General features: G+C 33.5%; 50 protein-coding genes (1 of these 50 only partly in view). 26 read left to right on the top strand and 24 right to left on the bottom strand.

Annotated elements, in window-relative coordinates:
- The 4 genes from P6733_RS17140 to P6733_RS17125 form a co-directional block, all read left to right on the top strand.
- The coding region (locus P6733_RS17140; protein WP_306354184.1) for an OmpA family protein at positions 1-335 on the top strand (335 nt) is incomplete at its 5' end.
- A gap of 122 nt (positions 336-457) precedes the next feature.
- Complete coding sequence (locus tag P6733_RS17135; protein ID WP_306354183.1) at positions 458-1,042, top strand: TetR/AcrR family transcriptional regulator; 585 nt, start codon at positions 458-460, stop codon at positions 1,040-1,042.
- A 45-nt stretch (positions 1,043-1,087) separates the two neighbouring features.
- The gene (locus tag P6733_RS17130; protein ID WP_306354182.1) at positions 1,088-2,305 is read left to right on the top strand and encodes an MFS transporter; all 1,218 of its coding nucleotides are present in this window, start codon (positions 1,088-1,090) and stop codon (positions 2,303-2,305) included.
- Positions 2,306-2,465: 160 nt separating this feature from the next.
- A complete protein-coding gene (locus P6733_RS17125) occupies positions 2,466-3,023 on the top strand; it encodes an AAA family ATPase (protein WP_306354181.1) in 558 nt (185 codons plus the stop codon).
- Between the two features lie 9 nt (positions 3,024-3,032).
- On the opposite strand, the gene P6733_RS17120 is transcribed toward P6733_RS17125, so the two are convergent.
- The 7 genes from P6733_RS17120 to P6733_RS17090 form a co-directional block, all read right to left on the bottom strand.
- Entirely contained in the window at positions 3,033-4,427 is a 1,395-nt protein-coding gene (locus P6733_RS17120) for a S41 family peptidase (protein WP_306354180.1), read from the bottom strand.
- A 134-nt stretch (positions 4,428-4,561) separates the two neighbouring features.
- The gene (locus tag P6733_RS17115) at positions 4,562-5,563 is read right to left on the bottom strand and encodes an aldo/keto reductase (RefSeq protein WP_306354179.1); all 1,002 of its coding nucleotides are present in this window, start codon (positions 5,561-5,563) and stop codon (positions 4,562-4,564) included.
- Between the two features lie 83 nt (positions 5,564-5,646).
- The gene (locus tag P6733_RS17110) at positions 5,647-6,555 is read right to left on the bottom strand and encodes a helix-turn-helix domain-containing protein (protein ID WP_306354178.1); all 909 of its coding nucleotides are present in this window, start codon (positions 6,553-6,555) and stop codon (positions 5,647-5,649) included.
- Positions 6,556-6,617: 62 nt separating this feature from the next.
- The gene (locus P6733_RS17105; protein ID WP_306354177.1) at positions 6,618-7,055 is read right to left on the bottom strand and encodes an SRPBCC family protein; all 438 of its coding nucleotides are present in this window, start codon (positions 7,053-7,055) and stop codon (positions 6,618-6,620) included.
- Positions 7,056-7,211: 156 nt separating this feature from the next.
- On the bottom strand, positions 7,212-9,593 hold the full coding sequence (locus P6733_RS17100; protein WP_306354176.1) for an outer membrane beta-barrel family protein: 2,382 nt from the start codon (positions 9,591-9,593) through the stop codon (positions 7,212-7,214).
- A 162-nt stretch (positions 9,594-9,755) separates the two neighbouring features.
- On the bottom strand, positions 9,756-10,910 hold the full coding sequence (locus tag P6733_RS17095) for a helix-turn-helix domain-containing protein (RefSeq protein WP_306354175.1): 1,155 nt from the start codon (positions 10,908-10,910) through the stop codon (positions 9,756-9,758).
- 219 nt (positions 10,911-11,129) lie between these two features.
- Positions 11,130-11,672 carry an SRPBCC family protein gene (locus P6733_RS17090; RefSeq protein ID WP_306354174.1) on the bottom strand — a complete coding sequence of 181 codons (543 nt, stop codon included), beginning with the start codon at positions 11,670-11,672 and terminating at the stop codon, positions 11,130-11,132.
- 295 nt (positions 11,673-11,967) lie between these two features.
- On the opposite strand from P6733_RS17090, the gene P6733_RS17085 reads away from it, so the two are divergent.
- A complete protein-coding gene (locus P6733_RS17085) occupies positions 11,968-12,606 on the top strand; it encodes an NAD(P)-dependent oxidoreductase (RefSeq protein WP_306354173.1) in 639 nt (212 codons plus the stop codon).
- Between the two features lie 82 nt (positions 12,607-12,688).
- On the opposite strand, the gene P6733_RS17080 is transcribed toward P6733_RS17085, so the two are convergent.
- On the bottom strand, positions 12,689-13,390 hold the full coding sequence (locus P6733_RS17080; RefSeq protein WP_306354172.1) for an SDR family oxidoreductase: 702 nt from the start codon (positions 13,388-13,390) through the stop codon (positions 12,689-12,691).
- A gap of 163 nt (positions 13,391-13,553) precedes the next feature.
- On the opposite strand from P6733_RS17080, the gene P6733_RS17075 reads away from it, so the two are divergent.
- Positions 13,554-13,910 (top strand): VOC family protein, encoded by a 357-nt coding sequence (locus tag P6733_RS17075; RefSeq protein WP_306354171.1) that lies wholly within the window; start codon positions 13,554-13,556, stop codon positions 13,908-13,910.
- A gap of 10 nt (positions 13,911-13,920) precedes the next feature.
- Here P6733_RS17075 and P6733_RS17070 read toward each other — a convergent pair whose 3' ends face one another.
- The 4 genes from P6733_RS17070 to P6733_RS17055 all read right to left on the bottom strand — a co-directional run bounded on the left by P6733_RS17070 (position 13,921) and on the right by P6733_RS17055 (position 16,491).
- A complete protein-coding gene (locus P6733_RS17070; RefSeq protein ID WP_306354170.1) occupies positions 13,921-14,379 on the bottom strand; it encodes a YciI family protein in 459 nt (152 codons plus the stop codon).
- 245 nt (positions 14,380-14,624) lie between these two features.
- Positions 14,625-15,629: a bestrophin family protein gene (locus P6733_RS17065; RefSeq protein ID WP_306354169.1), complete on the bottom strand. Its 1,005-nt coding sequence runs from the start codon at positions 15,627-15,629 to the stop codon at positions 14,625-14,627.
- A 54-nt stretch (positions 15,630-15,683) separates the two neighbouring features.
- Entirely contained in the window at positions 15,684-16,124 is a 441-nt protein-coding gene (locus tag P6733_RS17060) for a hypothetical protein (protein WP_306354168.1), read from the bottom strand.
- 13 nt (positions 16,125-16,137) lie between these two features.
- Positions 16,138-16,491 (bottom strand): DoxX family protein, encoded by a 354-nt coding sequence (locus P6733_RS17055; protein ID WP_306354167.1) that lies wholly within the window; start codon positions 16,489-16,491, stop codon positions 16,138-16,140.
- A 240-nt stretch (positions 16,492-16,731) separates the two neighbouring features.
- Here P6733_RS17055 and P6733_RS17050 point away from each other — a divergent pair, with 240 nt between their 5' ends.
- Positions 16,732-17,199, top strand: a complete 468-nt coding sequence (locus P6733_RS17050) for an Mpo1 family 2-hydroxy fatty acid dioxygenase (RefSeq protein ID WP_306354166.1) — start codon at positions 16,732-16,734, stop codon at positions 17,197-17,199.
- A gap of 2 nt (positions 17,200-17,201) precedes the next feature.
- Here the strand turns inward: P6733_RS17050 and P6733_RS17045 are convergent, their stop codons facing one another.
- Together P6733_RS17045 and P6733_RS17040 are read right to left on the bottom strand one after the other, a co-directional pair.
- Positions 17,202-18,137, bottom strand: a complete 936-nt coding sequence (locus P6733_RS17045; protein ID WP_306354165.1) for a hypothetical protein — start codon at positions 18,135-18,137, stop codon at positions 17,202-17,204.
- 137 nt (positions 18,138-18,274) lie between these two features.
- Positions 18,275-19,693 carry an aminotransferase-like domain-containing protein gene (locus tag P6733_RS17040; RefSeq protein ID WP_306354164.1) on the bottom strand — a complete coding sequence of 473 codons (1,419 nt, stop codon included), beginning with the start codon at positions 19,691-19,693 and terminating at the stop codon, positions 18,275-18,277.
- Positions 19,694-19,793: 100 nt separating this feature from the next.
- On the opposite strand from P6733_RS17040, the gene P6733_RS17035 reads away from it, so the two are divergent.
- On the top strand, positions 19,794-20,873 hold the full coding sequence (locus P6733_RS17035; RefSeq protein ID WP_306354163.1) for a GNAT family N-acetyltransferase: 1,080 nt from the start codon (positions 19,794-19,796) through the stop codon (positions 20,871-20,873).
- A 144-nt stretch (positions 20,874-21,017) separates the two neighbouring features.
- Here P6733_RS17035 and P6733_RS17030 read toward each other — a convergent pair whose 3' ends face one another.
- Positions 21,018-21,509, bottom strand: a complete 492-nt coding sequence (locus tag P6733_RS17030) for a GNAT family N-acetyltransferase (RefSeq protein WP_306354162.1) — start codon at positions 21,507-21,509, stop codon at positions 21,018-21,020.
- Positions 21,510-21,693: 184 nt separating this feature from the next.
- Here P6733_RS17030 and P6733_RS17025 point away from each other — a divergent pair, with 184 nt between their 5' ends.
- Together P6733_RS17025 and P6733_RS17020 are read left to right on the top strand one after the other, a co-directional pair.
- Positions 21,694-21,960 (top strand): hypothetical protein, encoded by a 267-nt coding sequence (locus P6733_RS17025; RefSeq protein ID WP_306354161.1) that lies wholly within the window; start codon positions 21,694-21,696, stop codon positions 21,958-21,960.
- Positions 21,957-22,145, top strand: coding sequence for a hypothetical protein (locus P6733_RS17020; RefSeq protein ID WP_306354160.1), 189 nt, complete (start codon positions 21,957-21,959; stop codon positions 22,143-22,145). Before P6733_RS17025 ends, P6733_RS17020 begins: the two co-directional genes overlap by 4 nt.
- A gap of 21 nt (positions 22,146-22,166) precedes the next feature.
- On the opposite strand, the gene P6733_RS17015 is transcribed toward P6733_RS17020, so the two are convergent.
- On the bottom strand, positions 22,167-22,619 hold the full coding sequence (locus P6733_RS17015; RefSeq protein ID WP_306354159.1) for a cupin domain-containing protein: 453 nt from the start codon (positions 22,617-22,619) through the stop codon (positions 22,167-22,169).
- A gap of 135 nt (positions 22,620-22,754) precedes the next feature.
- Here P6733_RS17015 and P6733_RS17010 point away from each other — a divergent pair, with 135 nt between their 5' ends.
- From P6733_RS17010 to cls, 3 genes are read left to right on the top strand one after another with little or no spacing between them, the layout of a single operon-like run.
- Complete coding sequence (locus P6733_RS17010; protein ID WP_306354158.1) at positions 22,755-23,297, top strand: TPM domain-containing protein; 543 nt, start codon at positions 22,755-22,757, stop codon at positions 23,295-23,297.
- A 3-nt stretch (positions 23,298-23,300) separates the two neighbouring features.
- Entirely contained in the window at positions 23,301-23,747 is a 447-nt protein-coding gene (locus tag P6733_RS17005) for a GNAT family N-acetyltransferase (protein ID WP_306354157.1), read from the top strand.
- 17 nt (positions 23,748-23,764) lie between these two features.
- Positions 23,765-25,222, top strand: a complete 1,458-nt coding sequence (gene cls, locus P6733_RS17000) for a cardiolipin synthase (protein ID WP_306354156.1) — start codon at positions 23,765-23,767, stop codon at positions 25,220-25,222.
- A 15-nt stretch (positions 25,223-25,237) separates the two neighbouring features.
- Here cls and P6733_RS16995 read toward each other — a convergent pair whose 3' ends face one another.
- Positions 25,238-26,431 carry a helix-turn-helix domain-containing protein gene (locus P6733_RS16995; RefSeq protein WP_306354155.1) on the bottom strand — a complete coding sequence of 398 codons (1,194 nt, stop codon included), beginning with the start codon at positions 26,429-26,431 and terminating at the stop codon, positions 25,238-25,240.
- A gap of 58 nt (positions 26,432-26,489) precedes the next feature.
- A complete protein-coding gene (locus P6733_RS16990) occupies positions 26,490-28,181 on the bottom strand; it encodes a T9SS type A sorting domain-containing protein (RefSeq protein ID WP_306354154.1) in 1,692 nt (563 codons plus the stop codon).
- 339 nt (positions 28,182-28,520) lie between these two features.
- Between P6733_RS16990 and P6733_RS16985 the strand changes: the two genes are divergently transcribed.
- From P6733_RS16985 to P6733_RS16965, 5 genes are all read left to right on the top strand, one after another.
- On the top strand, positions 28,521-29,198 hold the full coding sequence (locus P6733_RS16985) for a response regulator transcription factor (protein ID WP_306354153.1): 678 nt from the start codon (positions 28,521-28,523) through the stop codon (positions 29,196-29,198).
- 4 nt (positions 29,199-29,202) lie between these two features.
- Positions 29,203-30,570 (top strand): HAMP domain-containing sensor histidine kinase, encoded by a 1,368-nt coding sequence (locus P6733_RS16980; RefSeq protein ID WP_306354152.1) that lies wholly within the window; start codon positions 29,203-29,205, stop codon positions 30,568-30,570.
- 93 nt (positions 30,571-30,663) lie between these two features.
- Complete coding sequence (locus P6733_RS16975) at positions 30,664-31,389, top strand: hypothetical protein (protein WP_306354151.1); 726 nt, start codon at positions 30,664-30,666, stop codon at positions 31,387-31,389.
- Positions 31,390-31,461: 72 nt separating this feature from the next.
- Complete coding sequence (locus P6733_RS16970) at positions 31,462-32,388, top strand: bestrophin family protein (protein WP_306354150.1); 927 nt, start codon at positions 31,462-31,464, stop codon at positions 32,386-32,388.
- Between the two features lie 239 nt (positions 32,389-32,627).
- Positions 32,628-33,653: an LLM class flavin-dependent oxidoreductase gene (locus P6733_RS16965; protein ID WP_306354149.1), complete on the top strand. Its 1,026-nt coding sequence runs from the start codon at positions 32,628-32,630 to the stop codon at positions 33,651-33,653.
- Between the two features lie 80 nt (positions 33,654-33,733).
- Here P6733_RS16965 and P6733_RS16960 read toward each other — a convergent pair whose 3' ends face one another.
- The 3 genes from P6733_RS16960 to P6733_RS16950 all read right to left on the bottom strand — a co-directional run bounded on the left by P6733_RS16960 (position 33,734) and on the right by P6733_RS16950 (position 37,869).
- Positions 33,734-35,563 carry an ABC transporter ATP-binding protein gene (locus P6733_RS16960; RefSeq protein ID WP_306354148.1) on the bottom strand — a complete coding sequence of 610 codons (1,830 nt, stop codon included), beginning with the start codon at positions 35,561-35,563 and terminating at the stop codon, positions 33,734-33,736.
- Complete coding sequence (locus P6733_RS16955; RefSeq protein ID WP_306354147.1) at positions 35,484-37,172, bottom strand: ABC transporter ATP-binding protein; 1,689 nt, start codon at positions 37,170-37,172, stop codon at positions 35,484-35,486. The genes P6733_RS16960 and P6733_RS16955 overlap by 80 nt, the downstream gene beginning before the upstream one ends.
- A gap of 289 nt (positions 37,173-37,461) precedes the next feature.
- Positions 37,462-37,869, bottom strand: coding sequence for a hypothetical protein (locus tag P6733_RS16950; RefSeq protein ID WP_306354146.1), 408 nt, complete (start codon positions 37,867-37,869; stop codon positions 37,462-37,464).
- 208 nt (positions 37,870-38,077) lie between these two features.
- Here P6733_RS16950 and P6733_RS16945 point away from each other — a divergent pair, with 208 nt between their 5' ends.
- The 8 genes from P6733_RS16945 (at position 38,078) to P6733_RS16910 (ending at position 45,509) form a co-directional block, all read left to right on the top strand.
- On the top strand, positions 38,078-40,036 hold the full coding sequence (locus tag P6733_RS16945) for a tetratricopeptide repeat-containing sensor histidine kinase (protein ID WP_306354145.1): 1,959 nt from the start codon (positions 38,078-38,080) through the stop codon (positions 40,034-40,036).
- Between the two features lie 11 nt (positions 40,037-40,047).
- The gene (locus P6733_RS16940) at positions 40,048-40,677 is read left to right on the top strand and encodes a response regulator (protein ID WP_306354144.1); all 630 of its coding nucleotides are present in this window, start codon (positions 40,048-40,050) and stop codon (positions 40,675-40,677) included.
- A gap of 147 nt (positions 40,678-40,824) precedes the next feature.
- The gene (locus P6733_RS16935) at positions 40,825-41,214 is read left to right on the top strand and encodes a DoxX family protein (protein ID WP_306354143.1); all 390 of its coding nucleotides are present in this window, start codon (positions 40,825-40,827) and stop codon (positions 41,212-41,214) included.
- Between the two features lie 20 nt (positions 41,215-41,234).
- Positions 41,235-42,422 carry a hypothetical protein gene (locus tag P6733_RS16930; protein WP_306354142.1) on the top strand — a complete coding sequence of 396 codons (1,188 nt, stop codon included), beginning with the start codon at positions 41,235-41,237 and terminating at the stop codon, positions 42,420-42,422.
- 70 nt (positions 42,423-42,492) lie between these two features.
- Positions 42,493-43,398, top strand: a complete 906-nt coding sequence (locus P6733_RS16925) for an AraC family transcriptional regulator (RefSeq protein ID WP_306354141.1) — start codon at positions 42,493-42,495, stop codon at positions 43,396-43,398.
- Positions 43,399-43,476: 78 nt separating this feature from the next.
- Positions 43,477-44,427, top strand: coding sequence for a cation diffusion facilitator family transporter (locus P6733_RS16920; RefSeq protein WP_306354140.1), 951 nt, complete (start codon positions 43,477-43,479; stop codon positions 44,425-44,427).
- Positions 44,428-44,575: 148 nt separating this feature from the next.
- On the top strand, positions 44,576-44,776 hold the full coding sequence (locus P6733_RS16915) for a hypothetical protein (protein ID WP_306354139.1): 201 nt from the start codon (positions 44,576-44,578) through the stop codon (positions 44,774-44,776).
- 34 nt (positions 44,777-44,810) lie between these two features.
- On the top strand, positions 44,811-45,509 hold the full coding sequence (locus P6733_RS16910; RefSeq protein ID WP_306354138.1) for a hypothetical protein: 699 nt from the start codon (positions 44,811-44,813) through the stop codon (positions 45,507-45,509).
- A gap of 28 nt (positions 45,510-45,537) precedes the next feature.
- On the opposite strand, the gene P6733_RS16905 is transcribed toward P6733_RS16910, so the two are convergent.
- The 3 genes from P6733_RS16905 to P6733_RS16895 all read right to left on the bottom strand — a co-directional run.
- Entirely contained in the window at positions 45,538-46,476 is a 939-nt protein-coding gene (locus P6733_RS16905) for a ketopantoate reductase family protein (protein ID WP_306354137.1), read from the bottom strand.
- 178 nt (positions 46,477-46,654) lie between these two features.
- Entirely contained in the window at positions 46,655-48,085 is a 1,431-nt protein-coding gene (locus P6733_RS16900; protein ID WP_306354136.1) for a TolC family protein, read from the bottom strand.
- Positions 48,069-49,046 carry the end of an efflux RND transporter permease subunit gene (locus tag P6733_RS16895; RefSeq protein WP_306354135.1) on the bottom strand. Its footprint extends 2,199 nt past the window's final position, so the window shows 978 of its 3,177 coding nt (coding positions 2,200-3,177); its start codon lies beyond the right edge, outside the window — the gene reads right to left on this strand; its stop codon occupies positions 48,069-48,071. The genes P6733_RS16900 and P6733_RS16895 overlap by 17 nt, the downstream gene beginning before the upstream one ends.

Genomic DNA, 49,046 nt, shown 5'->3' with positions numbered 1-49,046 from the left:
AAGACATTAACTTTGAGTTCAATAAGAGCAATATCACACAAGAAGGTGCCTTTGAACTGGATAAGTTAGTACAAGTGATGCAGAATAATGACCAGATGGTTATTATGGTTAAATCCCATACGGACAACAGAGGAAAAGATGACTACAACATGAAGTTGTCGGATAGAAGAGCAAAAGCTACAGTTCAGTATGTGATTTTCAAAGGTATTGCAGCATCTAGAATCACAGGTAAAGGATATGGAGAAAGCGAACCAAAGGTTGACTGTAAAGAAAACTGTACAGAAGAAGAATATGCTTTAAACAGAAGAAGTGAATTCTTGATTGTAAAGAAATAAGAATTGTAATAATACAGTAAAAGAGGAGTCTATTAGCTCCTCTTTTTTTATGGAATAGATTAACAAAATTTTATTTTGTACCAATTGGTAAAATATATAACTTTGTATTCAAATCAGATAAAATGTCAGGCAGACCTAAAATATTCAAGAAAGAAGAAATCCTTAAAAAAGCAGAAGCTATATTCTGGTCAAAAGGATATGAAGTAACTTCAACTGAGGATTTGTTGAAAACAATGGGTATTGGGAAAGGAAGTTTTTATTTGGAGTTTAAAAGAGGAAAGAAAGAACTTTTTGAGGAGGTATTACGAAGTGTAAGCGAGAGAGAATTAATGGAATTAAAGTATAAACTTCAACAAAGTACTACTCCAATTAAAACATTAAAAAATCATTTCAGAAATATAAGCTTAGCATCAGCACAAACCAATGCAAATGGATGTTTGTTTGGGAATACAATAATGGAGTTTTCGAATGTAGATGAATCTTTAAAGTATATTGCTGTTGAGCATTTAGAAGCCTTGGAAAATATCTTCAAAGACGTAGTAACTGATGCCAAAAGCAAAGGAGAATTAAAAACTGAGATTGCTCCAGCGTTATTGGCAAAACACTTAATTACTATTTGGAATGGATTAGGTATTACCCGAAGAATGACTACAAACCAAGAAGATTTAATGGCCTTGATTGAGATGCAGCTGAAAATAATCGAATAATTTTTTTAATTTATTTTGTACTAAAAAGTACACAATTCAAAAATCATGAAAATAAAGCAAAAGAAAGAAACCAAATTATCACAGTTAGTGATTTTGTTATTTGCGATAGCGGGAGGAATGTCTGTTGCGAATGTATACTTTGCACAGCCATTATTAAAGATTATGGCAGCAGAATTAGGGATTAATCAAGGTTCATCAGGGATTGTAATTACAATAACTCAAATTGGTTATGGATTAGGATTGTTTTTTATTGTTCCATTAGGAGATGTATTCAACCGTCGAAAGATGATTGTAGGACAGTTGTTACTAACTGTTGTATTGTTGTTAATCATTGGTTGGATGCCTAATAAAAATATTTTCCTTATTTGTATGGCATTCATGGGATTATTTGCAGTAGTGACTCAAGTATTGGTTGCATATGCAGCCAGTTTAGTAACAGCCGAAGATAGAGGTAGAGTAGTGGGACAGATTACAAGCGGGATTGTTTTGGGAATATTACTGGCCCGTACTATTGCGGGTGTAATGGCTGATATTGCTGGATGGAGATCGGTATATTATTTGTCTGCATTTTTAATTTTAGTATTGGCTATTGCATTGTTTAAAGTACTACCGGTAAAAGATGAGCATAAAGTAATCCTGCCTTATCCGAAATTATTACAATCAATGGTTCGGCTATTTGTAACGGAAAGAATATTACGCATCCGAGCGATAATAGCCTTATTACTTTTTGCATCGTTTGGAACGCTATGGACAGCATTAGTATTACCATTAAGTGATCCGCCTTATTCATTTTCTTCTTCCCTAATCGGTTTGTTTGGATTGATTGGTGTAGCAGGTGCTTTGGGGGCAACGAGTGCAGGAAAAAGAGCAGATCGTGGATTAGGGCAACAAACTACAGGGATAGCATTGACCTTATTGTTTTTATCATGGGGAGCCATTGCTTTTACAACCCATTCGCTTAGTGCCTTAATTTTAGGGATTATTGTATTGGACTTAGCAGTTCAAGCAGTACATGTAACGAATCAAAGCATGATTTTTAAACTAAATCCAGAAGCAAGAAGCCGCATTGTAGCAGTATACATGATGTTTTATTCAATAGGAAGTGGTGTAGGGTCGATTGCCTCAACAAAAATATATGTTCATTTGGGTTGGATAGGAGTATGTGCTTTGGGAGCAAGCTTTAGTTTGTTGGCATTGGTTATATGGGCAGTAACTTTAAAACGACAGAATGCTCTTGTAGTGCAGATGGTTGAATGTAAATAAATTTGGTCGCTTAATAAAAAATATAGATTTTTGTATAGAATACAACTTCACAAAAAAGAAAATACAGCTCAGTCTTAGCCGTATTATTTACCTTATTTTTTTATTAATTCAATCTGAAACTACATTATTTGATGATGGAGTAGGGTTTAATCTATTTGATATGGAACGAATTGATCGACCAAATTTTATCGTTATTACGGGCGGACCTGGAATGGGGAAAACGACACTATTGAATGCTTTGCAAAAACAAGACTATATCGGGATAGAAGAAGTAGGTCGTGCAATTATTCAGGAGCAATTGCAAAGTAATGGAACAGGGCTTCCTTGGAGAAATCAACAGGGATTTGCCGATTTAATGTTACATCAGGCCATGAAAGATTTTAAGTTCATAAAAGAAGTTCATAAGCCAGTCTTTTTTGATCGTGGCATACCCGATGTGATTGGTTATCTTACATTATGCCATTTGGAAGTTCCAGAATTAATGCATAAGACAGCAGAATATTTACGATACAACACAAAGGTATTTATTACGCCGCCATGGGAATCGATTTATACAAATGATACAGAACGAAAACAAACCTTTAGCGAGGCCATTGCTACCTATGAGATAATGCTAAAAACATACACTTTCTATGGTTATGAATGTATTGAGCTACCCAAAACTACCATAGAAAATAGGATTAGTTTTATTCAGGAAAAACTAGCGAGTGTATTTTAGAAAGAATAATTATTTACTGCTTTTCATTTGTTCATACCTTCTTTTCAATCCATCTAGGTAAGGTGCTTTTTGTTCAGTAGCCAGATTTATAGCTTTTTCAAGAGTTTTTAGAGCAGTAGTTTTCTTTTTATTAATTTCTAAAATGTCTGCATAATGTAAGAAAGCAAAAGGAGATTGAGGAAACAATACGGTTGTATTTTTCAACAAGATTTCTGTTTCTACGAACTGATTATTTTGTTGATACTGACTTCCAAAAAATAGAAAGTCACCTTCATTGTACAGCTCAGATTGAATACACTCTTTCATAACCTGTAATAAGGCCTGTTCCGTTGGAGTACTTTTAGGGTTTTGTACAATCTGATTGATTGCCTTTTGAAGCTTATCATACAATTCTTGAGATTGTTTGGCGCTCTTCTCACGATATTGTTGTGCCGCTATAGTTGCTAATTCTAATGCTTTTGTATAGGTATTGTCTGCTTCAATTTTAACATCAGGAATGACTCCGACACCTTCCCAATCTGTCTTTGTAATTGAATTGATACCACGGGCAAACGGAATGTAGATTTCTAAGCTATCATTTGCTTTTATAGGATAGCCAATGTGTGCTGCTCCAGCAGAAGATTGACCAATGACCATTCCTCGTTTTAGTGCTTGCATGGAATAACTGAATGACTCTGCTCCTGAGAATGTTGATTTTCCAATTAAAATAAAAAGTGGAATAGTTGGAATTCTTTTACCACTCACCTGATCAACACTCCAAAATTCGGTTGTTTTATTATTTTTTGGCTCATATAAGCTAAATAGGAGTGTTTTTTTGTCTAAAAAATAACTTGAGAAATAATTCACTGCATCAGCATTACCACCACCATTATTTCGTAGATCAATAATTAATGCATCTGTAGTAGAGATAAGTTTCATATAAGCATCTATAGTTTCTTTTGCTTCTGCCAAATTGGGGAAAGAGAGAATATTTAGATAACCAATGTTCCCTTCCATCTTTTTTGCTTCGAGAAAACCATTGTTTTGGTTCCGAGAAGTAACAAACTTTGTATGATACTTAGAATAAGCATCTTCTGTGTTTTCTTTTGGGTTTTTGTTATTAATAGTGGACCAAACGCCTAGATGTTTATCATTATTTATCACACGAAGTTCTTTTGTCAATGCATTTGCAAAAGAATCCAATACCGTAAACTGATTGAAAGTTCCTTTCTCCAACTGAGATTTTAAATGATTTCCAATTTGTACAGCTACTTCAGGAAACACATAATTTTGTTGGAGTAGCGTATCAATTTTTAGGATGGTTGATTTTTTAAATGCAGGACTAAGGATTTTATCCTGACCAATAGCAAGGGATGTATAAAATTGTAATCCGATACTTAATATTAAAAGTAATTTTTTGTTCATATCAGGAATAATAAAGCGTCAAAATTAGACTCTAAAATACTCTTTTATTGAATACAAAAAGGTTGATGGTCTTATAAAATAAAAAAGGGTTATTCTACTAGAATAACCCTTTTGAAATGGGATAGTATTACGAATTAATTATTCACTAATTTCATAGCACCTTCAGTATAACGCTCTCCCGTATTAGGATAACGGGCAATTAAATCTTCAATGTTTTTAATATCATTGGCATATAAAATAACATTGACTGCTCCAGCATTATCTTGTAAGTATTTTGTTTTTTTAGTTCCTGGGATTGGGATGATGTCATTCCCTTGTGCTAGTACCCATGCTAGAGCCAATTGTGCAGGAGTACAATTGATTCCTTGGGCAATTTCGGCAAAACCTTGAACTAATTTTGCATTGTTGTCTGCATATTCTTGTTGGTAACGCGGTAATGTTTTTCGGAAATCACTATCACTCAGGTTATTGATATCCAAAGTGTTTGTGACTAATCCTCGAGCCAATGGAGAGTAAGGAACTAATGATATGCCTAATTCTCTTGTAGTCTTTAATATTTCCCCTTCTACATCGCGGGTTAATAATGAATACTCACTTTGTAAGGCAGCAATAGGATGTACCGCATGAGCTTTACGAAGAGAAGCAGGAGAGGCTTCACTTAATCCTAAATAACGTACTTTTCCTTCTTTGACTAATTCTGCCATGGCACCTACCGTTTCCTCAATAGGAATATTAGGGTCTACACGGTGGGCATAGTATAAGTCGATTGTATCGATTTTCAATCGTTTTAAACTTTGTTCTACCGCTTTTTTCATCCAAGCAGGTGAACCATCAAAATAAGTTCCTGTAGCACTGCTAGGACCTGCTACGTCATCTTTAAAGCGAAAGCCAAATTTTGTAGCGATAAAAACTTGATCGCGATTCGGTACCAATACTTTAGAAATCAATTCTTCATTTAAACCATTGGCATACATATCTGCTGTATCCCAAAAGTTGATTCCCAAATCCAAAGCTTTGTGTAATGTAGCAATGCTTTCTGTATCATCAGTAGGACCATAGGCAAAACTCATTCCCATGCAACCCAGTCCGATAGCTGATAATTTTTCTTCTGTTGTTCCAAGATTTCTGTATTTCATAATAGTAAGGTTTTTTGATACAGCAAAGTTATATCAAGTCCTTAGCAAGCGATTTACAGTATTCAAACAGTTGCTTATAAAATTCAAACAATACTTTCACGAGCTACATTAGGGGAGCTACCCGTATTTTTTTTAAAGAAATTAGTGAAATAAGCAGGATACTCAAATCCGAGACCATAAGCGATTTCCGAGATATTCCAATCAGTATGTTGTAACAACGCTTGGGCTTCTTGTGTAATGCGTGCTGCAATATGTTCGGTAGTCGTTTTTCCGGTGATGTCTTTTATAGAGCGATTCAAATGATTTACGTGTACAGAAAGACTTTGCGCATAATCTTTGGCAGTTTTTAATTTTAAAGCGTTTTCGGGTGCATCAATTGGAAATTGTCTTTCCAATAACTCCATGAAAAGACCAGCAATACGAGTAGAAGCATTGGCGTGCTTTTCAAAATTAACAACAGGGCTCATCTTCATCGCTTCATGAATAATGAGGTGCAAATAATTGCGTAATACACTGTATTTGTGTGTGTAATCCGAAGCGATTTCTTTTTCCATCTTCTTGAAAATAGAAGCGATTTCGTTTTGTTGTTCCGCATCGATGAAAAAGATAGGATTACCGCCAATTCCAAATAAAGGAGAGTCTTGTAAGACTCCTTTGCGTTCTTCAGAATTAATAAAAGCTTCTGTAAACAGGCAAAACCAACCTTCTTGAATTACGGATTCGGCCTCCCATGAATAAGGAATTATAGGGTTTGAAAACAGTAAAGCAGGACGATCAATAGAAATCCATTTATCAGCATAATGTAACTTTCCTGTTCCAATAATAAGAGAAACTTTGTAAAAATCACGACGACTATAAGGGGTGATAATGGTACAGGAATCTCTGGAATAGACATTAAAATGACCAGCTCCTGCATTATTCAATGGAAGATCCATTGGGTTAGCATAAGGAACACGATTGTAAAACTCTTGGATAGTTTCAGTTGTTTTCATACGGTAAAGTTATAAAAATCAAACTAAAAATGGATTTCTTATTCTGGAAATAATTAATCGGACTATTTTTCGGCTATCTCCTTTAGTAAGGCAAAGGCTTTAGGGAAAGTTGTATTATAATAATCTTTAAAATCTTCATCGCTGTCTACTCTTACTTCGAGTGTTGTAATTCCTCCATCTTCCGTTAAATAGTATTCTTCCAGAGATCCTGTCCATTTTTTTGTTTCCTCATCAATGGGCTGTTCTTTTCCATTTTCATACATCCCAATATGTGCTACAGAAATTAATTCATAAGGGATGTTTTTATTCACATGACTGTACATTCCTCTATTTTCATTATTTAAGAAAACCATAGTAGTACCTTCTTTCCAATTTCCAATGAAATGGGAACCTTGACTAAATGGTAGGGTCCATTTTCTATAGGTATCATCTTCAGTTAATGTATTCCATACTTTTTCTTTAGAAGCATCAATTTTAATTTGAAATTTTAATTTTTCCATGATCGATATTTTTAAGTTAATTAAAGTTTGGGACTTTTATAAGTGTGATCTAAATAAGATTGTAACATGTTGTGTATCAAAGATATTTATTTTTTAATTAAAATAAAACAACACCATTAAATTGATTATTGCAGGATATAGATTATTAGTAATTGATTAGTTGGTTCTGTTTCTTTCGTCGTCATTACCAAAAGCTCTTTTGTTTTCTTTTACTTTATCGTTACCGAAAGAATAAGTTAGTGAAAGACGTACAAAGCGGCTACTGTTATTCTCATTATAAATCTGTTGAATACCATTTACTACAGAGGTGTAATCTTTTAGATAAGCTGTGTTAAAGATGTCATTGAAAAGTAATGATACTTGCATGTTTCCTTTCATTAGATTTTGTTTTACAGCAAGATTTAATCCTGTTATAGTACCGTATTCATATAAACCCCTTTTGTAAGGAGAACCATAGGAATAATCTACTTGTAATTTTGTGTTTTCACTCAATGAAAATGTGTTATTTGATGAGAAATACAATTGTATTTTGTTTGTTGGAGTAGCATTAATTGTAGTGTCAAATTTATTTTTTGAACCTAAAATATACACTAGATTCTGTGTTTGCCACCAACCAGTAATTTCTGTTGTATAATGCTCCCCAATACCATAGTAATATTCTTCAAAATAGTTCTCTCTACTTACAATCTGTGTATTCGTTTCTGGATTTGAATTAAATATGACACCAAAACCATTAGAAGTAACATTCATAAATACATTAGTTCTTAATTTACCCTTGTAATTGTACGTGAAATCAAAAGTATTGGTGAAAGAAGGTTGTAAAAAAGGATTTCCTTCTGAATAACTATTACTGTTTAAGTAAGAACGGAATGAATTTAAATCTCTAAAATTAGGCCTGTTAATTCTTTTTCCATAATTGAATGAGAAGCTATGGTTTTCATTTTTGGTATAGGAAGCATAGACTGTAGGGAAGAGTTTGAAATAATTATTGGTATTCGCTTGATTTAATGTTTGAGAATAGCCCTCAGTTTGTGTGTTTTCAACGCGTAAACCCAATTGTAGGCTTAATTTATCATTGATTTTTTTAGTTCCATTGATGTAAAGTGCTTGATTTCTTTCTTTGTATTCAAAAGTATTTGAACGATTTGGATCCAATGTAGGCGTTCCCGTTATGGTATTGTAATATTGGATTGCTCCGGTACTTTTGCTGAAACTAACTTTTGCACCATAAGAGATATTAGCAAAAGCGAATGGATGTTCCATATCTGCTTTAAGGCTGAAGTTGTTGATGTTTTGATTGGATTTATTTTGCGCAGCCAAATTGGTATTTAGAAATTGCATTTCAGGAGAAAAGGATTCTGCAACAAAGTGATTATCAATTTTAGAATTGAATTTAAAATAATCCACATCAAAAGAAAGTGTTCTTCCTACAGTATCCAATTTAGTAATCATATGTGCATTATAGGTTTGATTAGATGTTTTTATTCCATTATTTCCAGTGTTTACTAATAGTGAATCCAACTGACGAACAGGATTTTTAATGCTGATTCTTGAAACATCATGGGAATCAGGGTTACTTGAATTTCCTAAATACTGTACTCCAATTGTTGTACGATCTGATAGATCATAATCCAAAGCAGCACGGCCTGAAATAGGATCATTTTTTTGTTTTCCTTTATATCGGAATTCCCATGGTCCGGTAGGATAATAAGTGTCTAAATCTTGTTTGTTTTGAGAATGACCTACTTTTCCACTTCCACTAAAAGAGAACTTTACTTTATCTTTATTGTATAAAAAGTTGTTTCGCAATGTCGTTGAACCATAGGTGTTTTGATCATAAGCTAGTGTAGATGAGTTTTTCCAGGAGTCGGTTGCTCCTTTTTTCAGATTGATATTGATGATTCCACCATCGCCAGCAGCCTCATATTTTGCGGGTGGATTAGTTATGATTTCTATATTTTTAATATCATTAGCATTAATAGAGTTTAAGAATGCAACTAATTCTTCTCCCGTTAACTCAATCATACGTCCGTCTACCATTACACGAGAAGAACCTTTCCCTAACATACTAATGGAATTATTTCGAACGACTAAACCAGGTGCTACACGCAAAGCATCTAAGGCGCCACCACCACTAGTAGAAACATTATTTTCCAAATTAAAAATAAGACGATCAGTTTTATACTCAATCATTTTTTTACGTGAAACAACCGTAATCTCTTCTAGACTTACTGCATCCTCCGCTAAGATTAATTTTCCAAAATCGATGTCTTTATCCAGTGTAACCTCTTTGATAATGTCGGTATAGCCCAAAAAGCTGATTTGAATTTTATAAGTACCCGCATTCGCTTGAAGGCTAAAAGTACCATCTTCTTTTGTAACGGTTCCTGTAACTACATCTCCTTGCGAATTCGTTAAGGATACATTGGCAAATCCTAATGGGCCTATGGCATCTTGCACAGAACCTTTTAGTTTTAATTGTGCCATACACCATAATGGGAACAATAATAATACTATTAACAAGCTTAATTTTTTCATGATATCGGATTTTAGTTTTTTGTGTTGGTAACTAATTCTGAAGCAAAGTTGCTGCATAGCTATCAGATAGGCGACCGACAAAAAAAGTCGAACCAATTTCTTGTTAGGAAATCAGTTCGACTTTATTAGGAGGCGTTCGACTTTTTTTTAAATCATTGAAAATCAGCTATTACGATATGCTGTGGGAGTAAGATGTGTATATTTTTTAAAATAGGTATTAAATGAAGATTTTGAATTAAAACCGACTTCATATAAAATTTCTAATACGGTTAAGTCTTTTCTCTCTGGATCTTTTAAGATTCGCATTGCTTTTTGAATACGATATTCATTTACAAAATCAAAAAAGTGTTGATCCATATTGTGATTAATTAAAATAGATAAATCTCGAGCAGGCATTTTCATCTGATTGGAAAGATCCTGTATTGTTAATGAAGGTTCCAAGTAAGGTTCCTGCTGCTCCATATAGGTTTTTAATTCATGTATTAATGCTTGATTCTCGGGACTTATTTCTTCTTTTGTTGTTATATCCTCTGGACCTTTTTCGGTAATCATCTTTTCTACGAGTTCCAGTTTAGAATCGACTCCTTTAAAAAGTACAGGATAGTACAATGCCTTCAGGATTAACCAGAATATAAAAGCCAAGCCCAATAAAAGCATTATAATTCGGGCATAATTAAATACAATAGGATCGGCATGTAATTCTAAAATACCTTTGATTTCGGTAATACTAGATAAAGCAAAATCAATAACAATTAATTGTATTACAAACCGATAGATGGATAATGAATTGCTATTGGTGTAATTCTCCAATAATAGCTTTCGATATTTCCGAACAGCAATAATACAAGCAATGGTATAAAATAGAGATTGAAAACTACTGAGATAGTGCAGGAATTTAGATTCCGGCATGCTGTTGTAATTATTAAAGAAGTATTCTTTTGTTGTCTCATCTGCCAAGAAGAAACCTGGTGTGAGTACTAATAAAGATATTAGGTAAGGAATCGCGTGTAATAAATGTATAGGGCGTAGTCGGAAATCCGTGTATACTAGGGATAGAATGTATAAAAACCACAATGGACTTTTGAAAAAAGAAATCCGTATTCGAAGCATTTCCAGATTGGGTGGGAGCGATACAAACCGGAAATACACATACACACTTAAATCAATTACAGTAATGATTAAGAAAAGCGCCAATAAGGTATTACTCGTTTTCTTACTCGATTTCAGGGTTAATAGAAAAACTGAAAAGAAAAGAAACACGATAATTACAAGGAAGCAAATTACTGATATTGTATCTAATAAAACATTTTCATTCATCTGTTTCCGGATTAATTGTGTAGGCTAAAATAGCATAATGTTTTGGTTTTTTATAGTAGATAAAACCGTTTTGACGTGGTAAATTTAAAACTTTAAGAATGTGTGTATTGAATGTAAAATACAATTGGTTGTATTTACCCCAGTTATTATCCGTTTTGGAATTATATGAAACGAATAGGAAGGAAAATACAACCAATTAAATTCACGGGTAAATGACATCTATTTTTTTTCTAAAACACCTTTAAGGTTTATTAAACCAATATTTAAATCATTACCAACCATTCCTTCAAAGTTCATGAAGACACACATTAAATTCATGGGATATCCTGTATGTCCATTGAAGCCCCATTTTACTTTTGTTTGTGTAGGTGAGATCGCTTCAGTAATAAAATAAGCATTTTCGGTGGATTCAAAAGGTACTTTGAAACGCAGTTCAACGTCCATACGATCGCCTTCCGTAATTTTTTTGATTTCCTGTTCACCAGCACCCACTTCATTATTTTTACTATTCCAAGTTGCTACAAATCCAGGAGTTCCATCGATACCGCGATACGTTTTTACAGCATTAGGATCCTGCATAGACCACTTGCTAAAATAATCCTGATTTTTAAGCAATTTGATGTAATCAAATACTTCCTGTTTGGGTTTATTAATTACGATTTCTCGTTCAACAGAATAATCTTTTTTTAGAAAAAGACCTGCAATTAGTAGTATACCCACTAAAATGGCAAGTGCAATAATAATTTTTTTAAAGATTTTCATTAGATGATTATTAATTGGTTAGCCTGTCAAAGATATTTAGTTTTAGTAAAAAGAGGAAACAAATGGTAATAAATAATGGAATGCTTATTCTTTTCGTTAAAATAAAGTGATATTTTGTTTCAATTGTAATTTTGTTTGGTTGTTGTATTGAAGGAGATTTTTTTATATTTGCGCTATTCTAATGTCTTTATAAAATAGAATCCAATTAAATCGAATTACACGATGTAATTCGTAAGTAACGTATAACTACTTAATACGCTACAGGATATTCCTTTTTAATTTTATAAAGAAAATCATGAAAAATTCAATAAAAATAGCGCTATTGGGAGCAACAGGTAAGGCTGGTCAATCTATACTACAACAATTATTACAAGAGGGTTATGCAGTAAATGCATTAATCAGAAATCCTGAAAAATATACCATAATCCACCCTCAGCTCTCTATTGTGATGGGAGATGTAAAAGAGTACGAATCTGTACAACAGTTAGTACAAGGCTGTACCGTTGTGATTAGTGCTATAGGACAACCGAAAGAGGAACCATTGATGTCCAGTTTGGCAGCAATTAATATTCTGAAAGGGATGGACGAGTACCATGTTCAGCGCTATATGTTTTTAGCTGGAATTACAATAGATGTACCTGGCGATGCTAAAAGTAATGCCAATATTGAAGCCTCAAAATGGATGAAAGATATGTTTCCAGAAGTAGTTGCCGATAAACAAAGAGCTTACGATATTGTAAGGGAGAGCAACGTTAGCTGGACCATGATTCGATTGCCGTGGATAGAACAGACGAGCGAAAGAAGAGGGCTTTTAGTGAGCCTAGAAGATTGTTTAGGAGCGCGAATCAGTACTGCCGATTTAGCCGATTTCATTGTTACAGCAATTGAGACGGACAATTATAGTCAGAAAGCTCCATTTGTAGCGAGTAATTAAAAAAGAAAAGCCCGTATAAACGGGCTTTTTTATAGATTGATGGTTTGGATTTGAAAACCGTTTCTCCTCAAAATTTTTAGTTTTATGGATTAGTTGCCCAAACTGAGGTTTCTGTGATAAAACCAACATCGTTCATTGATAACATGGATTGAATAACATGAGCAATCTCGGTTGCTTTTAATTTGCGTTCCACATTGGTAGGAGCAGGGAAGTTTAGTTTCTCACCAAAAGTGGTAATTACTTCACTAGGATTAACCTGCATTACACGAACATTATATTGTCTGAGTTCAGCACGCCAACATTCTGTCATACCGGCCAAGGCAAATTTGCTAGCCACATATGATGTTCCTTCTGCAAACCCTTTGCGAGCAGCTGTAGAAGCAATATTAATGATGTTACCATGATTTTGCTTGATGAAATACTTAGCGGCTTCTTTTCCTGCAAAAAAGGCTCCTAATACATTAATATCAAATACTTTTTTCATATCCTCAGCTGTGGTATCCACCAAAGAAGAAAATTGACCAATACCTGCATTGTTGATTAAAGCATTAATACCTCCCATTTTTTCAAAAGCAAATTTGAAAAGGGCGATAACATCTGCTTCATTAGCTACATCTGCTTTGAAACCATGTACATTTATTTCTTGTGCAGCTTTAAGGATTGTATCCTCATGGCGACCACAGATCACGACCTGAGCACCAGATTCTTTTAATAATTTAGCAGTTTCATATCCTATTCCGGCACTACCACCGGTAATAATTATTTTTGCATCTTTTAGATTCATGAGTGTAATAATAAATTGGTTTATTGAGCATTTATTTTTAGAAAATATCAAATTTTTCAATAAATAGAAAAATGAAATTCATTGATGCTAATTTACAAAATGGCTGTTTCACTATGTGAATTTTCACATATATTTGTGTATATATTTTCTAAACAACTTAATAATGAATGCAGTAGAAATTAAAGCTTTTGTACCGACAAAAGATTTTGAACTTGCAAAGCAATTTTATATCGATTTAGGATTTTCCATTCCATGGAGCGATAATGATTTAGCGTATGTGCTATTCCAAGACTGTAGTTTCTTTTTACAGAATTTTTATGTGGAAGAACATGCAGAAAATTTTGTGATGCATCTGATGGTGGATGATGCCGATGCATGGTGGGCAAACTGGAATGAAAAAGACATCGTGAATCGTTATGGTGTTTTCATGAGCGAACCTAAAGACGAACCATGGAAAATGCGAGATTTTCATCTCATTGACCCAACGGGTGTTTTATGGCATATCGCACATAATATTTAATGGCTCTAGTCTAGTGTTTCTTCTTTTCGATTTTATCGTGTTCTTTTAGATATAACGGTAATGCTGCGGAACCATACCAACCATATAATTCGGCTTCCAATAATTTTTCTTTAATTGCTGGATCAGTTTCGAGTAATGTGGCAGCTTCTTCTATTGTTTTTACATTCAGCACAAAAATTCCACGATAAGACTTTTCATTTTTTTGCATTGGTCCTGCAATGACAAGCTTACCATCCTTGGCTAATTTTTCTATATTGGCCATGTGACCTTGAAATAAACTATCGGTTACTTCTTTATTCTTTGTAGTATTCGCGCCCGTTTTTAAAATGACCAAAACATAGAATTTCATGCCATACTCATCAGCTCCTAAGGATTCGGCTAAGTTTTTATTGTATTTAGGGTTTTCAGCTTGTGCCTGCATTGTATGATAGAATAAACCTAAAATAGCGATTAGAATAATTCGTTTCATTGGATTTTTATTTAAAAAGATTAAAACGGATATCTAAATGTAGGCATAATTCTGTGTATTGAATGCGTTTAGGCAAAAAAATCATCCATCCAATTAGTACGTTGATTCGTTTCCAAATTTAAGTGTTCAAAACGTTTATAGGATGAGAATGAACCCATATCAGTATCTCCATTGAGAAATAGTCACATGTTTACAGTATCTTCCGTTGTTTTGATATTGGGATAGAATTTCTGAATTTTAATAGATTACATTAGGATGTTATACTCCGCTTCAAGAGCAGGAGGAATGTCGGTTTCATCTAGCATTTCACGCAAGTCAATTTCTATCGTACGGCTTATGGAAGTGATAGGAATATCATTAGCCCCACCTTCAAATGGATTCTCAGTACTTTCTCCTACTTGTTCTAGAGAGATAAAAACCCAACCCACCATGATGCTGAAAGGTATAGTAAGCCATACTCCAAGCCCACTGATTTTTCCAAATTCATTTAATAAACCAAATGGTAAAAGAATGATTAATAAGCGGATGAAGAATAAATTTATACTGGCAAATTGACGTGGATAGGGGAAGTTTTTAATTCGTTCACTTTTTCCTTGATGATCATAAAGTTCTTTTAGAATATTCTCCATCTCTACATAACGGAGGGTTTCTAATTCCCCTGATTCATTTAATTCTTTCAATTGTTTGGATTGTAAAGCAATAATTTGAGTGGCTCTATTTTTCTTTCCTAGAATATACTGACGCTCTTTTTCAGAAAGATAAGGTTGTAGGTCATCTTCAAGTTTGTTTTTCCATTCTGGAATCGTATAATGATTTGTATATTCGAAATTGCGGGATTTTGTTTTGATATTTTCCCAATTTCTAGATTCTCTCATTTGAAAACGCAATGCCGTAAGCCAAGCAATGTGACGGTAGATTAACTCTTTATGAATCTGTTTTTCTTCCTCACTTTTACTGTTTCTCACAAAGTCCTTGACCATGATTCCCCAGGTTCTGCTACTGTTTATGATAGCACCCCATATTTGTCTGGCTTCCCACATTCGATTGTAGGTTTGCGTATTTTTAAATCCAGCAATGAAAGCTGCAGCAGTACCAATTAATGCCACTGGAACCCATGGAATTGCAAGCCATTTCCATCCAAGAAACTGATATAAGGCAGTGGGAATAAAAGATATGATAAAGAGCCAATAAATGCTTTTGCGGGTCCAAAGTAAAAATTCTGTGAGATTATAATGTTTTCCTATGCGCATAATGGAATGTTCTGAATATTAAATTGTAATAAAAATGAAAAGAGATTCTAGTATCTAATAATTGGCCTGACCAATTTCAAGTTTAGTAATTTTATGATTCTCATTGAGATAGAATTTAAAATATGTTTTAAAATCGCCCCATTGATCACTATGGAATTTCCCATAGAGATCTAGTCCGTTGTTTTCAACCTTATCGATACTCGTAAACCGTTCATGACCTATAGCTTTTGAAAAGAATGATTTGAAATCCATTTTTCGGCCATCATCATAAAGTTCAGCCTGATCTGTAAATAAGGAAAACCAGCCTTTTGAATCTCCTTTTTCTAATGCTTCAATAGCACTCTTAACAATTGAATTGGATAATTTTTCTGTATTTAATGGCATATTCGTATTGGTTTTAGATGATTTTATTTCTTTTTTAGGAGATGGGGATTGTGCATGAGCTGTCATACAGCATAAAAGCATAAGGAGCAGACTGTATAAATACTGTTTCATCAGGAATTTAGTTTTACAATGGTTTGGAAAAAGGATGTTGTAAATACAGAATCACAAAATTGAGGAGTAAAAAAGGCAACTCGATTGCGGTACCTTTTAGGTCTTTATCTTGGAGATGGAAACAAATAATAAGTAGTATTCCTGCTGCCATCAGGAAATTACCCCAAACAAAGGTTTTAGGATGCAGTAGTAGTAAAGCACTAAGCAGAGTAATGGCACCGACCATCATAACAGCTGTTTTACTAAAGTGCCATTTGCCAAATAATTCGAGCATTTCTGGCTTTCCAGAGAACATTGCCCAGCCTTGTTTGATGCCCATATATACGGCACCAAGAATTAATATTGTATTAATAACTTTTAGTACCATAGCGTAGTTCCTTTTTAAATTGAATCGTAAGTTATTAAAAAAAAGTGGTTAACGGGGTTCGTTTTTTGAAAAAAAACAGCGAATCGTCCACCAATTGAATTACAAATATGAACATTAATTCTATTTTTAAGATGGTGAACTTTTCAGTATTTTAGAAAAAGAGTAAATAATAAACTAGGGCTAACCTTCATTTACTAGAATTAATTATTTAACTTAGTAATAGTAAATAAATGGATGATTATGAGAACCTTAAAGCAATGGTTTGATGAATACGGAGTAAGTCATCAAAACCCACAAAATAAAGCGATACATTACATTTGTGTACCAGCTATTTTCTTTTCAATAGTTGGATTGCTGATGAGTATTCCAACCGGTTTTTTAGACCGTATAGTGGGATCAAATCAGCCTATATTTGTGAATTGGGCAGTTGTGGTATTGATTTTTGTTTTATTCTTTTATTTGCGATTGTCCATCAGTATGGCATTAAAGGTCGCTTTGTTTTCACTACTCTGTTTGGTCGTTAATTATCTGATATCGGTTTATCTTCCGCTTTGGATTGTATCCATTGTCATTTTTGCAGTAGCTTGGATTGGACAGTTTTATGGACATAAAATTGAAGGTAAAAAACCTTCGTTTTTAAAAGATTTACAGTTTCTCCTTATTGGGCCTGCTTGGGTATTGGATAATGTTTTTTCAATGAAAAAATAGATTTATTCGGCATTATTGATATACGTAATAAGACTCGTTAAATCCTGGTGGAAGGAGCGAACTGTAGATTGTAATTGATTGAGCATGGAAGAACGAGAATGTAAATCGGCGGAATAATAATTACCACCTGTACTAAACAGTAGTTTCTCTTTTTCAGGATCAATACTTCCTTCAAATTCAAATTGTTGCCACCTGTTTTTTATGCTTTCAGCGAGCGTAACTTCACCAAGATTGCTGAATTTCTTTTCATGAAGCATTTTCCATACAAATGTTGGATAATCACTATTGGTAGAAGTGGTGAACCAAATGGTGCGTAACAAATTTCGATCATGGTAAAATTCAACTGTTTTTCCTTTGGGATTAATAGTCATCAAACCTAAAAGACCTCCGAGTGTACCTCCACTAATTGCAACTGTCGTTTGAGCAGGATTTTTTGTGACAGTAGATGCTATACCTGTTATGGCACCAACAATTACGGCACTAATCGTCAAATTTGTATTTCTTTTACTATTGATATCATCAAGGTAACTTGCAGCCATATCCGATCGTTCTCCTTCACAATCAAGTTCTGCTGAAATAGATTGTATTTCTGATTGAGCTAATAATATTCGACTGATAATTTTATGTTTAAGAACGACTTCTTTAGCCGAATTATCATGCAAACTGTCCTGTCTCAATAGCCATAATTCATTCATGTGATCTGTTATACCCAGAATTTCACAAAGCAATTGATCATGGGTAGAAATATTGAATTTAGATAAATCATTACTGTTGGTTTCCTGCCAAGGGTCATTAGTGATATTATTAGGAACAGTGGGAGCACAGTAATTGTATTTAAATTGCTGTAATTTAGAGTTCGATATTCTTTTTGAAGTAGAGCAAGATACCAAAAGAGATAAACTGAGTACCGATAAAAGGGAAAGTAAAGTTTTACACATAGACGAACTGAAAAGGGGTTAATGAATACCTTACGCAAGCAATACTATAGAAACAAAGCTCCTTTGAATCTCAGTTAAATTTAACAAATAAATGGGAATAATACGATGTTCATAGTTTTTTTTGAACCATACAATGGTTATCGTCTATCCAGAATTTTTGCCAAATCTCCAATGGTCTTTAAAGCGGCTTCAGTTTGCTCATTTAGCGGTATTCCATAATTGAGACGAAGGCAATTGCTAAACTGATCTTGTAGTGTAAACATTTTCCCCGGCGCAATACTGATTCCTGCTTGAACTGCCATTTTGAAAAGTTCAATAGTATTTACTTTTTTATCAAACTCTACCCACAAGACCATTCCGCCTTTTGGGGCGCTTATTTTGGTGTTGTCTGGAAAATAACGATCAATAGCTCTAGTATATTGAATACAATTTGTTTGTAAAGAGCGTCTTAATTTTCGTAAATGATGATCATAACGTCCAGTTTCTAAGAAGTTAGCGATTACCTCCTGTGTGATATTGGTAGAAGAAATAGAATGCGTAAGTTTCAGTTTTAAAATCTCAGCTTTAAATTTTCCGGGTGCAATCCAGCCAATTCGATACCCTGGTGCTAACGTTTTTGAAAAGGAACTACATAAAATAACAAGTCCACTTTCATCAAAACTTTTACAAGTTGAAGGCCTAGTTTCAAAATATAAATCACCATAAATATCATCTTCTATCAATGGAATATTGTACTGTTGTATCAGTTTTACAATTGCTTTTTTATGCTCATCAGGCATCAAACTACCCAATGGATTGCTAAAATTGCTAACAATTAGACCTACTTTAATATTCTTGGTTTCCAATGCATCTTGTAGCGATTCAATCACAATACCTGTTATAGGATGGGTAGGTAGTTCGACTACATTTAATTTTAAACTTTTGGCTAAGCGTAATATGCCAAAATAGGCAGGACTCTCTACCGCAATAGAATCTCCAGGTTCTGTTAGTGCCATTAAAGCATAAGAAATAGCATTAATACAACCCGCTGTAGTAATTAATTCTTCATGATCAAGTTGTGGAATATGATAGGTATGTCGGACAATTTGACGTCTCAATTTCTCATTACCTTGTGTTTCTCCATAAGCAGTACCACTATCCTTTAGACTTCTCATCGCCAGAATCATGGCTTTATTTAACTTAGCAATTGGCAATAATTCATCAGCAAGAACACCGTGGGAAAGCTGAATATAATCGGCACCCGCAGAATAAAGTACCAATTCGGTGATTTTGTCCATAGCATCCTCACTCAATTTACCATCCGGTTTACTGGTTTTAGGAAGTACACGCTGTTTTTGAATATGTTGACTCACATAATAACCCGATTTTGGATTGGCTTCTACATAGCCTTTTGATTCCAAATCATAATACACAGCAATAGCGGTGCTCTGACTGATTCCATGTGTTGTACATAATACACGTAACGATGGAAGCTTATTACCGGGAACTAATACTTCATCCTTAATCTGCTTTTCTATAGTATCGGCTATAAGTTGATATTTGAATTTTTTCAACATATTATCTTGATTTAATCTGCTATGGTCAAAAATACAAAAACTGCATCTGCATTGGTGTTTTTTTTGTGTTTATGTTTGTGATCAATAAAAAAAGTAAATTATGCAGATTATAAATAGTGAGTTATCAGATATTGATATGCTCTTTAAGATATACGATGGAGCAACTTTATACCAACAACAAGTTTTTCATAGATCATGGAAAGGATTTGACCGTGAGCGCGTATTACAAGAAATTAGAGAAGGAAAACAATGGAAAATTGTGGTAGACGGGCAAATTGCTTGTGTTTTCTGTATTGAGTACAATGATCCTTTTATCTGGGGTGAAAAAGACAAAGATCCCGCAATTTATATCCATCGAATTGCGACCAATCCTGAATTTAGAGGGAGAGGTATGGTGAAAGAAATTGTACAATGGTCAAAAGGACATGCAATAGAAAAAGAGAAGAGATTCATCAGAATGGATACGGGGAGTGGAAATAGTAGACTGAATACTTATTATATAGGCTGCGGCTTTATGTATTTAGGGGTTACAGATATTAAAAATAGAGAGCTTTTACCGGAACATTATAAAACAGGAATGTTCAGTTTATTTGAAATTAACTTGGAGTTGGATGCATTCCGTCAGCTTCCACCAAATTTGCCAATCCCAATTGATGATGGTGCTTGCGATCATTTAGTAGGTGCTATAGTACCTAATATTCCACTGCCTTCCACAAATAATGAAGAGGTTTTATTGAAGGATAAGAAAGAACGCATTGTGCTCTATTGTTATCCTATGACAGGAGCGCCCGAAATTAAATTACCAGATGGATGGGATGCTATTCCTGGAGCGCGTGGTTGCACACCACAATCCTGTTCTTTTCGAGATCACTATCAAGAATTGAAAGAATTAGATACAGAAGTGTACGGAATGAGTATACAAACGGTATCTCGATTGAAACAGGAAAAAGAACGGATTCATCTTCCTTTTGATTTATTGAGTGATGCAACTTTGGAATGGAGTAGTGTTTTGAAATTACCCACATTTGAAGCAGAAAGAGTTCGCTATTTGAAGCGAGTTACACTCATCATTGAAAATGGAAGAATTGTAAAATATTTCTATCCTATTTTTCCACCAGATAAAAATGGAGGCGATGTGGTAGCTTGGGTGCAGGAACAAGTTTCAAATAAAGTACTGTAATTATTAAGATTTGATTGTTTTATTCCATTCAGACATTTGAATTAGAATATTCTCTAAACTTTTTCCTTTTGAAATAATAGAATTTTTAGAATCGGTTGTGTTTTAAAGCAAAAAGGGCTTTGTATTCTTTACAAAGCCCTTTTGTTATAGTATTCTACTGAGTATTTCACCCGGTAAACCATCAAAATCGCAGAGTTTTTCTGAAAGAAAGCCATTGTTTATTAATATTTTCCTAGATGGAATATTAGTAGGATCAATGATAGCAATTACTTTTTTAAGATGAGGTTGTTCCATTGCTTTGGACATCATCAGCTGAGTTACGGCTGTACCCAAACCCTTACCCCAAAATTCAGGTAATAACATATAACCTAATTCGGCTTCAACGGAATCAATGGTTTTAATTTCAAGTTTGGCTAACCCAATAAAACGTTTGGTTTGTTGTTCGTATATTTTGTAATTACCAAAGACAGGATGAATACAATTATTAAACAATAGGGCGGCATAATCGCGTTGTGCTTCATTGAGTGGAATGGCACGTTCGGTAATCATGGCCATTACTTGTTCATTACAGACTAAATCAAAGTATTGGTCGAAATCGTTAGCTGTAAATTTTTGAATGTAAATTAGGGATTCCATTATTCTTTTATAGATTATAGATAATTACAAATAGTTGAAAATTTTAAATTTTGGACACCTTACTATGATACGTTTAGTATTTGAAGTGTTAACAACAAAAATACACTATAAGGTAGAAATTTTTATTGGCATGGAGAAATTATTACAGTATATTTAGTCCGATATAAGCATAATGGTTTAAAAGATGAAAAACATATTTGACGAAGAAATTTCAATTGAAACAATAAATCGTATTAACGAGTTAACACCAGTTTCAAAACCTTTATGGGGAAAAATGTCTGTAGATCAGATGTTGGCACATTGTAATGTTTCCTATGAAATGGTATATGATGACATTCATCCAAGACCGAATGCTTTTATGCGATTCCTTTTGAAAGCATTAGTGAAAAATCTTGTAGTAGCGAAACACCATATAAACACAATGGTCACACTGCTTCTCAGTTTATTATGACGGGTGATAAAGATTTTGAATTGGAGAAAAACAGACTAATCAATTATATCCAAAAGAGCCAACAATTGGGCGAAAACTATTTTGATGGTAAAGACTCTCACTCTTTTGGGAAGCTCACTAAAACAGAATGGAATAATATGTTTTATAAGCACCTAAACCATCATTTAAGTCAATTTGGAGTATAAAGAAAAGTAAATTAATCTCTATTATTTATCTTTTATGAAATGGTTAGAGGCATTCTCGTGTAAAGGAATGTACAATCGTTCCCATTCATTACCTTCTATAACTTTCCAGGTATGACCTATTCCGAGTATATCCTCTGCAATGAGAATAATACCAGGTTCAATATAAAAAGTATCACCATTACTGACTGTAAATTCAAGCTTACCTTTTAGTGTTACTACATATTGTTTTCTAGGTGCAGGGTGTGCAATACTACCATAAGTTCCTACGTGAGTCCGGATAAAAAAAGAACTCGTTTCCATATAGGTTGTAGTAGGTAACATTCCAGTTTCAAAAGAACATTTTTCTCCTTCAATATTGTAAAGACGGATTGCTTTTACATACGTTTCGCCTTCTTGATGTTTGATTTTTGTATTCACAATTGAGAGTATAAATAATTTGTATGGAGTAGTAATATTGTATTCAAGTATTGCCATTTTGCGACATACTAAAATAAGCCAAATCACTATAGTATCAAAATTATTTCAATTAATACTCTTATATTTATTCTCAATACAAAAACAAATGAATATTCTGGAAAACAAATGAATCGATATAGAATAGATTACCCCATGCAAAAGATTTTTTTAATCATATCCCTATTTTGTATATCCCATAGTTGGGCACAGACAAAAACAACCAATGATTCCAAAAAAGAAGAAGGTTATAATGATGTTCTTCAGGAGTATATTTCTAAATTCAATGAAACAACAAGCGATAATGAACAATTATATTCAGATGTAGAAGAAAAACAATTGGACAAAATAATTAGAGATTTTGAGAAAGAAACGACAATTCAAATTCGGATTGTTACGATTGACCGAAAGAAAACATCTTTAGAGGATTTTGAAATGCTATCGCTGCATATTGCTCAAGCTTGGGGAATAGAGAAAAAGAATAGAGGTAATGGAATTCTAATTGCCATTTCTTTAGGACTTAGAAGTATTCGGATTCAGAATGGAAAAGAAATAGAAAGGATAATTTCCAATGAAGAAACGAATAAGATTATGGATGATTATTTTATTACAGAATTTAAAAAAGGAAATTATTATAAAGGAACTTTTGATGGAGTAAATGCATTAATGGATTTGTTGAAAACGAAAATAAACAAATAAAAAATGGAAAATAACATTATAATCAGAGCCTATAAAACGACTGATAAACCTGAAATTATTGATTTATTAAAACTCAATACACCAGAATATTTTTCACTAGAAGAAGAAAAAGATTTAATTCATTATTTGGATCATGAAATTGAACAGTATTATGTTGTAGAATACGATAAGAAAGTAGTAGGTAGTGGTGGAATCAATTTTTCAGAAGACCAAAAAATGGGAAGAATAAGTTGGGACATACTAGATCCAGCCTACCAAGGAAAAGGGATTGGTAATCAGCTCTTAAAACATAGAGTTGAAAAACTAAAAACATTTGATACTGTAGAGAAAATCTCGGTGAGAACATCACAATTAGCCTATAAATTTTATGAGAAATTTGGATTCAAACTAATAGAAGTTCAAAAAGACTATTGGGCGAAAGGATTTGATTTATACAGAATGGAATTGTAAAGTAATAAAGTGACACTATGAATTGGCTATTGCTTGCAGAAATCATCTATGGAATAATCCTTGTATTAGTTTGTATACGGATTATTTATGATACTCAGAATAATACAAAAACATTAGCCTATGTGCTTTTAGTACTGTTTTTACCGTTATTAGGAATCATCATTTACTTTTCTGTAGGGATTAATTACAGAAAGCGAAAAATATACAGTAAAAAGCTTATTAAAGACAGCGCTTTAGCTTCAAAACTAAAAGAAGACCTGTATAATTATTCCACTAATATTTATACAGAAAGTATTACTTCGGTACAACAGAATAAGAAATTAGTTCAGATGCTCATCAAAGACATCACAAGTCCTCTGACAGGGAATAATTCCGTCAAATTATTAGTGAATGGAGAACAGAAATTCCCTGATGTATTAGAGGCTTTATTACAAGCTAAAAAACATATTCATATTGAGTATTACATTTTTGAAGATGATGCAATAGGGCAGAGTATAGAAAAGATTCTGATACAAAAAGCACAGGAAGGAGTTGAAGTACGATTTATTTATGATGATTTTGGAAGTCGTACCATTCGGAAGAAGATGGTGCCTCGTTTGCGCGCAGCAGGTGTTAAGGCATTTCCATTCCATGAAATAATTTTCATAGCCTTTGCAAATAGACTAAACTACCGCAATCACAGAAAGATAATTGTAATCGATGGGAATATTGGTTTTGTTGGTGGCATCAATGTGAGTGATAAGTACATTAACCAAGTAAGTGATGCCAAAAAGCTTTTTTGGCGTGATACCCATTTAAGAATTGAAGGTCCAGGAGTAAGTCATTTGCAATACTTGTTTTTATGTGATTGGAATTTTTGTGCCAATGAAAAACTAGAAATTAACGATGTATTTTTTCCATCAAATCAGTCATTGGAAGTAAAAGACAATAAGATTGTGCAAATAGCCGCCAGTGGTCCCGATTCGGATCGACCAACGATAGCCTATGCTTTATTACAATCAATTAATTTAGCGGAAGAAGAAGTTTTGTTGACAACCCCTTATTTTATTCCTGATGAAAGTGTTCATGATGCGCTAATTGTTGCAGCACTAGGCGGTGTAAAAGTAAAATTATTGGTTCCCGGAGTTTCCGATTCCAAAATTGTAAATGCTGCAGCATGGTCTTATTACGATGATTTACTGAATGCAGGGGTAGAGATTTATTTGTATGAAAAAGGATTTGTTCATGCAAAAACACTCGTTACAGATCGTAAAATGGCAATGGTAGGAACAGCCAATGTTGATTATCGAAGCTTCGATTTAAATTTTGAAGTAAATGCCATTGTATATGATGAAGGCATTGCAGGCGAACTAGCCGATGTTTTCTTTAATGATATTAAGGATGCAAATAAGATTGATTTAATAGAGTGGCAAAATCGTCCTACGATAAAACAAATGGCAGAAAAAATGGCTCGATTATTATCTCCTTTATTATAAATCGATGAGGTTGAATTAAATAGCTTCATTTTTAGCTTCTAAATCCTTTTTGTATTTTGATGGAGAAACGCCTGTTTTTTGTTTGAAAATTCGATTGAAACTAGCTTTGGATTGAAAACCACTTTCGTAAGCAATTCCCATTAAAGTATATTTGTCAGAACCGTCCAACATCATACGTTCAATAACCTCCGTTACTCGGTATTGATTAATCAGGTTGTAAAAACTAATATTAACGTATTGATTCAGTAACTCGGAAAGTTTCTTATTTGAAATATTCATTTCTTCTGCTAATTCCGTTAAGCTTAACGCATCATTGAGATACAGTTTTTTGTTTTCCAGAATATCGAATAACTCCTGTTTTAATTTTTCAATCTCTTCTGGTGTATAATTGTCAAGCTGTCGAACTAATGCTTTTTGGACAGGAGTTTCAATTTCTTGTGGAACCTCTTCTGTTTTTTCAGTAATGGATAGTTTTTGAAGCAAAAAATCTGGAATCAATATTTGAGCCTGAAACATTCCTTTGTATCCTAAATATACATATAGAAATACAAAACTAAAAGCAATGAGTGTTCCAATATTCCATGGAATCATTGGGAAGAAAAGCTCATATACAGTACAAAGCGTATCTAATATTATAATGAGGAAGATACCAATTAACAGGTGCTTATACCAATTCAGATTGTTTTTTTTGACTGAAGAATAATTTTCTCTGGAAGCTTTTTGAATACGCATTAATAACTGGAAAGCGAGTATTACATAAACCAAAAAGAATACATTTTCTACAAGATTAAAATAATAATCATGCTGCGCATACCAGTTGCCGTATTCCGTTAAATGATCTGTTGCCATACTGATGGACAACGGAAGAGAGACAAATAACCACAGTAAACCAAAGGGAATAAGATGTTTGTATAAAGAATGAATGTATTGTGCTTTTGGGAGTACAAGAGATTTTAGAAGAAATAAGAGGAGTGGACCGAGAATAAATCCCATTCCGTTCCCGAAAAAAACCGCAATAGCACCTAATAATTTTGATCGGTGTGTATAAGCGTAATAATACAATAAAAAGAATAGGGCATTGGCAAAAAATACGATGAGTAGTTTTTGAGAAAAATGAGTTTTTGCTTTAGACAAAAAAAGAATATTAAGACCTAATAGAGATATTCCGGCAATCAGAATAAAGTCGACGAACATTGTCCAATTTTCCATGGCGGAAAATAGTATTTAATTCGGTTCCTTCCAAGTCTAAATGCCGGAAAATTAATTATTATTCTTTAATGATTTTATAAGAACTTTGATCAATGTTTACGATATAAGTGCCCTTTGTTAAGGATCTTACATCAATACGCTGATTTGTTTCAATTTTACCAGATAGAATTTGTCTTCCCGTTAAATCAAAAACCATATAGTTTTTATCCACTAATGGAACTGAACTTTTCAGATTAATGTAGCTATTTGAAGGATTAGGATATAGTTTCAATGTTACATTTGGTTGTACATCTGGTACTGATAAAGTAGTATTTGACATTTTAATCAGATAATCGTCTCTAAAATCGACTGCGGTAACCAAATTTGCTTGCCCAGGAACTGGATTAATATTTGCAGAACCTTGATATACTCCTGTGAGGTAAATATTATCTGTAGCATCTACAGCAATTCCAGCACGATCAATTGCATCGACACCCCCAAAGCGGAAGGCAGAAATGAAATCACCATTAGCATTTAGTTTAGCAAAAAAGCTCTCCATAGCCTTGTCTGTTTCCTTTGTTAAAGTAGTGGTGCCCAGTTGTAATATTCCATCATAATAGCCTGTAACAAGAACTTCATTCAGGGAATTGACAGCAATATCAAAACCTCCAGTGAATTGTTCGCTTGGAAGCTGTTTGGCCCAAGCTATTGTTCCATCACTATTAATTTTAGCAAGATAACCACTTAAGGCTGATGTAGCAGTAAATGCCGTTGGAGTAGGAGTATCAAAGCTCGCCGATTCCCCAAAATATCCCGTGATATAAGCAGCATCATTTGCATCAACATCGATCGCTAAATTTTGAATTTCATTTAAAGACGTTCCTGTTTTTACAGCTTTAATGAAAGCCCCATCACTATTTAAATGTAATAAGAACCCTGCTACCGTTTGTGGTGGAGTAGTTAGCAAAAAAGTTTCAGTTGGATTAGGATTAAAATCAGCAGTTTCTTTGAAATAGCCTGTAATATAAGTATCTCCATTTGGACGAACCTTCATGGCTGTAGCTAAATCAAATTTGTCACCACCAAATTGTTTTGCCCAGACAAAATCTCCATTCGAGGATAATTTAACAACAAATCCATCTCCGTTACCTTCATTACCTGCAGGTGTTAAATTGTATACGCCAGCACCTGGATCAAAGTCGACTTCATTATAAAAATAACCAGAAATATAGACATTGCCTTGAGTATCGACTCCTATACCATTACTTTCTTCATATTCCAAACCACCTATGTTTTTTGCCCAAACGAAATTTCCATTAGGATCAAGTTTGACTACAAATATATCAATGCCACCATTTGTAGTTAACATAAATTCTCCAGTACCGGGATCAAAGTCACCCGTTTCCTGAAACGTTCCGGTAACATAAACATTACCAGCAGCATCTGTAGTAACAGCAGTACCATAATCAAAGGCCTCATCGCTACCAAATTGTTTTGCCCATACAAAATTCCCTGCATTGTCTGTTTTCATTACAAATGCCTGATAAAAGATACTCGTACTAAGTATATAATTATTTGGACTCATATCGAAATCGCAATTTTCTGTAAAAAATCCTGTGGTATAAGAATTTCCTGCTGGATCTACATGTAGGGAAAAGGCAACATCTTCTCCATCTCCGCCATAACTGCCGCCCCATTGATAGGATTGTGCTGAAGCGGATAAACAGCATAATAAAAAACAGAGAAAAATAAAGTTTAGTTCTTTTGTCATAATTTTTTCTTTTGAGTTAATTAGTCCTCAAAATAAGGGCGAAAAAATGATTAAAAAGGCTCATTGGAAGCATTGATACCTGTTTCTAGGGGCTTCACAGTTAATTTTAACAATTCGAGCAAATAGTCAGGATAAGATTTTGAAAGGTGAATTACTAACTAAATCGAGTAGCAACGTTTAGAAAAGAAGAATAAATAACCGCTAAATTTTCATTATAATCAGGAACCGATCCTATAGATGTCAAAAGATGAAAAATAATAAAAAAAGAATTGTTTTAGAAAAACTTAAGAATTCAATACCTATTTTTGCGTTTGCACATTAAAAATTTCCCTGATTTTTATGAAATTATTAGTAGTAGAAGATGAACCGAATCTTTTATCCATTATTCGAAAAGGTCTTTCAGAAAAGAACAACGAAGTAAGCGTAGCGATGGATGGAAGAACAGCCTTGGAAATGATTCAAAATCACACATTCGATGTTATTATTCTGGATGTGATGCTTCCAGATATTAATGGAATAGAAGTCTGCCGAAGATTAAGAGCTGCAAAAAACTTTGTACCCATTCTACTATTAACCGCTTTGGGAACGACAGAGAATGTAGTTACAGGACTGAATGCTGGAGCCGATGACTATTTAGCAAAACCATTTAAATTCTTAGAATTAGAAGCTAGAATTAGTGCTTTAGCAAGACGATCTACTCAGGAACATAAACCGAATGACAAGATTATTATCGATGATTTGGAAGTCGATGGAAGAACCAAGTCGGTCAAAAGAGATGGGCAATCCATACAACTCACAGCCAAAGAGTTTAAGTTATTATATTATTTAGCAAAGAATGCCGGAACAATTCTATCACGAGAACACATCCTAGATAATGTTTGGGATATTAATTTTGATATGAATACAAATGTTGTAGATGTATACATTAATTATGTAAGAAATAAGATTGATAAGCCCTATCAGAACAAATTGATTCATACTGTAAAAGGTCTGGGTTATGTTATAAAATCGTCATAGTACCATGCAGATAAGAAAGAAAATCACAATTACCTATATAGCGCTTTCCTGCTTTAGCACACTACTCTTAAGTGCCGCGGTTTTTTTTCTGTTCAAACAGAATAACCAATATTACTTTTTAAAGAGACTACAGGATAGAGCAAAAATTACTTCAACCATTTATTACCAAAATGATTTGGTAAAAACACGTTATTTTCAGGAGTTTAAGAACGAAAGTTTAGAAGGACTAATTGAAGAAAAAGATTATGTACTGAAAATTAATGGAGCAAATACCTTTGAATACAATACCGATTTGCATTTGCCACCAGAATTTTATGCAAAAGTCATGAGTACAGGTTCCAGTTGGGTAGAAGAAGATTATCGCTATTACTATGCCCAAGTATTTAATGAATCTGGACAAAAGTATATGGTTATTGTAACGGCGAAGGATCAACGTGGGAATACTAGTGTTGTATACATTCTACAGTTGTTAATCTTTGGAGGTATCGGATTTCTAATATTAGCCTACTTTTTCGGGAAGGTGCTAGCCCGAAGAGTTATTAATCCAATGGCGAACATTACCAAAGAAGTAAAACGAATCAGTGCTTCAAACTTACACAATAGATTACCCGATGTAGAAGGGAATGATGAGATTTCAGATCTTACCAAAACATTCAATGATATGTTGGACAGGCTAGAGACTTCTTTTGAAATACAAGCAAACTTCATTAATAATGCCTCACACGAATTAAAAACACCAATCACTACGATTATTGCAGAAACAGAAATAATGCTGTTGAAAGATAGAGAAAGAGAAGAATACATTGAGTCACTCGGAAATATTAATAAACAGGCTTCAAAATTAGGAAATCTAACAGAAAGCCTTTTAAAACTCACACAAACGGGATACGATGGTACAAAACAAGTGCTTGATATTGCCCGAATGGATGAATTATTGATGGAAGTAAAAGCTTCTATGGACAAAATTTATCCTGACAATAGAGTAAATATTAAATTGAATACGATTCCCGAGGACGAATCATTACTGACCATTCCGTGTAATAGACCTTTATTGGAATTAGCCTTGAATAATATTATTTCAAATGGTGTGAAGTATTCCGATAATGATGAGGTATTTGTAGTACTATCTGCCGATAAAACAAAAATTAAGATTAGCATTACGGATATTGGTATTGGAATCCCACCCGAAGATATTCCTTATTTATATGAACCTTTTTTCCGTGGCAAAATAGCATCCAAATACAATGGATATGGATTAGGCTTGCCTTTGGCAATGAAAATCATTCGTATGCACCATGGTAAATTACAAATCCAATCGGAGACAGGTAAAGGAACAGTAGTGAATATTACATTCCTAAAAAACCAAGATTAGAAATTCTAATGTGAAATTTTAGAAAATTCTAATTTTAATCTAAGAGACCTATAATCTTGACGCTCTTAATTTGTATGTATAAAAAATATACATATGAAAAATTTACTTATACCAACGACACTTGATTTAGATACAATTAACGCGGTAAAAACGGCGATTAAACAATCTAAAGGGGAGCATTGCACGATTATCCTATTACAAGTATCAGAAGTTTTAGAAACTGAATCTTCAGCCTTCTTTTTGAGAAACCTTAAAAGTGAAATGACTGTTTCACAACAACAGATCTTAAAGAGTTGCAGAATATTAGCATCCAATTCATCAAATTGTGCTTTAAAAATCTGCAATCAATACGGTATCTCTTCGCCAATATTAAAAAATCTAATGGAGCACCATCATATTGGATTGACCATATTAGCTCCATCCTATAAAACAGCACAAAAGAAAATCCATAAACTCTTCTTGCAAATTCTATTAAATGGAAAGTGTCCCATATTACACCTAAGTGACCATTTTGAAGAACATGATTTGAATACCGCTTTGTATTTAGAAAAAACAAAATCACGACTTCAGGCAGAAGATTTACAATCCTTAATGCAAGGACAATTTGATTTTAGAATTGTAAGTCAGGCAAAAGTTTTTGAAGACCAAAAACTAGAAGAAATTACACCACTCATTACAGAAGCAATTTCAAAAAATAAGATCAATTTATTGATTGAAACACGTAAGCCAGAAAAAATAAAATTTAAAAGAAGTACTGAGTCATCTGTCAATGAAACACTAGGGTTACCCGTTCTTTCTTTATATGAGGAGATGGTTTGAAATCAAAGGATTTCGAGAAATGAGTATATGAATTTAAAATAAAAAGAGATGCTATTAAAAAAGAAAATACCAATGAAATACGTCCTTGGGAAAATCAAGGTTGAGCTTATTCTCGTAATTCTGTATGCTATTTCATTTGAACTGTTTCACCGCTATAACGAAACAGACGCATTAAACATACCGATTGCAATACCAACAATTATTGGTACCATTATATCACTTTTATTAGCCTTCAAATCTAATCAGGCTTATGATCGCTGGTGGGAAGCTAGAATTATATGGGGAGCAATTGTAAACGATTCGCGAACATTAATCCGTCAGGTGATAGGATTTTATAAAGACCCAGATTTTTCAGTAGAAGCAAATGACTTTAAAGAAGATTTTGCCAAAAGACAATCTGCTTGGTGTTATAGTTTAGGACAATCCTTAAAAGGAAAAGATCCCTTGAAACCGATTGAAAATATTCTATCACCAGAAGAATATAAGTATGTGAAAAAACACAAACACGTCCCTAATGCATTGTTAATTCTGCACTCAAAAGCACTGAGAAGAGCAAAAGATGAAGGAAAGATCAATAAGTACCAACAAGTTGAAATCGATAATACATTATCGCGATTATGTGATTCTATGGGTAAATGTGAGCGAATTAAGAATACTATTTTCCCAACAACCTACAGTATGTACATACGATTTACACTGTGCTTGTTCATCATATTATTACCATTTGGATTAACAGGTCTATTAGGATGGTTACAAATTCCATTAGTAACAACCATTGGAGCTGCGTTCTTCCTGATTGAGAAAATGGCGATTCATTTACAAGACCCATTTGAAAATAGACCTACAGATACACCAGTTGTAGCGATTTCGATTTCGATTGAAAATGTATTAATGCAGATGGTGAATGAATTTAGAGATGAATTTGATGAAACCGTTCCAAAACCGAAAAATGAACTTCATCATATTGAACCGGTAAAAAATGCCTATTTCGTATTATAATGCAATAAGCGATTTTATGTTTACTGTTACTTTAGTTTTTTATAATATTCTGATTATACATGGTTATTTTGATTAGAATGTTTAGTGGAGAAAGGATGAGCAATTTGCTCGTCCTTTCTTTTTTTGTAAAAAGCTTATCTTAAATAAAATACAACGTCAAATATTTTACAATTTGAAATTGATATATTTATAGAACAAGAAGTTTGAGTACAATAATAATATCACATAAAATAAATAGTATGGAAGTAGGAATAGATAGTTTTGCCTCAGCAACATTTCGTAATGAAGCGGGCATATCTTTAAGTAGTACAGAAGTTATTGCAGAATTATTAGAGCGAATAGAATATGCCGATAAAATGGGATTAGATGTATTCGGTATTGGAGAACATCACCGCAAGGAATTTTTAGATTCTGCACCTGCTATGCTATTAGCCGCTGCGGCAGCCCGAACGAAAAAAATCAAATTAACCAGTGCTGTTTCTGTTTTGAGTGCAGCAGATCCAGTACGATTATTTCAAAGCTATGCAACACTAGATTTAATTTCTAAGGGAAGAGCAGAAATGGTGGTAGGACGAGGTTCCTTCATAGAATCATTTCCCTTATTTGGATATAAATTAGAAGATTACGATGAATTATTTATCGAAAAAGTAGAATTATTACTGGATATTCAAAAAAATGAAGTGGTAAATTGGTCAGGAAAATTTAGACCTGCTCTTAAGAATCAACCCATATATCCAAGACCACTACAAGACCCGTTACCGATTTGGCTAGGTGTAGGAGGAACACCAGAGTCTTTTGTGCGAGCAGGGACATTAGGAATGCCTTTGATGGTGGCTATTATTGGAGGAGAAACACATCGTTTCCGTCCTTTGGTTGACCTATATCGAGAAGCAGGAGAAAAGGCAGGACATGCTCCAGAACAGCTTAAAGTGGGATTACACTCTATTGGTTATATAGCCGAAACTACCGAAGAAGCTATTCAGGATTTTTATCCAGGTTATGCAGAAACATTTACTAAAATAGGGAAAGAACGAGGGTGGCCTCCTGTAACTCGTGAACGATTTGAAGCCCAAAGAGGAGAGCGAGGAGCGTTGCTCATTGGAAGTCCAGAAGAAGTAGCCGAAAAGATTTTACGTCACAGTGAGGCTCTAGGAGGAATTACAAGAGTTACTTTCCAAATGGATAATGCCTTTTTACCACATTATAAATTAATGAAAGCGATAGAATTACTAGGCACCCGATTATCACCCTTAGTCAATCAATAAAAATCAATTTTATATCAAAACACCGCATACATTTCAATCAAATGCATGCGGTGTTTTGTTTTATAGTAAAGAAGTCAAAATTAACTTGATCTTTTTCCTTTTAATAATTTGTCCATTGCATCCTCAAATGAACCAGCACGAATAACTTCACCCGAGTTCACAAAGAAGATAACATCAGCATTTTTTATGGTATTCAAGCGGTGTGCGATAATAATACGAGTTGTTTTTTGAGGAAGTTTATTGAGTATGTTTTCTAATAGTTGTTCTGTAACCGTATCAATATTTGCTGTAGCTTCATCCAGAATCAAAATTTCAGGATTTCGTAATACAGCACGCATAAAAGCAATAAGCTGTTTCTGGCCCAAACTAATACTATCCCCATTGGAGGAAACTACCGTTTCAAGTCCATTTTCAAAAATCTTTAAAAGACTCTCAAGATTAGCTTCATGGATTGCTTCTTCCAATTGTTCGTTAGTATAATTTGCATACGCATCATTACCATACAAAATATTTTCCTTTACCGTTCCCGTAAATAGAAAAGGCTCCTGTAGGATAAAACCAATTTTCTGTGTACGTTCCTGATCATTATAAGTACGAATATCTTTTCCATTTAGGAAAACTGTTCCTGCCGTAGGATCATATAAACGAGCAATAAGAGAGGCCGTGGTCGTTTTTCCACCACCCGTAGGCCCTACAAAAGCATACGTTTTTCCTCTTTCTAATTCTAAAGATATATTGTGTAAAATTTCTTTTTCATCATAACCAAAATGAACATTTCTGAATTCTACAAAAGCAGATGAATCAGAAGAAGGAGTAGTTTCTTTAAGTTGTACTAAATTCGTTTCCAGTGAAAGAATTTGGTTGATGCGATCCCAACCTGCCATGGCCACCTGGAAGCTGGTCCATAGTGTTGCCAACTGTCTTAAAGGATTATAAAAGTTGGTACTATAAGCAATATAACTAACTAATAAACCTACAGAAAACTCACCTGCTGCAATAAGATAAATACCAAAAGTAAGTACAATCAATTGGGCTAATCCAGAGAAAAATGTAGCAACGGGCAAGAATAAGTTATTGGCTAATCCTGCACCAATCGATGTATTGTAATTTTGCTGATTCACTTCACTAAAACGCTTTCTAAAATAGTCACGACGATTAAAAGCAATAATGACTTTGAAGTTGGCTAAACTTTCTTGAATTTCACTACTTAAGCTACCTGTACTTTTTAAATTGGCTGCATTTTTTCGTTTCACCCATCCCGAAGCCAATTGTGTAAATATCAAAATGAATATTGCGGGAACAAGCGTAGCCGCTCCAAGCTTTAAATTGATAGACAACAAGAAGATTCCTGCGCCTGTCATTGTAACAATGCTTCCAATAAACTGTGTTAAGGATTGAGAGAAAAAAGAGTTTAGTTTATCCGCATCATTATTCACTCGGGAAATCAAATCCCCAGCTTTATTTGCATTAAAGAACGCAACAGGCAGAGATTGTAATTTATTGAAAATAGCATTTCGAAGTGTAAACAACATACGTTGACTTACACCACCCATTAATTTTGTTTGGAAATAACTGGTGAACAAAGTAATCAAATACATGCCTAAAAGCACGCCAGAAATGACTAATACACCATGGTATTCTTTATTTTGTACATATACATCAATTGCATGACCTATTAAATAAGGGCCAAGTAAGTTGAGTGAGGAATTCAGTAATATTGTCAAAGATGCTAACAAGAGGTTTTTACGCTCATGAGCAATCAGTTGCAACAGACTTTTTACTCCGGCAATCGTAGATATTTTCTTTTCCTTATTGGAAAGTTTATTTAAATCATAATTCATAATTGCTGGTACTTTGTTGCGATTGGTATAATTGGATGTACTCAGGACTAGTCTGAAGCAGTTCTTCATGACGGCCAATAGCGATAATTTCTCCCTGCATCATTAATATGATTTGGTCGTAATGAGTTACAGCAGCGATCTTTTGAGTAACCGATAATAAGGTTAATCCAGGATAATTATTTCTGATATTACCTAATATTTTCTCTTCTGTATTTTGATCCACACGAGCTGTAAAATCATCTAAGAGTAAAATTTTAGGATTGATGGATAAGGCACGAGCGAGCATTATACGTTGTTTTTGTCCGCCGGAAAGACTAGAACCACGTTCGGAGACGATGGTGTCCAGCTTTTGCGGCTGCGCTTCAATAAACTCTTTTAATTCAGATGTCTCAATAGCTTTCTGTAAAAATTCATCGGTTACTGTATCACTAAAAGCAATGTTTTCTCGGATACTCATATTGAAGATAATACTATCCTGAAATACAAATCCTGTTTGACTGTGAAAAGTCTCACTTTTGTATTCCTCAATAGCATGACCATCAAAATTGATGGTGCCAGAATCAGGTTTTATAAGACCAGTCAATAAATAAAGCAATTGCGTTTTACCGGCGGCTGTAGGTCCGATAACCGCAATTTTGGAACCTGGTGTGATATTAAAAGAAATGTTTTTTAAAACGGGTGTTTGTCCATAGGACATGTTTACGTCATTTAAGGCTATAGCACCACTCAAATCATCAGTAATTGTTCCTGTTTCGGGTTGATCTGGTTTTTCAATAATATTGATAATACGACTGTAAGAAGCACTGGCTTGTGCCATAATATTACTCATAAAACCAATAACAAGAATAGGGAAAATCAACATAGTAAGATAACTGTTGAAAGCGGCAAAATCCCCTAAAGTCATACTGCCTTCAATAACAAAATGTCCACCCAAGGCTAATATCGTTAACCCCGCCATATTGGCTGTAAAGGTAATTACAGGGACAAGTCCTGCAAAAAGAGCAAGAATAGAAAGTCCATAATCACGAGCTTTAGTATTGGATTCAAGGAATTTATGATATTCTAATTGTTGTGAATTAATTACACGGATTAAAGCCGAACCTAATATACTTTCATTAATTACTTTATTCAGGCGATCGGTCACTGCACGACTAGCAATGAATAAAGTTCTTACTTTGCGCAATACCATGAAAAATGTAATTCCAATAATAGGAATAATTGCAATAACGCAAAGGGCTAGCTTCCAGTTGATAGAAAATAATAATACACTTGCTCCAATGATAATGAATAATGAAGAAACTACGGCAACCAAAGCTTGTGAAACAAAGAGTTTTATAGAATCAACATCGGCCGTTAAGTTGGTCAGTAATTTTGATGGATTAGCCTCTTCAATAAAAGCATTCGTTTGTCTAGAAATAGTATTGGAAAGTCGATTTCTCAAATCACGGGCTACTTTCTCGGAAGCATACGTTTGTATAATACCTTGAAACAGACCAAAAATCATGATACAAAATACCGCGATAGAAAACTCGGTAAGTACTGGTTTGTAAACAAATGTACCCGCACTAAAAGCATCAATGCTTTTGGATATTATTTTGGGCAGCCAAAGGTTAATGGCATTGCTGAGAACGGTAAAAAGTAATAAAAGTGCCAATAAACCACGATAGGGTTTCAGCAAATGTAGTATGTTAGGTTTCTTATCGGTTTTCACTACTGAGAGACAGGATTAGTCGGTAAAAGTAATGAAAAAATCAAAAGAAATAAATACGGTATTAAATAATCATTATAAGAAAATGGCCTTATTTGTTATGCAAGCAAATTGAATATATAAAAGTTGAACAGACATAACTATAAGTAGGAAATAAGAAAAATGAATTTCTGATTTTCGGAATTGATCGTACTAATAATGATATAAAATCATAGGGGCAATGTCCCAAACTAGCCCCTATGATTAAAACATATTTTACTTATTGGAAAATATACGAAGGAGCAGATATAGTAACTGTACCATTATTATTTGCCGTCGCAGGTGTAGTCGATATTAGTGTTCCACCAGAAAATATTTTCACTGTTAAAGTTTGTCCAGCAACACCACCAGTACCACCTACTGAGATACCTGTACCAGAAACACTTGGTTCATAAGTGATTTCTTTTATCCATGGTAAACTAGGAAGATCTTCTGATACAGCACCACCGCTAGCCACAATAAAAGTAGCACTTAAGTCACCAGTAAAATTTCCTGTTACCTCAAATTTTACGTTTCTTTGATTAGCGTTTCCGCCTCCTCCATTATCATCATCACTACTGCTACATGATGTCAGACTCATTACTACTACTGCAATAATACCGATTGATTTTAAAATAGACTTTTTCATTTTTATTTTGTTTAGAATTATAAATTCAAAAGTATTGGGATACAGAATGTATTCATATACCTGAAAAAAAGTATATTTTTATACCTGATTTCAGGTATTTTTGGAGATCTAAAAAGGCATATTAATTTTAAATTATAATGAAACTGTATTTTTGTTTTATATGAAAAATAGATTAAGATTACTTTTCTGCATAGTATTTTTTTCACAAATGCTACAGGCACAAAGTGTTTATACATTGGATGATGATAAACCATTTAGAGATAGTTTGACAATGTTGATAAAATCGACTAAGTCAGATAGTTTAAAATGTATTAATAGTTTTAAACTCTCCGAAATATACCGAAGAAGTAAAAACGCTGAATTATCGAATGAGTATAGGATTATGGCTAATGAAATAGCGCCCAAATATAAGTTCTTGAAAGCCGTTGCTATTCTTTATAATGCTACGGATTATCTATTGAAAGGGGATATTAAGGGATATGGAAATCAATTGACTTTGGCGAATGGTGAGCTTAAGAAGTTTCCAATAAAAGAAGCCTACGTAATCCGAGCAACAATCCTTAAAAATCAGTCGATACTCAAACAAATGGAGAGTGATGAAAAAGGCGCGATGCGTATTTTAGTAGAAGAAGCAATGCCATTAGCAGTCAAAGGCGAAGATTATGAAGTAGTAAGTAGTATTTATAAATCATTGGGGATTATTTCGATGAATGCTTTAGAAAGAGAAAAAGCGAATGATTATTTGAATAAGGCAATAGAATACATTGATAAAGCATCCAAAGCGAGTTATACTTATGAGGAATCAAAATTAGAAACATATATCATAAAAGCAGAAAACTTATTGGAATTAGGTCGGTATGAAGAGGCAAAAAAAGCATTGGATATTACCTATTCGATTTTGAGAAAGTATCCTCAATCCAATTTAAATGGTAGTTTTTATTATGCACAAGGATTGTATTATTCTAAAACAAATCAGTTAGAAGAATCTATAAAAAGTTATGATAAAGGAATTATAAATAGTGACTATCATCATAATATATTATTAAGAAACCGCTTGAACTTTGCAAAATATCTTCCTTTAAAAAAATTAGGCCGTTATGCAGAAGCCAGAGATTTACTGGAAGAGCTATTGAACAACGAGAATATACTAACTATAGATAAGAAAAATTACAATAAAGAATTGGCGTCTGTCTACGAAAAATTAGGAGATACTAAAAATGCTTATAAGTATAGTTCTCAATACATTACTTTAAGCGATAGTTTGAATGCATCTGAATATCGGGAAGAAATTGCAGCACTAGAGGCGAAGTTCAACAAGTCGGAAAATGAAAAGAAAATCAGCCAATTAGAAGCCCATAAAGAGAGAGCTTCATTGATTGCAGAAAACAACAAACTATACTATGGATTATTGGTCGCAGTACTATTTATATTAGTACTCCTTGTTTTAATTCTTTGGCGAAATTCTAAAAACCAGAAAAAAATGGCATTAGAGCATCGCAAAAATTATGATCAGAATTTAACCAATCTGAAGAACCAAAAAGAAATTGATGTTATGCAAGCCATGATTCGGGGAGAAGAGGCCGAACGCAAAAGAATTGCCCGTGATTTACACGATGGAATAGGAAGTATGTTGTCCTCCTTAAAAATGAGATTTATAAAAGTGAACACAGCTTTGGATACAGTAAATGCGGATGAAATAGAGAATATGAATACGCTATTGAATAATTCCATTACCGAATTAAGACAAGTATCCTATAATCTGATTCCAGAATCATTATTGAAATTAGGATTAGAACATGCCTTGAATGATTTATGCCACATATTGAATACAAATGATATTCAGATTGAATTTCAATCCAATAAAATTGAGAATACAATTCCAGAAAGTGCTCAGATTACAATTTACAGAATTGTACAGGAATTATTGAATAATGCCCTAAAGCATGCTAATTGTACTACTATTCTAGTGGATTGTAGTCAGAATCAAGACCGATTTTTTATTACAATCGAAGATAATGGAGTTGGGTTTGATATCGATAAGATGGGCGATTTTCAAGGATTAGGATTGAAGAATTTAAAGAATAGAGTCGATTTATTAAACGGGAAAATCGAAATCGATTCTACTCCAGAAACAGGGACGGCTATAAATATAGAGTTAACAGTATAATCATAATACAGATGGTAAAATCATATAAAACTGTAATCGTGGACGATCATCCCATTGTTATTGAAGGACTACAGGTTCTTTTCTCCCAATCGGATGCTGTAGAAATTATCAGAACATTTAAGTCTGGAAAAGCATTATTGGAATATGGAAATTTACATAAAATAGATCTCATTTTATTGGATGTATTTTTACCAGATATCAATGGCATTGACCTATGCTTAAAAATCAAGAAGATATATCCTCAGATTGTTGTTTTGGCTATGAGTAGTCAGGCAGAGCGGAGTATAGTTTTACAAATGATAAAGAATGGGGCAAATGGTTATTTATTGAAAAGTGCCTCCCTTAATGAATTTAAGGAATGCATCCAGAAAGCAATTGCTGGTGAATTGGTCTTTAGCAATGAAGTGAAAAGTATTGTGAATAGAATGCACATTGACGATTTCAGAACCATTCCTCGATTAACCCGCAGAGAAAAAGAAGTTTTGTCACATTTAGCAGAAGGAAAATCAACACAAGAGATCTCTGAAATTTTGTTTTTAAGTTTTCTCACCGTTCAAACTCACAGAAGAAATTTGCTCAGTAAATGTCAAGTACGGAATGTAACAGAGTTGTTGAATTTTGCAAAAGAGAATGGATTATAATTTAAACAGCGAGTAAGAGGATTCAGTTTATATCAACTATTTTATTGTATTAAATTTATTTGATAAAGCATTAAAATTATGTGTTATTTGTAGCAGAAGATATTTTTGTAAAAAAGCGACAAGTTATTACATATTAAAAACGAAATTATGGATGGTAATCTAATATTGAGGATAGCTGTATCAATTATTCTTTTGACACACAGTGTATTTGGGATGTTTGATAACGGTATAAATGATTTCGGTAATTTTTATTTAAACCAAGTAGGATTTGCTCCCTACGGAGTTCTATTGGCGTGGATTATAAAATTATCACATGTTCTATGTGCATTACTTCTGTTAGCAAATAAATATGTAAAATGGGCTTCTATTATTACTATTCTAGTCTTGATTATGGGAATTATTATGGTTCATTTCAAGGAAGGGTGGTTTGTTGTGGGCGGAGGTCGAAATGGTATGGAATATAATTTTTTACTCATTTGCGTTTTACTAGCAATAATGTTTCCTAATGGAATTGGAAAGAAGAAAGAATCAAATTGAAGATAAAACCAATATAAAAAATGAAGTATATTTATTTACTGATCCCATTTTTATGGGCACAAACCTTACTTGCCCAGACTAAATTACCAATTATTAAAGCGACCACTAAGGCTGTTGCTATTAAAGATGGAGCTTATTTGTATAAAGATGCATGGACAATTTCTCCCAATGTAAAATTGGACGTTTATACGGCCGATCGAACCAGAGAAACAAAATGGGTTACCTTCTATACAGATATCGATTCTATTAAAGTAAAAGTGAAACCTGGTACAAAACACAATTTTATTGTCGTATTGAACGGGAAAGATTCTTGTTATACTCAAATAACAAGTGCGATACGTCCAGAAATTAAAATAGCGAGTAACAAAGTTACCCACGATACGATTCCGTTTACATTGACCTCTTTCAATGCAATCCATGTGCAGTCGATTGTGAATAGTACAGATACCTTGAATTTACATTTTGATGTAGGATCATTTGATTTTCGTTTTACAAAAGATGCTATATTGAAAAAAACGAAATTGCTTTCCAATCAACCCGATGCTTTAGCAGGTAAAGTAGTACCAAATTATAATAATCTGAATAAAGTGCATACGGTACAAATGGGAAGTCTAATTTTTACAAACCCAGAAATTGTACCGACAGGAGTTACAGCTCGTGAAATGGATGGACGATTTGGTTGGAATCTTTTTGAAGGCAAACAGGTTGAAATTGATTATGACCATAATGTTTTAATCGTTCATTCTAAATTGCCTAAAAAACTGAAAGGCTATACAAAATCAAAATTAGATTTTATCCAGTCTTTTGTCTGTATGACAGGAACTTTTGATATTGAGAATAAAAAATATGAAGGAAAATTTTTGGTAGATACCGGTTCAGATCAGGCTATCATTTTAGATAGTACGTGGATGGCTAAACAAAATTTCCCTAAAAACTTGAAGCTGATTAAAACATCTGTTTTGAGTGATCCAAGAGGAGTAAAGTATGAAACTAAAATTGTAGAAGCTCCTGCATTTCAAATGGAGAATTTGATGCTGACCAATATACCAACTTATCTTTTAGGAAGTAATAATCCAACTCGTTTTGAAATTAATTTTTTAGGAAACGATCTATTGAAACGCTTTAATATAATAATTGATTTTAAAGAAGATTATATTTATCTCAAACCCAATAAACTAATGGGCATGAAATACAGAGAAAACTCATAACAATTCATAAAAAAATCACTAGATATTGTAAAAGATACATGTTTTTTGAGGTCGAGAAGAATAGTTGAAAATGAAAGAAATAAAGAAAGAATTACAAGAGTTTAAATCTAAAAATGAGATCGAGAATAGGAAGTCAATTCCCGTGAATCATATAGGGGAAGAGTTTGGACACGGAATTTCTTTGGAAAGAATTACGGAAGAAAACTATTCTTCTTCGGGGGAAGCAGGACATCCACACCGACATGATTACCATATTTTTTTATTAGCACAAAAAGGTTCTGTTGATTTTGAAATTGATTTTGAAAGTCACACCATAACTGCACCATCTATATTATACATACACCCGAATCAAGTACATCGAATTAGGAATGCACATCAAGCTGATTTTCATTTAATTGGGATGGACAGCGATAGTCTGAATACGATTTATCTGGAATATCTTGAACAATCTCATTTATCCATTCAACCGATAACATTAGAACAAGAAGATTTCTTGTTTTTCAAATCAATGTTGGAACAATGCATACGAGCTTCAAAATGTAAAAAAGATAAAGTATATGCCGAAATATTAAACGATTGCTATAATGCCTTTGCAGGCTTAGTAATTGGGCAATATATGCAACATACAGAACCTATCACAATTATTACCCGAGCAGAAATTATCAATAGAAATTTCAGGACAACACTCGAAAAGAACTTCAAGAATATTAAAAGACCAGCGGGATATGCAGGTCTTTTGAATATTTCCACATCCTATTTAAATGAATGTGTAAGTCAGGTTACAGGATATTCTGTTTCCCATCATATTCTACAGCGTGTAATGCTGGAAGCCCGACGATTATTATATCATTCAGATCAATCGATTAAAGAGATTTCCATTGCTTTGGGTTATGAAGATCCAGACTATTTTTCCCGATCTTTTAAAAAGATTGTAGGGGTTTCCCCGATCGCATTTAAAAACAAAATCCTCGATTAGTCCAGTTCATACTTCTTTTTCTCCATGTATATTTTAGAAATGCAACACTAGCTTTGTAGTATTAAAAAAATACATTTTATGGGACATCATCACGGACACAGTCATACCTCAAACGGAAAAGCGTTATCTATTGCCTTCTGGTTGAATCTATCCTTTTCAATTATTGAAGTTATTGGAGGAATATTAACCAATTCAACAGCTATTTTAGCCGATGCTTTTCATGATTTTATGGATGCAATGGCAATAGGATCAGCTGTACTTTTGGAAAAAATATCAGGTAAAAAAAGATCCTCCAAATTTTCATACGGATACAAACGCTTTACATTATTATCAGCTTTGGGAATGGCAGTTTTTCTGCTGATTGGTGCAGTAGGCATGATTATTAAAGCAGTAGAATCCTTTATGCAACCCCATGAAGTTAATAGTACTGGAATGGTATGGTTAGCGCTATTGGGTATTGCAATTAATGGTTTTGCATTCTTGAAAATTAGAAAATCAAATAAAGAAGGGCAAAAAGAAGATTGTGATCATAGCCATGGACATTCGCATGCTCATAATCATGGATCAAATCATAATAGTAGAGCCGTTATGTTGCATTTGTTAGAAGACGTATTAGGTTGGGTGGCTGTTTTGATTGGAGCTATAGTAATTCATTTTACAAACTGGTTTTGGATTGATCCATTATTAGCCATTGGAATAGCCTTGTTTATTAGTTATAATGCCACAAACATTATGATTAGTACTATGAAAATATTTTTACAATCCGTACCAGAGGATGTGAACGTAGAGGATTTATCCAAAGAGCTTCAAAATATAGAAGGAATACAAAGCTTTCATGATTTACATATTTGGACGATGGATGGCAATTACAATATAGGAACATTGCATATTGTGGTCAAAGATTCAAATATACCATTGATGGAACAAATCAATAAAAAAGTAATGAATTTGATGAAACAATATAATATTCAACATCCTACTTTACAGTTAGAAACAACCGAAGACCACTGCGGATTAGTACATTGTTAATTATATATTTAAAATAGAATTAAAAATTTTCTGATTTACGGGAACCCGCAAAAAATAATAAAGTTAAGATTCTAATTTTACAATAGAAATAAAGATAAAAATACTTCTAAAAGGAAAATTATGATTAAGCAAATAAAACAAATGAATTATGGGATATAGAAGATCTTATTACAGAAAAGATGGGACTTATGTTTCAGATTCATTTGATAGCAGAGGGAGTAATAAAACAAAGAGTTTTTATAACACAATACCTAGCACACCACAAGAAACAAAGTATAATAATAGAGGATGTTTCGGGGTAATGTTAATTGTAATTCTATCGTTTATAGTATTATATAATATCTTATAATATTTTAATATATAAAAAAAAACAAACTGTTAAGATGAAAAAAAATATAATTATAAGTTTTATTGCAATGTTTTTCTGTAATACAAATTCAAAAAATTATGCAATAGAAATATTGACTGAAAATTTAATAAATACAGAAGTTAAGATAGAATATTTAAGTAAATCATATAAAATTATTAGTGAAGATAGAAATCTATCATTAGGAAAAGTCAGTATTGATGTACGACTAAACGGACCAATAAGTGAAATAGAATTAGAAAAAATTGCTTATAAAATTAAAAAAGAAAGAAATGAGTTTGATAAAATTTGGATATGCTATTATTTACCTGGAAATAAAGTTGGACATGGTGCTTGGGCAACAACCCATTTTTCTCCTATTTTAAAGGTGAATATTTTAGGAGCTACAAAAGAATCAATGGATAAACTCAATAAAGTAAAAGTTTCAGGACAAATTTTGAAAATTTGGAAAGATTATGATGCAATAATGCCATGTAGAATATTTTTAGTTAATGAAAAAAACCAATTATTACTGAAGTCTGAATATGCTGAAAATAATTTTACTAAGGCTGGGCAATTAGTTCAAAAATTGACAAAACGTAGATATAAGAATAAAACCCGATATGAAACTAACAATAAGCATAATGAATACTATGTGATAGAAAAGAACGGAAATTTAGGAATGTATTCGAAGGAAGATGGAAAATTTAAAGAAGCAATTTTAGAAAAATTGTAAGATTATGAAACGTGCTTTAAGTATAGTTCTATTTTCTGAATTTTTCCGAGAGCTTATTATAAAGCATTGAATAAGTAGGAGTAGGGACATTATACTTTTGTCCTTCGGTAATAATAAACCCAGTTAACGATTCCAGTTCGTTATTGGGTTTATTGTTTCTTATATCCGTATGCATCGATGAAGTAGCCTGATAAGGTAATGCTTCTAACTTTTTCATGGTTAAGGCAACAATATCCTCAGAAATAGCGACTTTTCGAGCTTTGGCAATTCGTGTTATTTCTTCAATTAATCCCATTAAAATAGTACGATGATTGTCATCCTCTAATAAAGGTCCAATGTTTTGATCAAAATAAGAAGTCGCTGTAGCGGTAGGAGAAAGAAAAATGAATTTTTCCCAGATAATTTCAGTGCTATTTTCTGAAAGTATAGCCTCAACTCCAGCTTGTTTTAAGAGGTCTTCTAATAAAAGTATTTGATTATTTAATGGAGTATCAAGTCCAAAATAAAGTTTTTGTATGTTCCCACTATTTTCAACTATTCCAGGCTCTTTTAGGCGGGATATAATATAAACACAACCATTTAAAACGGTGTTGTCAGGATAGATTTTCTGTAATTGCTCTTTGCTTACAATACCATTCAATAAAGGCAAAATGATGGTGTTTCTATCAATGCAAGGCTGTAGTTGATGCATTACATTTTCAAGATCATAGCTTTTTGTAGCGATAATAATGAAGTTGGCAATCCCAATTTCAGGGGGATTATTTGTTGCGATAGCTGGCTTAGCAGTAAATGTTTCAGTACTATTAATCACAGTAAGGCCATTATTTTGAATCGCTTTTAAGTGCTCTCCACGGGCAATAAAACTAATTTCAACACTTGGACTGTTTTGAAAATGACGGGCTAATAAACCGCCAAAATATCCTCCAACACCTCCAATACCGGCAATAATTATTTTTGTTTTATTCATTCTACCTGACTTATATTTTATGTAGTACTAAGATAACGGAATGTTTTTAAAGTATCTTAAATAATAGTCTCCAGGATATTTCTTGAGATAAGTAATAAAAAAAAGCCTTCAAGAACAATTGTCCTGAAGGCTTTCATTAAAAATAATTTGAGTAGGCTAAACTTCTATCTTGACAGATTTAATTCCATCCACCACCTAATGCTTTGTAGATATTAACCATCGCATTCATTTGCTGTTTTTTGGTTTCAATAAGCTCAAATTTTGATTCTAATGCATCACGTTGCGTCATTAATACTTCCATATAATCGGCACGAGCGGATGTAAATAAATCATTTGAAATATCAATAGATACCATCAATGCTTCAACTTCTTTTGATTTCAAATCATAGCTTTTTTCTAAGTTATTGATTTTTGAAACTTGATTAACAACTTCAATATAAGCATTTAAAATAGTACGCTCATAGTTGTAAACTGCTTGAATTTGTTTTGAATTCGCACTGTAATACGTTGCTTTAATAGCATTTCTATTGATTAATGGAGCAGTGATATCTCCTGCTAATGAATACAGTAACGACTCCGGTGTTTTCACCAAATAAGAAGGATCAAAAGCTTGGTAACCTATACCAGCCGAAATACCCAATGAAGGATAAAAACGAGCTTTAGCTACTTTCACATCCAATTTGGCAGCAGCAAGGTCCAATTCTGCCTGTTTAATATCAGGACGATTAGCCAATAACTGTGACGGTATACCCGCATGAATAACTTCCGGTATTAAATTATTGAATGCCGGAGCATCACGTTGAATAGGTTGTGGGAATCGACCAACCAGGTAGTTAAGATGATTTTCAGTTTCGGTTATCTTTTGTTGCACATCATACTGAATACTTTTTGTATTGAGTAATTGTGCTTCAAATCTGCGTACAGCTAATTCTGTAACCTTAGCCGATTCTTTTTGTAGTTTAACAATTTCAAAAGCATTGTTTTGCAATGCAATATTCTTGTTTAGGATTTCCAATTGATTATCAAGGGCTAATAATTCATAATATGAATTGGCAATTTCAGCAATAAGGTTAGTAACCATGAAGTTTTTTCCTTCCACAGTAGATAAATATCGACTTACAGCTGCTTTTTTAGCATTGTGAAGTTTGCCCCAAACATCAATTTCCCATGTTGCATAAAGTCCAGCCATATAATCTGGCAATGGTTCAGGAGTTTCTTTGCCGGGTTTAATTTCAGTGTTAGCGTCATTTGCTCCTTTACTCGTATATCGGCCTACTTTTTCAAGACCTGCAGAAGCTTTTGCACCAATGAAAGGTAGATATTCTCCTTTTCGAGCTCTGATTTCATTTTTAGAAATTTCGATTTCTTGTAAGGTAATATTCAACTCCTGATTATTACTCAATGCCGTTTCAATTAAAGCACCAAGACTTGGATCTGTAAAATAGTCTTTCCATTTTACTTTAGCAATATTAGTGCTATCCTGCGAGTCATTATAACTCGCAGGTACAGTTTTATTTTCTGTTTTTTGGACTAAAGCAGGTGCTTTACATCCTATAACACTCAGTAATAGTATGCAGGCAATTGCTGCGTATTTATTTCTTTTTAACATGATGGTCAATTTCTTCAGTTAATGGTCTTTCATCTTCATTTTTAATCAGCTTACGGCCATCTGCCAGTGTGCCAAATATGTAGTATAGTCCCGGAACAATAATAACCCCGAAAATGGTTCCAAAGAGCATACCTCCGGCGGCAGAAGTACCTATTGTGCGGTTTCCTATTGCCCCTGGTCCTGTAGCAATAACTAGAGGAATTAATCCGGCAATAAAAGCAAATGAAGTCATTAAAATAGGACGGAAACGTACTTTTGCACCTTCAATAGCCGCTTCAAGTATCGTGAATCCTTCCAAATGCTTCTGGACGGCAAATTCGACAATCAATACGGCATTCTTCCCGAGCAGTCCGACCAGCATGACGAGTCCAACTTGTGCATAAATATCATTTGCAAGTCCAAACATTTTAAGTAAAATGAATGATCCGAAAATCCCTGCAGGCAATGAGAATACTACTGCAAGTGGTATGATAAAGCTTTCATATTGTGCGGCTAATACTAAGTACACAAAGGCTAATACAACGATGAAAATATAAATTGCTTCATTTCCACGAGCAGCCTCATCTTTAGAAAGTCCTTCCCAGTCAATACCATATCCACGTGGTAACGTTTTTTGTGCAACCTCTTGAATTGCTGCAATCGCTTCACCACTACTGTATCCTTTTGCAGGTTCCCCACGAATCGCAGAAGAAGTATACATGTTATAACGTGTAATTTCATTAAGTCCTTGTGTCTTTTTAATTTTCATAAAAGCAGAATAAGGAACCATTTCATCACGGTTATTCTTCACATATAATTTCAACACATCTTCTGGTAACTGTCTGTATTCTGGAGAGGATTGTACATATACTTTATAAAAAGTACCAAACTTAACGAAACCAAGTTCATAGGTACTACCGACCAAAATTGATAGGTTATTCATGGCTTTACCAATGGAAACACCTTTTTGCATGGCAGCCTG

It is taken from the genome of Flavobacterium aerium (assembly GCF_030766725.1).
GTDB classification, from domain to species: Bacteria; Bacteroidota; Bacteroidia; order Flavobacteriales; family Flavobacteriaceae; genus Flavobacterium; species Flavobacterium aerium.
This window is presented reverse-complemented; position numbering and strand designations above follow the sequence as displayed.

Coding starts and splice junctions, on each gene's coding strand:
- P6733_RS17135 (WP_306354183.1), top strand. CDS start 458: ATGTCAGGCAGACCTAAAATATTCAAGAAAGAAGAAATCCTTAAAAAA.
- P6733_RS17130 (WP_306354182.1), top strand. CDS start 1,088: ATGAAAATAAAGCAAAAGAAAGAAACCAAATTATCACAGTTAGTGATT.
- P6733_RS17125 (WP_306354181.1), top strand. CDS start 2,466: ATGGAACGAATTGATCGACCAAATTTTATCGTTATTACGGGCGGACCT.
- P6733_RS17120 (WP_306354180.1), bottom strand. CDS start 4,427: ATGAACAAAAAATTACTTTTAATATTAAGTATCGGATTACAATTTTAT.
- P6733_RS17115 (WP_306354179.1), bottom strand. CDS start 5,563: ATGAAATACAGAAATCTTGGAACAACAGAAGAAAAATTATCAGCTATC.
- P6733_RS17110 (WP_306354178.1), bottom strand. CDS start 6,555: ATGAAAACAACTGAAACTATCCAAGAGTTTTACAATCGTGTTCCTTAT.
- P6733_RS17105 (WP_306354177.1), bottom strand. CDS start 7,055: ATGGAAAAATTAAAATTTCAAATTAAAATTGATGCTTCTAAAGAAAAA.
- P6733_RS17100 (WP_306354176.1), bottom strand. CDS start 9,593: ATGAAAAAATTAAGCTTGTTAATAGTATTATTATTGTTCCCATTATGG.
- P6733_RS17095 (WP_306354175.1), bottom strand. CDS start 10,910: ATGAATGAAAATGTTTTATTAGATACAATATCAGTAATTTGCTTCCTT.
- P6733_RS17090 (WP_306354174.1), bottom strand. CDS start 11,672: ATGAAAATCTTTAAAAAAATTATTATTGCACTTGCCATTTTAGTGGGT.
- P6733_RS17085 (WP_306354173.1), top strand. CDS start 11,968: ATGAAAAATTCAATAAAAATAGCGCTATTGGGAGCAACAGGTAAGGCT.
- P6733_RS17080 (WP_306354172.1), bottom strand. CDS start 13,390: ATGAATCTAAAAGATGCAAAAATAATTATTACCGGTGGTAGTGCCGGA.
- P6733_RS17075 (WP_306354171.1), top strand. CDS start 13,554: ATGAATGCAGTAGAAATTAAAGCTTTTGTACCGACAAAAGATTTTGAA.
- P6733_RS17070 (WP_306354170.1), bottom strand. CDS start 14,379: ATGAAACGAATTATTCTAATCGCTATTTTAGGTTTATTCTATCATACA.
- P6733_RS17065 (WP_306354169.1), bottom strand. CDS start 15,629: ATGCGCATAGGAAAACATTATAATCTCACAGAATTTTTACTTTGGACC.
- P6733_RS17060 (WP_306354168.1), bottom strand. CDS start 16,124: ATGAAACAGTATTTATACAGTCTGCTCCTTATGCTTTTATGCTGTATG.
- P6733_RS17055 (WP_306354167.1), bottom strand. CDS start 16,491: ATGGTACTAAAAGTTATTAATACAATATTAATTCTTGGTGCCGTATAT.
- P6733_RS17050 (WP_306354166.1), top strand. CDS start 16,732: ATGAGAACCTTAAAGCAATGGTTTGATGAATACGGAGTAAGTCATCAA.
- P6733_RS17045 (WP_306354165.1), bottom strand. CDS start 18,137: ATGTGTAAAACTTTACTTTCCCTTTTATCGGTACTCAGTTTATCTCTT.
- P6733_RS17040 (WP_306354164.1), bottom strand. CDS start 19,693: ATGTTGAAAAAATTCAAATATCAACTTATAGCCGATACTATAGAAAAG.
- P6733_RS17035 (WP_306354163.1), top strand. CDS start 19,794: ATGCAGATTATAAATAGTGAGTTATCAGATATTGATATGCTCTTTAAG.
- P6733_RS17030 (WP_306354162.1), bottom strand. CDS start 21,509: ATGGAATCCCTAATTTACATTCAAAAATTTACAGCTAACGATTTCGAC.
- P6733_RS17025 (WP_306354161.1), top strand. CDS start 21,694: ATGAAAAACATATTTGACGAAGAAATTTCAATTGAAACAATAAATCGT.
- P6733_RS17020 (WP_306354160.1), top strand. CDS start 21,957: ATGACGGGTGATAAAGATTTTGAATTGGAGAAAAACAGACTAATCAAT.
- P6733_RS17015 (WP_306354159.1), bottom strand. CDS start 22,619: ATGGCAATACTTGAATACAATATTACTACTCCATACAAATTATTTATA.
- P6733_RS17010 (WP_306354158.1), top strand. CDS start 22,755: ATGCAAAAGATTTTTTTAATCATATCCCTATTTTGTATATCCCATAGT.
- P6733_RS17005 (WP_306354157.1), top strand. CDS start 23,301: ATGGAAAATAACATTATAATCAGAGCCTATAAAACGACTGATAAACCT.
- cls (WP_306354156.1), top strand. CDS start 23,765: ATGAATTGGCTATTGCTTGCAGAAATCATCTATGGAATAATCCTTGTA.
- P6733_RS16995 (WP_306354155.1), bottom strand. CDS start 26,431: ATGGAAAATTGGACAATGTTCGTCGACTTTATTCTGATTGCCGGAATA.
- P6733_RS16990 (WP_306354154.1), bottom strand. CDS start 28,181: ATGACAAAAGAACTAAACTTTATTTTTCTCTGTTTTTTATTATGCTGT.
- P6733_RS16985 (WP_306354153.1), top strand. CDS start 28,521: ATGAAATTATTAGTAGTAGAAGATGAACCGAATCTTTTATCCATTATT.
- P6733_RS16980 (WP_306354152.1), top strand. CDS start 29,203: ATGCAGATAAGAAAGAAAATCACAATTACCTATATAGCGCTTTCCTGC.
- P6733_RS16975 (WP_306354151.1), top strand. CDS start 30,664: ATGAAAAATTTACTTATACCAACGACACTTGATTTAGATACAATTAAC.
- P6733_RS16970 (WP_306354150.1), top strand. CDS start 31,462: ATGAAATACGTCCTTGGGAAAATCAAGGTTGAGCTTATTCTCGTAATT.
- P6733_RS16965 (WP_306354149.1), top strand. CDS start 32,628: ATGGAAGTAGGAATAGATAGTTTTGCCTCAGCAACATTTCGTAATGAA.
- P6733_RS16960 (WP_306354148.1), bottom strand. CDS start 35,563: ATGAAGAACTGCTTCAGACTAGTCCTGAGTACATCCAATTATACCAAT.
- P6733_RS16950 (WP_306354146.1), bottom strand. CDS start 37,869: ATGAAAAAGTCTATTTTAAAATCAATCGGTATTATTGCAGTAGTAGTA.
- P6733_RS16945 (WP_306354145.1), top strand. CDS start 38,078: ATGCTACAGGCACAAAGTGTTTATACATTGGATGATGATAAACCATTT.
- P6733_RS16940 (WP_306354144.1), top strand. CDS start 40,048: ATGGTAAAATCATATAAAACTGTAATCGTGGACGATCATCCCATTGTT.
- P6733_RS16935 (WP_306354143.1), top strand. CDS start 40,825: ATGGATGGTAATCTAATATTGAGGATAGCTGTATCAATTATTCTTTTG.
- P6733_RS16930 (WP_306354142.1), top strand. CDS start 41,235: ATGAAGTATATTTATTTACTGATCCCATTTTTATGGGCACAAACCTTA.
- P6733_RS16925 (WP_306354141.1), top strand. CDS start 42,493: ATGAAAGAAATAAAGAAAGAATTACAAGAGTTTAAATCTAAAAATGAG.
- P6733_RS16920 (WP_306354140.1), top strand. CDS start 43,477: ATGGGACATCATCACGGACACAGTCATACCTCAAACGGAAAAGCGTTA.
- P6733_RS16915 (WP_306354139.1), top strand. CDS start 44,576: ATGGGATATAGAAGATCTTATTACAGAAAAGATGGGACTTATGTTTCA.
- P6733_RS16910 (WP_306354138.1), top strand. CDS start 44,811: ATGAAAAAAAATATAATTATAAGTTTTATTGCAATGTTTTTCTGTAAT.
- P6733_RS16905 (WP_306354137.1), bottom strand. CDS start 46,476: ATGAATAAAACAAAAATAATTATTGCCGGTATTGGAGGTGTTGGAGGA.
- P6733_RS16900 (WP_306354136.1), bottom strand. CDS start 48,085: ATGTTAAAAAGAAATAAATACGCAGCAATTGCCTGCATACTATTACTG.